Annotated in this window: 50 protein-coding genes and 1 pseudogene (1 of these 51 running past the window's edge); 27 read left to right on the top strand and 24 right to left on the bottom strand. The window is 44.8% G+C overall.

Annotated elements, in window-relative coordinates; all coding sequences use genetic code 11:
* Positions 1-75: 75 nt before the first annotated feature.
* From A1359_RS09655 to A1359_RS09665, 3 genes are all read left to right on the top strand, one after another.
* Complete coding sequence (locus A1359_RS09655) at positions 76-798, top strand: DUF445 domain-containing protein (protein ID WP_066981870.1); 723 nt, start codon at positions 76-78, stop codon at positions 796-798.
* Complete coding sequence (locus A1359_RS09660) at positions 735-1,577, top strand: alpha/beta fold hydrolase (RefSeq protein WP_332310078.1); 843 nt, start codon at positions 735-737, stop codon at positions 1,575-1,577. Before A1359_RS09655 ends, A1359_RS09660 begins: the two co-directional genes overlap by 64 nt.
* Before the next feature lie 328 nt (positions 1,578-1,905).
* A complete protein-coding gene (locus A1359_RS09665; RefSeq protein ID WP_066981631.1) occupies positions 1,906-3,135 on the top strand; it encodes a pyrophosphate--fructose-6-phosphate 1-phosphotransferase in 1,230 nt (409 codons plus the stop codon).
* 55 nt (positions 3,136-3,190) lie between these two features.
* On the opposite strand, the gene A1359_RS09670 is transcribed toward A1359_RS09665, so the two are convergent.
* Positions 3,191-3,658: a nuclear transport factor 2 family protein gene (locus A1359_RS09670; RefSeq protein WP_066981634.1), complete on the bottom strand. Its 468-nt coding sequence runs from the start codon at positions 3,656-3,658 to the stop codon at positions 3,191-3,193.
* A 100-nt stretch (positions 3,659-3,758) separates the two neighbouring features.
* On the opposite strand from A1359_RS09670, the gene A1359_RS09675 reads away from it, so the two are divergent.
* Entirely contained in the window at positions 3,759-4,373 is a 615-nt protein-coding gene (locus tag A1359_RS09675; protein ID WP_066981637.1) for a TetR/AcrR family transcriptional regulator, read from the top strand.
* On the opposite strand, the gene A1359_RS09680 is transcribed toward A1359_RS09675, so the two are convergent.
* Positions 4,353-7,037 carry a cation-transporting P-type ATPase gene (locus tag A1359_RS09680; RefSeq protein ID WP_066981640.1) on the bottom strand — a complete coding sequence of 895 codons (2,685 nt, stop codon included), beginning with the start codon at positions 7,035-7,037 and terminating at the stop codon, positions 4,353-4,355. The genes A1359_RS09675 and A1359_RS09680 overlap by 21 nt on opposite strands.
* Before the next feature lie 172 nt (positions 7,038-7,209).
* On the opposite strand from A1359_RS09680, the gene A1359_RS09685 reads away from it, so the two are divergent.
* Positions 7,210-7,419, top strand: a complete 210-nt coding sequence (locus A1359_RS09685) for a hypothetical protein (RefSeq protein WP_066981643.1) — start codon at positions 7,210-7,212, stop codon at positions 7,417-7,419.
* Between the two features lie 51 nt (positions 7,420-7,470).
* On the opposite strand, the gene A1359_RS09690 is transcribed toward A1359_RS09685, so the two are convergent.
* Entirely contained in the window at positions 7,471-8,223 is a 753-nt protein-coding gene (locus A1359_RS09690; RefSeq protein ID WP_066981646.1) for a HesA/MoeB/ThiF family protein, read from the bottom strand.
* A gap of 145 nt (positions 8,224-8,368) precedes the next feature.
* Between A1359_RS09690 and groES the strand changes: the two genes are divergently transcribed.
* The 15 genes from groES to A1359_RS09765 all read left to right on the top strand — a co-directional run bounded on the left by groES (position 8,369) and on the right by A1359_RS09765 (position 25,721).
* The gene (groES, locus tag A1359_RS09695) at positions 8,369-8,656 is read left to right on the top strand and encodes a co-chaperone GroES (protein WP_066981649.1); all 288 of its coding nucleotides are present in this window, start codon (positions 8,369-8,371) and stop codon (positions 8,654-8,656) included.
* A 51-nt stretch (positions 8,657-8,707) separates the two neighbouring features.
* Positions 8,708-10,357, top strand: a complete 1,650-nt coding sequence (gene groL, locus A1359_RS09700) for a chaperonin GroEL (protein WP_066981653.1) — start codon at positions 8,708-8,710, stop codon at positions 10,355-10,357.
* Positions 10,358-10,662: 305 nt separating this feature from the next.
* Entirely contained in the window at positions 10,663-11,610 is a 948-nt protein-coding gene (locus tag A1359_RS09705) for a GGDEF domain-containing protein (protein WP_066981656.1), read from the top strand.
* A 91-nt stretch (positions 11,611-11,701) separates the two neighbouring features.
* The gene (locus tag A1359_RS09710; RefSeq protein ID WP_066981659.1) at positions 11,702-12,442 is read left to right on the top strand and encodes an Hpt domain-containing response regulator; all 741 of its coding nucleotides are present in this window, start codon (positions 11,702-11,704) and stop codon (positions 12,440-12,442) included.
* A 97-nt stretch (positions 12,443-12,539) separates the two neighbouring features.
* On the top strand, positions 12,540-13,577 hold the full coding sequence (gene tssA, locus A1359_RS09715) for a type VI secretion system protein TssA (RefSeq protein WP_066981661.1): 1,038 nt from the start codon (positions 12,540-12,542) through the stop codon (positions 13,575-13,577).
* A 24-nt stretch (positions 13,578-13,601) separates the two neighbouring features.
* Positions 13,602-14,135 (top strand): type VI secretion system contractile sheath small subunit, encoded by a 534-nt coding sequence (gene tssB / locus A1359_RS09720; RefSeq protein ID WP_066981665.1) that lies wholly within the window; start codon positions 13,602-13,604, stop codon positions 14,133-14,135.
* Positions 14,136-14,138: 3 nt separating this feature from the next.
* The gene (tssC, locus tag A1359_RS09725; protein ID WP_066981667.1) at positions 14,139-15,629 is read left to right on the top strand and encodes a type VI secretion system contractile sheath large subunit; all 1,491 of its coding nucleotides are present in this window, start codon (positions 14,139-14,141) and stop codon (positions 15,627-15,629) included.
* A gap of 115 nt (positions 15,630-15,744) precedes the next feature.
* On the top strand, positions 15,745-16,227 hold the full coding sequence (locus A1359_RS09730) for an Hcp family type VI secretion system effector (RefSeq protein WP_066981670.1): 483 nt from the start codon (positions 15,745-15,747) through the stop codon (positions 16,225-16,227).
* Between the two features lie 70 nt (positions 16,228-16,297).
* A complete protein-coding gene (locus A1359_RS09735) occupies positions 16,298-17,116 on the top strand; it encodes a type VI secretion system accessory protein TagJ (RefSeq protein WP_066981672.1) in 819 nt (272 codons plus the stop codon).
* Positions 17,109-17,612 (top strand): type VI secretion system baseplate subunit TssE, encoded by a 504-nt coding sequence (gene tssE, locus A1359_RS09740; protein ID WP_066981676.1) that lies wholly within the window; start codon positions 17,109-17,111, stop codon positions 17,610-17,612. Before A1359_RS09735 ends, tssE begins: the two co-directional genes overlap by 8 nt.
* A gap of 2 nt (positions 17,613-17,614) precedes the next feature.
* Positions 17,615-19,501 carry a type VI secretion system baseplate subunit TssF gene (gene tssF, locus A1359_RS09745; RefSeq protein ID WP_066981679.1) on the top strand — a complete coding sequence of 629 codons (1,887 nt, stop codon included), beginning with the start codon at positions 17,615-17,617 and terminating at the stop codon, positions 19,499-19,501.
* Positions 19,465-20,529, top strand: coding sequence for a type VI secretion system baseplate subunit TssG (gene tssG / locus A1359_RS09750; protein WP_066981873.1), 1,065 nt, complete (start codon positions 19,465-19,467; stop codon positions 20,527-20,529). The genes tssF and tssG overlap by 37 nt, the downstream gene beginning before the upstream one ends.
* 38 nt (positions 20,530-20,567) lie before the next feature.
* A complete protein-coding gene (tssH, locus tag A1359_RS09755) occupies positions 20,568-23,273 on the top strand; it encodes a type VI secretion system ATPase TssH (RefSeq protein ID WP_066981681.1) in 2,706 nt (901 codons plus the stop codon).
* 97 nt (positions 23,274-23,370) lie between these two features.
* A complete protein-coding gene (locus A1359_RS09760) occupies positions 23,371-24,345 on the top strand; it encodes a type 2 periplasmic-binding domain-containing protein (RefSeq protein WP_066981684.1) in 975 nt (324 codons plus the stop codon).
* Between the two features lie 47 nt (positions 24,346-24,392).
* Positions 24,393-25,721, top strand: a complete 1,329-nt coding sequence (locus tag A1359_RS09765) for a tetratricopeptide repeat protein (protein ID WP_066981687.1) — start codon at positions 24,393-24,395, stop codon at positions 25,719-25,721.
* A 218-nt stretch (positions 25,722-25,939) separates the two neighbouring features.
* Here A1359_RS09765 and A1359_RS09770 read toward each other — a convergent pair whose 3' ends face one another.
* From A1359_RS09770 to A1359_RS09820, 11 genes are all read right to left on the bottom strand, one after another.
* A complete protein-coding gene (locus A1359_RS09770) occupies positions 25,940-27,298 on the bottom strand; it encodes a HEAT repeat domain-containing protein (RefSeq protein WP_066981689.1) in 1,359 nt (452 codons plus the stop codon).
* On the bottom strand, positions 27,298-28,272 hold the full coding sequence (locus A1359_RS09775) for a DUF2169 family type VI secretion system accessory protein (protein WP_198159317.1): 975 nt from the start codon (positions 28,270-28,272) through the stop codon (positions 27,298-27,300). The genes A1359_RS09770 and A1359_RS09775 overlap by 1 nt, the downstream gene beginning before the upstream one ends.
* Positions 28,273-28,358: 86 nt before the next feature.
* Positions 28,359-29,129, bottom strand: a complete 771-nt coding sequence (locus tag A1359_RS09780; protein WP_066981695.1) for an Imm49 family immunity protein — start codon at positions 29,127-29,129, stop codon at positions 28,359-28,361.
* Between the two features lie 26 nt (positions 29,130-29,155).
* Positions 29,156-29,740, bottom strand: coding sequence for an imm11 family protein (locus A1359_RS09785; RefSeq protein WP_066981697.1), 585 nt, complete (start codon positions 29,738-29,740; stop codon positions 29,156-29,158).
* 2 nt (positions 29,741-29,742) lie between these two features.
* Positions 29,743-30,537 carry a hypothetical protein gene (locus tag A1359_RS09790; protein WP_066981700.1) on the bottom strand — a complete coding sequence of 265 codons (795 nt, stop codon included), beginning with the start codon at positions 30,535-30,537 and terminating at the stop codon, positions 29,743-29,745.
* 24 nt (positions 30,538-30,561) lie between these two features.
* Positions 30,562-31,677, bottom strand: coding sequence for a hypothetical protein (locus A1359_RS09795; protein ID WP_157200517.1), 1,116 nt, complete (start codon positions 31,675-31,677; stop codon positions 30,562-30,564).
* 5 nt (positions 31,678-31,682) lie between these two features.
* Complete coding sequence (locus tag A1359_RS09800) at positions 31,683-32,141, bottom strand: DUF4150 domain-containing protein (protein ID WP_066981706.1); 459 nt, start codon at positions 32,139-32,141, stop codon at positions 31,683-31,685.
* Positions 32,142-32,189: 48 nt separating this feature from the next.
* The gene (locus tag A1359_RS09805) at positions 32,190-32,696 is read right to left on the bottom strand and encodes a DUF6484 domain-containing protein (RefSeq protein ID WP_066981709.1); all 507 of its coding nucleotides are present in this window, start codon (positions 32,694-32,696) and stop codon (positions 32,190-32,192) included.
* A 3-nt stretch (positions 32,697-32,699) separates the two neighbouring features.
* Positions 32,700-34,859, bottom strand: a complete 2,160-nt coding sequence (locus A1359_RS09810; protein WP_066981712.1) for a type VI secretion system Vgr family protein — start codon at positions 34,857-34,859, stop codon at positions 32,700-32,702.
* Between the two features lie 240 nt (positions 34,860-35,099).
* Positions 35,100-36,407, bottom strand: a complete 1,308-nt coding sequence (locus A1359_RS09815; protein ID WP_066981715.1) for an HD-GYP domain-containing protein — start codon at positions 36,405-36,407, stop codon at positions 35,100-35,102.
* A gap of 52 nt (positions 36,408-36,459) precedes the next feature.
* Complete coding sequence (locus A1359_RS09820; RefSeq protein WP_066981719.1) at positions 36,460-37,155, bottom strand: potassium channel family protein; 696 nt, start codon at positions 37,153-37,155, stop codon at positions 36,460-36,462.
* 388 nt (positions 37,156-37,543) lie between these two features.
* On the opposite strand from A1359_RS09820, the gene A1359_RS09825 reads away from it, so the two are divergent.
* The 5 genes from A1359_RS09825 (at position 37,544) to A1359_RS09845 (ending at position 44,885) form a co-directional block, all read left to right on the top strand.
* Complete coding sequence (locus A1359_RS09825) at positions 37,544-38,728, top strand: efflux RND transporter periplasmic adaptor subunit (RefSeq protein ID WP_066981722.1); 1,185 nt, start codon at positions 37,544-37,546, stop codon at positions 38,726-38,728.
* Between the two features lie 6 nt (positions 38,729-38,734).
* Entirely contained in the window at positions 38,735-41,887 is a 3,153-nt protein-coding gene (locus A1359_RS09830) for an efflux RND transporter permease subunit (protein WP_066981725.1), read from the top strand.
* Positions 41,880-43,316, top strand: a complete 1,437-nt coding sequence (locus A1359_RS09835; RefSeq protein ID WP_066981728.1) for an efflux transporter outer membrane subunit — start codon at positions 41,880-41,882, stop codon at positions 43,314-43,316. The genes A1359_RS09830 and A1359_RS09835 overlap by 8 nt, the downstream gene beginning before the upstream one ends.
* A gap of 339 nt (positions 43,317-43,655) precedes the next feature.
* Complete coding sequence (locus tag A1359_RS09840) at positions 43,656-43,946, top strand: hypothetical protein (RefSeq protein WP_066981731.1); 291 nt, start codon at positions 43,656-43,658, stop codon at positions 43,944-43,946.
* 522 nt (positions 43,947-44,468) lie between these two features.
* The gene (locus A1359_RS09845; protein WP_066981735.1) at positions 44,469-44,885 is read left to right on the top strand and encodes a host attachment protein; all 417 of its coding nucleotides are present in this window, start codon (positions 44,469-44,471) and stop codon (positions 44,883-44,885) included.
* Between the two features lie 450 nt (positions 44,886-45,335).
* Here A1359_RS09845 and A1359_RS23150 read toward each other — a convergent pair whose 3' ends face one another.
* Entirely contained in the window at positions 45,336-45,599 is a 264-nt protein-coding gene (locus A1359_RS23150) for an ATP-binding protein (protein ID WP_066981738.1), read from the bottom strand.
* On the bottom strand, positions 45,509-45,724 hold the full coding sequence (locus tag A1359_RS23640; RefSeq protein ID WP_408606538.1) for an ATP-binding protein: 216 nt from the start codon (positions 45,722-45,724) through the stop codon (positions 45,509-45,511). Before A1359_RS23640 ends, A1359_RS23150 begins: the two co-directional genes overlap by 91 nt.
* On the opposite strand from A1359_RS23640, the pseudogene A1359_RS09855 reads away from it, so the two are divergent.
* Positions 45,668-45,909, top strand: a pseudogene (locus A1359_RS09855) (transposase domain-containing protein); the annotation flags it as partial. The gene A1359_RS23640 and the pseudogene A1359_RS09855 overlap by 57 nt on opposite strands.
* A gap of 168 nt (positions 45,910-46,077) precedes the next feature.
* Here the strand turns inward: A1359_RS09855 and A1359_RS09860 are convergent.
* From A1359_RS09860 to A1359_RS09885, 7 genes are all read right to left on the bottom strand, one after another.
* Positions 46,078-47,832, bottom strand: coding sequence for a methyl-accepting chemotaxis protein (locus A1359_RS09860; RefSeq protein WP_066981746.1), 1,755 nt, complete (start codon positions 47,830-47,832; stop codon positions 46,078-46,080).
* Positions 47,833-47,966: 134 nt separating this feature from the next.
* Entirely contained in the window at positions 47,967-50,513 is a 2,547-nt protein-coding gene (locus A1359_RS09865) for a GGDEF and EAL domain-containing protein (protein WP_083960577.1), read from the bottom strand.
* A 249-nt stretch (positions 50,514-50,762) separates the two neighbouring features.
* On the bottom strand, positions 50,763-51,392 hold the full coding sequence (locus A1359_RS09870; RefSeq protein WP_066981751.1) for a response regulator: 630 nt from the start codon (positions 51,390-51,392) through the stop codon (positions 50,763-50,765).
* Positions 51,392-54,409, bottom strand: coding sequence for a PAS domain-containing protein (locus tag A1359_RS09875; protein ID WP_066981754.1), 3,018 nt, complete (start codon positions 54,407-54,409; stop codon positions 51,392-51,394). The genes A1359_RS09870 and A1359_RS09875 overlap by 1 nt, the downstream gene beginning before the upstream one ends.
* A 475-nt stretch (positions 54,410-54,884) precedes the next feature.
* Positions 54,885-55,082, bottom strand: coding sequence for an ATP-binding protein (locus A1359_RS21880; protein WP_332310079.1), 198 nt, complete (start codon positions 55,080-55,082; stop codon positions 54,885-54,887).
* Between the two features lie 235 nt (positions 55,083-55,317).
* On the bottom strand, positions 55,318-56,022 hold the full coding sequence (locus A1359_RS09880; protein ID WP_157200518.1) for a DUF2490 domain-containing protein: 705 nt from the start codon (positions 56,020-56,022) through the stop codon (positions 55,318-55,320).
* A gap of 87 nt (positions 56,023-56,109) precedes the next feature.
* Positions 56,110-56,298, bottom strand: a complete 189-nt coding sequence (locus A1359_RS09885; protein WP_066981756.1) for a hypothetical protein — start codon at positions 56,296-56,298, stop codon at positions 56,110-56,112.
* 27 nt (positions 56,299-56,325) lie between these two features.
* Between A1359_RS09885 and A1359_RS09890 the strand changes: the two genes are divergently transcribed.
* A complete protein-coding gene (locus A1359_RS09890; protein ID WP_066981758.1) occupies positions 56,326-57,297 on the top strand; it encodes an META domain-containing protein in 972 nt (323 codons plus the stop codon).
* Between the two features lie 44 nt (positions 57,298-57,341).
* Here the strand turns inward: A1359_RS09890 and A1359_RS09895 are convergent, their stop codons facing one another.
* On the bottom strand, positions 57,342-57,671 hold the 3' portion of the coding sequence (locus tag A1359_RS09895; protein ID WP_066981761.1) for a thiopurine S-methyltransferase. It continues 327 nt past the right edge of the window; the window shows 330 of its 657 coding nt (coding positions 328-657); its start codon lies off the right edge, out of view; it ends in the stop codon at positions 57,342-57,344.

Below are 57,671 nucleotides of genomic sequence, written 5' to 3' on the forward strand. Positions count from 1 at the left end.
CATCGTTGGGCTTTTTTTTTGTCATTACTTTATCAAATGTCCAGAATTAATAATAGATTTTCAGGTGACACAAAAATGGAAAGAATCGTTAATAAAAGTACTGTAACTAATTTAATAGCGGTGATAATAATTTTGACAGGTTATATCTGTCCGTTTTATCCGGAAATTACCAAAGCGATTGGTTTCTTTGCTTTTTCAGGTGCTGTAACCAATTGGCTTGCTATTCACATGTTGTTTGAAAAAGTACCTTTATTATATGGTTCTGGAATAATTCCTGCGCGTTTTGAGGAGTTTAAAGTTTCTATTAAAAAATTAATGATGGAGCAGTTTTTTACGCTTGATAATATTGAACACTTTATCGAAAGACAAGAGCAAGAAGGTAGTAAGGTTTTAAACATAAACCCACTTTTGAATGCCGTAGATTATGAAAAAATATATGAAGGCTTGGTATCGTCCATCATGAATTCCTCTTTTGGTAGTATGTTGATGATGATGGGAGGAGAAGAGGCGTTATTGCCACTTAAGCAGTCATTTATCGAAAAAATGCGGCATACTTTACAAGATATGGTTGAATCTGATCGGTTTAAACATGCGCTACAGCAAAGTTTGAATGCGCATAAAATTGGAGAAGAGTTGACCGGTAAAATTGAGGACGTCATTGACAAGCGCTTGAGCGAGTTAACACCACAAATGGTCAAAGAAATTGTGCAAGCCATCATTAAAGAACATTTAGGTTGGTTGGTCGTTTGGGGAGGCGTATTCGGGGGTTTGTTGGGTGCTTTGTTTGGTTTTGCTTGATATCAATGAAGTCTGTTGATCTGGTTTATGAAGTTTATGGTGGTGATAATGATTACCCGCTAATCATTTTGCACGGATTCTTAGCATCATCAAGAAATTGGCGCACAGTTGCCAAGCGTTTATCTGCAGATTATCTGGTTTATGTGTTGGATATGCGCAACCATGGTGCTTCTCCGCATTCAGAACAGATGGATTATCCGGAAATGGCCTATGACATAGTCTGTTTCATGGATCAACTGGGACTGCAAAATGCGCATGTGCTTGGGCACAGCATGGGTGGAAAAATTGCCATGTGGCTTGCCTTACATCATCCGCATCGGGTTAAAAATCTGATGGTGGCCGACATAGCGCCCGTCAATTACAAGCACAGTTTTGACGAGATGATCCAATCACTTAAACAGTTGCCTCTAGATCAAATTACTAATCGTAAAAACGCAGAATTATATTTGGCAGAAGCTATTCCTGATACTGCTTTTCGGCAGTTTTTGTTGCAGAATTTGTTGTTAAAGGATGGCTGTTATTGTTGGCGGATCAATCTCGATATTATTCAGAAGACTGCGCATTCCATTGTAGATTTTCCTGAGTATTCTACGCAGCATTATTCTGACAAAGTCTTGTTTATTGCTGGTGAGCGTTCTACATATATCGACCCAGAAGCTGTTTTCAAATCTTTTCCTCGGGCAAAAATTGTAACAATACCTGATACAGGTCATTGGCTTTATGTCGAAGCCCCAGATGAGTTTTGCCAAATTATTAATACTTGGCTTAAGGGTGAATGAAAATCTTACCGACTAGTATGTTATGCGTATCGGTGATGCCGACGTATGATTGTATGCGAAGTAAAATAATAACAACCAATACTATTGCAGTTTCCTATATGGCTAGTTTTTCCAACTTCAATATTTAAATTTGGCTTTATTGTTATTAGCAGCCTGAACAGATAGCTACACTGCATAAGCACGAAACGCTATGGCTGACAAAGCAAATGCATGTGTTAAAATTATCAGTTAGTAACATTATCATGCAATTGGCAGGCGCATTTATGCATTATATGAAGTTAGATCGATTGCCATCTGTTGTTTTTCTTAACCTTAATATTCTATGCTTATGAACAAACCCAAAAAAGTTGCAATTCTTACCGCAGGCGGCTTGGCGCCTTGTTTGAACTCAGCGGTCGGCAGTTTGATTGAACGCTATACTGAAATCGATCCCAGTATTGAAATTATTTGCTACCGTGGTGGCTATAAAGGATTATTGCTGGGCGATTCCTATCCGGTTACCACAGAAGTTCGCCAAAAAGCTGGTTTACTGCAATCTTTTGGTGGTTCGATCATTGGCAACAGCCGGGTCAAACTAACTAATGTTAAAGATTGTGTAAAGCGTGGTTTGGTTAAAGAGGGCGAAGATCCGCAAAAAGTGGCGGCTGATCAATTAATCAAAGACAATGTTGATATTTTGCACACCATAGGTGGGGATGATACCAATACTGCTGCGGCCGATTTGGCTGCTTTTTTGGCTAAAAACGACTATGGTCTTACTGTAATTGGTTTGCCAAAAACAGTTGATAACGACGTATTTCCTATCAAACAATCTTTAGGTGCTTGGACTGCTGCCGAGCAAGGTGCTCGTTATTTCTGGAACGTGGTTGCCGAGAACAACTCCAATCCGCGTATGTTGATAGTGCACGAAGTAATGGGGCGTAACTGCGGATGGTTGACTGCTGCTACTGCGCAAGAATATCGTAAATTGCTGGATCGTGCCGAGTGGTTACCAGAATTAGGCCTGTCTCGTGAATCGTATGAAGTGCACGCTGTTTTTGTGCCGGAGATGGACATTGATTTGGCTGCAGAAGCAGCTCGTTTGCGTGAAGTGATGAATAAAGTTGACTGCGTTAATATTTTTGTTTCCGAAGGTGCAGGTGTCGATGCCATCGTGGCAGAACTGCAAGCCAAAGGGCAAGAAGTGCCGCGTGATGCTTTTGGTCATATCAAACTGGATGCGGTCAATCCAGGTAAATGGTTTGGTGAACAGTTTGCCCAAATGATAGGTGCTGAAAAAACTTTAATCCAAAAATCTGGTTATTTTGCCCGTGCCGCCGCGGCTAATGTTGATGATATGCGTTTGATTAAATCCTGCGCAGACTTGGCTGTGGAATGTGCTTTTCGTCGGGAGTCCGGTGTCATGGGACATGACGAAGATAACGGTAATGTTTTGCGGGCGATTGAGTTTCCACGTATCAAAGGTGGCAAACCTTTTAATATCGATACTGATTGGTTTACCCAAACGCTGGCGGAAATTGGTCAGCAAAAAGGTGCTAAAGTCGACGTTAGTCACTAATCCGCTATAAGGAGCATGATCAGCCGGTATTTACTGGCTGATCTTCATGCTAATCTCAAAGCCCTAATTCACTCAGTCCGGGATGATTGTCAGGTCGCCGTCCCAGTGGCCAATGAAACAAACAATTTTCCGGTTTAATCGGTAAATCATTGATGCTAGCGAATCGCTTCTGCATTAGGCCGTATTCGTTAAATTCCCAGTTTTCATTGCCGTAGCTACGAAACCAGTTGTCGGCATCGTCATGCCATTCATAAGCAAACCGGACAGCAATTCGATTACCTACAGTTGCCCATAATTCCTTGATTAAACGGTAATCAAGTTCTTTGGCCCATTTGCGTTGTAAAAACTCTCTTACATGTGCGCGACTAATTGGAAATTCTGTTCGGTTGCGCCAAATTGTATCTTCAGTATAAACCTGCGCTACCCGGTCAGGATCGCGACTATTCCATGCATCTTCAGCCATGCGTACTTTTTGTGTGGCGGACTCTAGAGTAAAAGGAGGTAGAGGTGGTTTGGTTTCCATGATTTTTATCTCGCAGTGATAAATGAAAAGCAGAGGTAGACAGTTCTGTCTACATTGAAGATGGTAGCAACAGTAGACAGTTCTGTCTACAATAAACATTATGAATTTGAAACAGACAACTTTTATTTCTGATAAACCCGCGCGTGAGCGGATTTTATTAACTGCACATGACTTGTTTTACCGCGATGGCATTCGCGCTAGCGGTATCGACCGAGTCATTGCCGAGGCAGGCGTCAGTAAAGCTACGTTTTATCGGCATTTTCCCAGTAAGAATGAGTTGATAAGAGCATTTTTGAGTTATCGACACGAACGTTGGTTAAGTTGGTTTAAACAGGCTTTGCAACATCAGGGAGCAGATTTAGGCTTGATGTCGTTGGTCCCGGTGATGGAAGAGTGGTTTAATAATCCCTTATATCGAGGATGTGCATTTATAAACACGGCTGCGGAGTTTGGCGATAGCTTGCCAGAAGCTTTGGAATTATGCCTGAGTCATAAACAGGATATGGTCAACGTTATTGCTACGCTTTTGCCTGTTAACGAATCGCAGATGATCTTGGCGAACGCGGCGGCTGTTGCAATTGATGGTGCAATTGTTCGGGCCCAGCTCGAATCGCAAATAATTCAGTCGAAGACGGCGCTAACAGCACTGGCTTTGATTTTGGACATATTAAATCAATCCTCAATACTATCGTCATTATCCAAACTTTCTAAATAGCAATTTCTCCAAACCTACAGTGCAATAAACTATCAATCCGGCGGCGAAGATTAACAGCCATTCATCAATACCGATGGCTTCGCTGCCAAATAATGTTTGCATAGGCGGCCAGTATGTGAATAAGGCTTGTAGTAGGATCATGCTAAAAACACCAAAAATGACCCATAAATTGGAAAATAACCCCACTTTAAACATTGAGTATCTTAAAGATCGACAATTAAATAAATAAAACAGCTCGCAACAAACAAATACATTGACTGCAACAGTGCGAGCTTTGGCCAGCGATTCGCCATGGCTTAACTCCCATTCGAATAGGCCGAAGGCACTTGTCAATAATAGCAAGCCCACTAAGCAAACTCGAAAAACCAGGTGTTTTGTCAAAATGGGCTGATTTGGGTTACGCGGTTGTCTATCCATCAACCCCGGCTCCTTGGGTTCAAAAGCTAGCATTAAGCCCAACAATACCGCTGTAGTCATATTGATCCAGAGGATTTGTACCGGTGTGATAGGTAAGGCGACGTTTGCAAATACAGCGGCCATAATCAACAAACCCTCACCCAAATTAGTCGGTAAAGTCCAAGCGATAAATTTCACCAGATTGTCAAAAACGCCGCGGCCTTCCTCTACTGCCGCTTCGATACTGGCAAAGTTATCGTCAGTCAATATCATGGCTGCGGCTTCTTTGGCGACTTCTGTACCGCCCAAACCCATAGCGATACCTATGTCGGCTTGACGCAATGCCGGAGCATCATTGACACCGTCGCCTGTCATGGCAACTACGTGTCCATTGGCTTGCAGTGCTTCAACCAGTTGTAGCTTTTGCGCGGGTGCAATACGGGCGTATACAGCGCACTCATTCAATAGTTGCTTATACTGGTTTGCATTCAGGGTTTGTAGTTCTGCACCACTGATAACCCGATCAGCATCTTTCATGCCCAGCTGCCGGGCGATTGCCAGTGCGGTTATCGGGTGATCGCCAGTGATCATTTTTACCTGAATGCCAGCTCGATAACAGGCGGCAATTGAGATCGCTGCTTCCGGGCGAGGTGGATCAATCATAGCCTGCAAGCCAAGAAACGTCAGACCACTGCGTACTTCGTCATGTTGCACCACATTATCAAAATGGTCACAACGAGCAAACGCTAACACCCGTAAACCTTGATTAGCCATACCTGCGACTTGTTCCAGTAGCGCTTGTTTGTTAATTGGGATGGGTTGCATTTGTGCATCAAAGGCACTATCGCAACGGTCCAACAAGCTCTCCAGTGAGCCTTTTAGATAGATATATCTTTGTTTCTGTTTAAGGTTGTGGTTCAGTGTGACCATGAACTGATGCTGGGATTCAAAAGGAATAGCATCAAGTCGAGGGTGATCATCGCTGATACGTGCATGATGCAAGCCAGCCTTCTGTGCCACAACCAATAAAGCAGCTTCAGTCGGATCACCTTCTATGCACCATTTGGATGATTCGGAGTAGAGTCTGGCATCGTTGCAAAGCAGGCCAGACTTAAGGCTTTCCAATAAGGTGGGGTAAGTGTTTACATTGATTACTTTACTATTGAGATGGAATTCACCGTCAGGATTATAACCACTGCCGCTGACTGTAAAGTATTCGCCACCGGCATAGACGGCTTGAACCGTCATTTGGTTTTGCGTCAGGGTACCGGTTTTATCAGAGCAAATCACGGTGGTGCCACCCAGTGTTTCCACAGCCGGTAGTTTGCGGATAATGGCATTTCGTTTGGCCATCCGCGATACGCCAATCGCCAGTGTGATAGTCAGCGCAGCCGGTAATCCTTCCGGAATGGCACCAACGGCTAAAGCCACAGACGCCATAAACATGTTTAGCATCGATTCACCACGCCAGACGCCGACAGCAAAGGTAATTACCGCAAAATCGATAATCAGCCACAATAACAATTGGCTGAACTGGCTCATTTTTTGGGTCAGAGGCGTGTCCAGGTCGGTAGCGTTGGCGATCATACGATTGATCAAGCCAATTTCAGTGAGATCTCCGGTTTCAACCACGACCCCCAAACCGCTACCAAAGGTTACCAATGTAGATGAGTAAGCCATATTAATTCGGTCGGCTAAAGTAGCACTTGCGTCCAAAAGCTGAGGCTGCTTTTCTACCGGTACGGATTCTCCGGTGAGTGCGGATTCATCAATTTGCAATTCGCGGCACTGTAGTAAACGTAAGTCGGCTGGAATTTTATCGCCCGATTGCAAAATGACCATGTCGCCCGGCACCAACTCGTTTGCCGGAATGATGCGTCGCTGTTCATCACGTAATACAGTACAGCTGACATTTAAAACACGGGATAAGGCGTCGATGGCTCTTAAGGCATTGATTTCTTGAAAAAAACCGATGAAAGCATTGACCAAAACCACGCCGAATATGACGCTGCTATCCACCCATTCCTGTAAAAAAGCCGTAATGCTACCGGACAGCAGCAGAATATATACCAGTGGTTGGTTAAATTGAGATAAAAGTAGCTTAAATGCACTTTTTCCACGAGGAGGCGTTAAACGATTTTGGCCGTATTGGGCCAAACGTTGTTCAGCCTCGTTTTCACTCAAGCCTTGTTTTAAGTCTGTATCCAAAACACTCAACAGGGCGTCCGATGACAGGCTATGCCAAGATGATTTCTTTGAAGTATCCATAGTCGTTAGATTATACGTTAGTGGCCCTTATCAACATTGTGTTGTTAAAGTGTTGGGTGCCTGCTGTTGGTCTTATAAGTTTTCATTTTTGCTTGTACACTATTTAGGATAAGGTTATATTCTACAAGCAGATTTAGGGTTTATTTATAAAACAATATATTGGAGGGATTTAATGACAGGTGATGTGATTGAGGTTTGGGTTTATATGCTGCTTTTGGCATGCTTTTCATTTGCACCGCTGGCCTACTTTGTTTACATGTATACCATGAAACATGGTGAGCCATTTGGCAACATTGAACCACATGGTGATAGTGAGTCTATGGTTTTGGATATAGCAGGCAATCTAATAGATAAGGTAAAAGGCTTTGTGGTGAAAAAATAAAATTACCAGTAAGCTAAAAAAGCCGGGTTTGACCCGGCTTTTTTGTAGTTGTCAAATTTTATTGTCGCCGCAGGTGGGGCAGGTTGGGTTTTTTTTCAGTCGTAGGCTTTGCCATTCCATACTTAGGCCATCCAGTAATAGCAGACGACCAGTCAAGTTTTCGCCGATTTTCATGATAAGTTTCATGGCTTCCAAAGCCTGAACACTACCGATAATGCCGGTAATGGGTGCTAAAACACCATTGTGGGAGCAGTTTTGTAATTCCTCGCCATCGCTTTGGTACAGGCAGTTATAACACGGGCTGTTATTGCTGCCAGGCGTGAATACGCTGACTTGGCCTTCAAATCGAATGGCCGCACCCGATACCAATGGGGTGCGTTGGTCTACACAGGCCCGGTTGATAGCAAACCGAGTGCTGAAATTATCGCTGCAATCCAACACCACATCTACCGCAGCTACTTCTTTAAAGAGTGTTTCATCTTGTAAGCGGGCTTTATGGGCCAAAACATTGATTTCAGGATTAATGATTTTCAGTGTGTTTAGGGTTGAAATTACTTTGTCCAACCCAATATCGTTAGTGCCGTGGGCAATCTGGCGTTGCAAATTGGTTAAATCCACTTGGTCGTCATCGTAAATTGTGATTTGTCCAACACCAGCCGCAGCGAGATACATTGCTGCGGGTGAACCGAGACCGCCAGCGCCGATGATTAATACCTTCGCGTTAAGCAGTTTTTGCTGTCCAGCAATATCGACTTGCGGCAGCATGATTTGGCGGCTATATCGGAGCAACTGTTGGTCATTCATAATTTTTTAGTGTGATGAGTAGGGCGATGATAATGCCAAATAGCTTGACAGAGTGCAAAAGCTCGATATTATTAGCACTCGTTGCTAGAGAGTGCTAATAGTTTAGTTTAATCTTTAACTTTTAAAACCCAATAAGGAGACATTGATGAAAATTCGTCCGTTACATGACCGCGTTGTCGTAAAACGTGTTGAGGAAGAAACCAAAACCGCTGGCGGTATCGTATTGCCAGGTTCTGCCGCAGAAAAACCTAGTGAAGGTGAAGTATTGGCAGTGGGTTCCGGTAAAGCCTTGGACAACGGCCAGGTACGTGCACTGGAAGTTAAAGTCGGCGACAAAGTGTTGTTTGGCAAATACTCCGGAACTGAAGTCAAAGTCGATGGCGAGCAACTGATCGTCATGCGCGAAGAAGACATCATGGGCATCCTGGGTTAAGACCTAGGTACGGTTGTTTATCAATTCACTAAAATTTCAGGAAATTAAGAAATGGCAGCAAAAGACGTAAAATTTGGCGGCGACGCTCGTACTTTAATGGCGCAAGGCGTTAATATTTTAGCAAACGCAGTAAAAGTTACTTTAGGTCCAAAAGGCCGTAACGCTGTATTGGATAAAAGCTTCGGCGCTCCAACCATCACTAAAGACGGTGTATCTGTCGCTAAAGAAATCGAATTGCAAGACAAATTCGAAAACATGGGCGCGCAAATGGTCAAAGAAGTGGCTTCAAAAACTTCTGACGTTGCTGGCGACGGCACCACCACTGCAACTGTTCTGGCGCAATCCATCGTTAATGAAGGCTTAAAATCAGTCGCAGCGGGCATGAACCCAATGGACTTGAAACGCGGTATCGATTTGGCTGTAACTGCTGCGGTTGCTTCAATTGAAAAAGCGGCAACACCTTGCGCAGACAACAAAGCCATTGCCCAAGTAGGCACCATCTCTGCAAACTCTGATGAGTCTGTGGGTCAAATCATTGCCGAGGCTATGGAAAAAGTCGGTAAAGAAGGCGTTATCACTGTTGAAGAAGGCACCGGTCTGGAAAATGATCTGGATGTAGTTGAAGGTATGCAATTCGATCGCGGTTACCTGTCTCCTTACTTCATCAACAAACAAGACAGCATGAGCGTTGAGCTAGACGATCCGTTCGTTTTGCTTTACGACAAAAAAATCTCCAATATTCGTGATTTATTGCCGATTCTGGAAGGCGTGGCCAAATCCGGTCGTTCATTATTGATCATTTCTGAAGATGTTGAAGGCGAAGCCTTGGCAACCCTGGTTGTTAATAACATGCGCGGCATCGTTAAAGTTGCTGCAGTTAAAGCACCTGGTTTTGGTGATCGTCGCAAAGCCATGTTGGAAGACATCGCTGTTTTGACAGGCGGTACAGTGATTTCTGAAGAAGTCGGTTTGTCTTTGGAAAAAGCTGATCTGGATCAATTAGGTACTGCCAAACGGGTTCAAATCAACAAAGAAAACACCACCATCATCGATGGTGCTGGCGACGAAGAACAAATCAAAGGCCGCGTAGCGCAAATCCGTGCCCAAGCTGATGATGCCACTTCCGACTATGACCGTGAAAAACTGCAAGAACGTCTGGCTAAATTAGCAGGCGGTGTAGCAGTTATTAAAGTCGGTGCCGCCACTGAAGTTGAAATGAAAGAGAAAAAAGCTCGCGTTGAAGATGCGCTGCACTCAACTCGCGCTGCGGTTGAGGAAGGTGTGGTTGCCGGTGGTGGTGTTGCGTTGATTCGTGCACTGTCTGCTCTGGAAGGTTTGGAAGGCAAAAACCACGACCAAACCGTTGGTATCAATATTCTACGTCGTGCGATGGAAGAGCCTTTGCGCCAAATCGTCACTAACGCTGGCGACGAAGCTTCTGTTGTATTAAACGAAGTGAAAAAAGGCAGTGGTAACTTTGGTTACAATGCGGCCACTGGCGAATACGGCGACATGATCCAAATGGGTATTCTGGACCCTGCAAAAGTTACTCGCTCAGCACTGCAAAATGCAGCATCTGTTGCCAGCTTGATGATCACAACCGAAGTGATGGTTGCAGATCTGCCGGCTGACAGCAAGGCCTCTGCAATGCCTGATATGGGCGGCATGGGTGGTATGGGTGGTATGGGCGGTATGATGTAATTACCGCTTTAAGCCTAGCTTGAAGAGAAAAAGCCTCGACACTTTTGGGCGTCGGGGCTTTTTTATGCGTGTTATTATTCAATTCATGCAGTTTCATAAACACATTTGTTGCTGATAGATAATGCGATATATTGGGTTCGCGCTCATTCATGCTAGAGCTGAAAAACTTAAAGCTTGAGCCTCTAAGAATCGTTGTATTAACAAGGTGGATGGAGATAGAGAAATATTCTCAGTGGGCTGCTGGATAGGGATGTCTTTAGCTGATCGACCATCCTGGTTAAAATTATTGGTTCGTATATTCATTAATGAGCGATTCAAGTCAAAAAGCTACTCTGTTGCCGTCTACTACCTTGGTTAACGAGGTGGTCAACAATGTTCGCGCCCAACTCGTGCTTGACCCCTATCTGGTTATTTTGTCCGGCTGTGATCGGGGTAGGCAATTTAAACTGCATCAGCTCTCTTACGTGATCGGTCGCTGCCATGAAGCGGATATTGTGATAGGCGATCCGAAAATCTCCAGAAGACACGGCGTATTTTCCATTTTCAAGGATAGGATTTTATTTGAGGATTTACAGTCGACTAATGGCAGCTATCTTGCTGGTGAGCGAATTGAAAAGTGTTGGCTGAATGTACATGACCGAATTCTGGTCGGCGATACGCTTATGCGTATTGACTATAAATGTTATAACGAAGCCGAATCTGAGCAAGCGCTGTATAGAGCTGCTTACACCGATGCATTAACGGGTATCTTCAATCGAGGCGCGTTTATGCAGCGTGCTCAGGAAGAGTTTTCATTTTGTAAGCGAAATAATGTCTTGATGAGCATCGTTATGAGCGATGTTGATCACTTTAAAGACATCAATGATAGCTATGGGCATCCGGCCGGTGATCAGGTTTTAATGGAATTGTCCGCTATTCTTGCCGAACAAATGAGAAAGGAAGACTTACTTGCACGCTATGGCGGCGAAGAATTTATCATGTTATTGAGGGAGACGTCTGCAGATGCTGCCGCTGGTTGGGCGGAAAGAATCAGGCAAATAGTGATGCAGTATCCCTTCGCCTATAAAGGCCAATCGATACCTGCAACGATCTCAATCGGTATTTGTACCCGGCGGATATCAACGCTCGATTCATTACACGCGATAATTCGGATTGCAGACGATGCCTTATATCTTGCCAAGCGAAATGGTCGGAATCGGTTGGAAATAGCGCATTTCACTGATTCCTCGATCAGCGGTAATGATGTCAAATAACTCATCTATGCTGTTATTCTCCGTGAGAATTTTGTGATATTTAACAGCTTAGAATAGCTATCCTCTACACCCTCCAGCAAAATTATTCAATATGATTTTAACTGAGTTATCCATCCTGATTGCTGACGACAACGAGATGAATCGTTGGCTTTTAGCAGAACAATTAAGCGTTTGGAGCAATGATGTCGCGTTGGCTTGCGATGGTCTGGAAGCTTGGAATTTATTACAGGATCGGCAGTATTCAATGGTGTTTCTGGATGTGAATATGCCAGGGCTGAATGGTTTTGAATTAGTGAAAAAGGCTAGGACAGAATCGCTTAATCGTTTGACGCCCATCATCGCAGTGACAGCTCATATACAAACTCATCAGCGGTATTTGTTGATTGAAGACGGATTTAATGAATGCCTGGTTAAACCCATCGTGCTGGCGGACTTACAACATGTGTTATCAAATTGGTGTGCGCCAACTGCCACAGTAAGCAGCCAATACTATGCACAAGCTTTATTAAAAAAAACTGAGCATAATCCAGCGTTGGGGCAGGTTTTTTTTCAAAAAATGCTGCAAGAAGTGCCTACTCAATTAGTTGATTTAGGGCAGGCCTTGCAAGATCAGCAATGCCAAATAGCCTTGGATATTGCGCATAAATTACATGGCAGTTTTTGTTTTTCAGGTTTTGATGATTTACGCGCGATTGCCGGACAATTGGAGCAGGATTTACTCAATATCGATCTGCCAAAAGCTAACCAACAATTTCAACGATTAACTAATGGGTTTGCAAATTTATTAAACTTGCAAAACGACGTTATAGCTAATTTGTTTGGAGACTTTTAAATATTAGAAAATGCTAAAAATCTAAAAGCCTTTTACTTTTGCGCAAACTGGACTAGGCTAGGACAGTTGAATTTTTATAAAACCTCAAAAGGCATCCATGGCTGACTTGTTGGCATTACTTGACGAAATTTCATCGGATAAACCTTGCGGGGATTATCTGGAATATGATCCGGCCTACCTTGAGTTGGGAAAAGATATTCTTGGTAAGCCCGAGGACCCCATTACAGGGGAAAGTGCCCAGCCACCTAATTGGCGCGATATTCAAAAAAAAGCCTTATCCATATTGCAACATAGCAAAGATTTGCAGGTTGTAATCTATCTTATTCGGGCCTTGATTGATCAAGAAGGCTTGACGGGTTTTCATTCTGGTTTAACGCTGTTACGAGGACTTTTGGAAAAATATTGGGATGAAATTCATCCAATACTGGATCCAGAGGATGATTTGGATCCAACTGCCCGGGTTAACATTCTGGAAGAATTGAATAATTTTGAATCCGTGCTGAGGCCTTTAAGTCTTATGCCGTTGATTAATTCAAAATCGGCCGGTCGCTTTAGTTTACGTGACATTCATTTAGCCACTGACAAACTGGATGTGCCAGAAGACACAGTCAAACCCGATATCGGCTTAATCAAAGCCGCGTTTATAGATGTCGCAGCGGAAGTTGTAGCGGCAAGCTATCAAGCCATTAATGAAACTATAGACATCGTTCAGAAAATTGATGCGCTGGTGGGTGAAAAAGTTGGCATAGAAAACCGGCCGGATTTGTCTGGCTTGGCGGCTTTGCTTAAAGAGATGCAACATGTATTTGAAAACTATGCGGTTGCAGAATTATCTGGTTCGAGCGCACAACCAGAAGAAGAGGATCTGAGTGAGGGGGCAATTCAGCAAGTCTCTTCACGGAAACCAGTAGCTATAGGTGGTGTTAATTCCAGGCAAGATGTACTAAAAACCCTGGATCTGATCTGTAAGTATTACGCGGAACATGAACCCTCCAGCCCTGTGCCCATTCTACTGAACCGGGCAAAAAAATTAGTCACTGCAGATTTTATGCAAATTGTGGAAAATCTGTTGCCGGATAGCATGTCTCAGTTACAACAGATCAAAGGTCCTGATCCGGAAGCGGATCAATATTAATCATTATCAAAAATGGAGTAGGAAATGGCAGAAAGTAGTCAGAAGTTTATACAGCGAAACCGGGCACCACGTGTTCAAATTGAATACGATGTAGAAGTTTATGGCTCTGAAAAAAAAGTGCAACTGCCTTTTGTGATGGGGGTATTGTCCGATCTTTCCGGTAAGCCTTCTGAGCCGTTACCTGCTGTGGCGGATCGCAAGTTACTGGAAATTGATGTGGATAATTTCAATGATAGGCTGAAATCCATGAAGCCGAGAACGGCTTTCCAAGTGGCTAACACCCTGACGGGTGAAGGTAATTTAAATGTCGATATCACCTTTGAAAGCATGGATGATTTTTCTCCGGCAGCGGTGGCAAAAAAAGTAGCCGGTCTGGATAAAATTGTTGAAGCCCGAACACAATTAGCCAATTTGATTACGTATATGGATGGCAAGACCGGTGCAGAAGATTTGATTGCTAAATTGATCAATGACCCGGCTTTATTGCAAACCTTGGCAGCAAAAGCAAAACCGGCTGAAACCGATGCCGCCGAAACTGCTGAAGGAAGTGAGGAGTAACTTATGGCTGAATTAGACACACAAGCTCAGCAAGGAGCTACAGAAACACTTGAGCTGGATGATTTTTCGGCATTACTGTCAAAAGAATTTAAACCGGGTACAGAGGCGGCTAATCAGGTTAATAACGCGGTGTCTACCTTGGCGCAATATGCCTTGAAAGATGTTGCCAATATATCTGATGACGCGATCAAGAGCATACAATCTATTATTGCCAGTCTGGATCAAAAGATCTCCGAACAATTGAATTTAGTATTACATCATCCGGATTTTCAGCAATTGGAAGGTGCTTGGCGCGGTTTGCATTATCTGGTGAATAACACCGAAACCGATGAAATGCTAAAAATCAAAGTTTTGAATATTTCCAAAAAGGAATTAGGCAAAACCCTAAAAAAATTCAAAGGTACAGCCTGGGATCAAAGTCCTTTATTCAAAAAACTGTATGAAGAAGAATTTGGTACTTTCGGTGGTGAACCGTTTGGTTGTTTAGTCGGTGATTATCATTTTGATCACACCCCGCCCGATGTTGAACTATTGGGCGAAATATCAAAAATTTCCGCAGCATCACATACGCCTTTCATCGCTGGCGTAGCACCATCAGTCATGCAAATGGAGAGTTGGTCCGAACTGGCTAATCCAAGAGATTTGACCAAAATATTTCAAACACCTGAATACGCCGCTTGGCGCTCCTTACGTGACTCTGACGATGCGCGTTATCTCGGTTTGGCCATGCCGCGTTTTCTTAGTCGTTTGCCTTACGGTAGTAAAACCGACCCGGTGGATGAGTTTGATTTTGAGGAAGACACTTCCGGGGCCAACAGTAATAAATATACTTGGTCTAACGCCGCTTATGCGATGGCTGTTAACATCAATCGTTCATTCAAACTATATGGATGGTGCTCGCGTATTCGAGGCATAGAGTCCGGTGGTGCTGTAGAAGGTTTGCCAGTGCATACTTTCCCGACTGATGACGGTGGGGTGGATATGAAATGTCCTACCGAAATTGCTATTACCGACAGACGCGAAGCTGAGTTGGCGAAAAGTGGCTTCATGCCGTTGATACACAAGAAAAACTCAGACTTTGCTGCATTTATTGGTGCGCAATCGCTACAAAAACCGGCCGAGTATGATGACCCTGATGCGACTGCCAATGCTAATTTAGCCGCGCGTTTGCCTTATTTGTTTGCCACCTGCCGTTTTGCGCATTATTTAAAATGTATTGTGCGCGACAAAGTCGGGTCATTTAAAGAACGCGAAGACATGCAAAAATGGTTGACCAGTTGGGTGAATAATTATGTCGATCCGAATCCTGAGATGTCCGATGAACTCACTAAATCACGTAAACCATTGGCTGCAGCTGAAGTAGTGGTAGAAGAGGTGGAGGGTAATCCAGGTTATTACACCTCAAAATTTTATCTCAGACCACATTATCAATTGGAAGGGTTAACCGTATCTTTGCGATTGGTGTCTAAATTACCTTCTGTAAAAGGTGGTTAAATTAAGGGATAGATTCAATATTTCAGGAGGCTCGTGTATGGCATGATGAGGGTGGAAGCAGTCGTTTTTCTAAGAATATTTTTTATTTAGTTTTTTATAAAAGAAGGAGATGGTCATGGCAGTTGATATGTTTATCAAAATTGACAAGATAAAAGGTGAGTCACAGGATAAGTCTCATAAAGGCGAAACCGATGTATTGGCTTGGAGTTGGGGGATGTCCCAATCAGGTACTTTCCACGCAGGTGCTGGCGGTGGTGCAGGTAAGGTGAATGTCCAAGATCTTAGTTTGACTAAATGGGTCGATATGGGCAGTACTGACTTAATGTTGGCTGCTTGTAAGGGCACACATATACCAAAAGCCGTCTTAGTAGTACGTAAAGCCGGCGATACACCACTTGAGTATCTGACCATTACCATGGAAAAAGTCATGGTAACCTCTATTTCAACTGGAGGGTCGGGTGGTGAAGATCGTTTGACTGAGAATGTCACACTAAATTTCTCAAAAGTATCAGTGAAATATGTAGAACAAAAACCAGAAGGTGGTGAAGGTGCAAAACCTGAAATAAAATGGAATATTGCTGAAAACGCACCATTTTAAATTTTCGTGGTTTTTCATACGCGCCTGCCATAAACGGCAGGCGCTTCATGACTATAAGGTTTGAGCGTAAATGATTTCAAGTACAGCTGAAATATGCTTAAAAGAAGGCCGGCTCGATGAAGCGCTAAAGCTCCTGCAAGATCAGGTGCGTAAAAATCCTGATGTGGCTAAGCATCGGGTATTTTTGTTTCAGTTGCTGGCACTTAATGGGCAATGGGATAGGGCGCTGAACCAGCTTAATGTCTGCGGCAATCTGGCTGATGCAAATTTGGCTATGGTGCAAACTTATCGAGAAGCCATTCGCTGCGAATTACTGCGCGAAAAAATATTTAATGGTGAAACTTCGCCTTTGGTGTTTGGAGAGCCGGAAAGATGGATTGCGTTGCTAATTGAGGCTAATAAATTATCTGCTCAGGCAAACTATTCCCAAGCTAGCGAATTGCGCGATCAGGCTTTTGAGTTAGCTCCCACGACTTCCGGATCTATCAATGGCGTTGTTTTCGAATGGATTGCGGACTCTGATACACGTTTAGGCCCGGTCGTCGAAGCGGTTGTCAATGGTCGTTACTACTGGATTCCTTTTAATCGGATTGCCAGAGTCGAAATTGAAGCGCCCGAGGATCTGCGAGATTTGATTTGGCTGCCGGCTCAATTTACCTGGGCTAACGGTGGTAGCGCGGTTGGCCTGATTCCTTCTCGATATCCTGATTCGCAAAATAACCAAGATGCCATCGTGCGACTAGCGCGTAAGACGGAATGGCATGAGCCTGCTGCCGGCCATTTTCATGGTTTAGGCCAGCGTGTTTTTATCACGGATACAGGTGAGAATTCGCTATTTGATATTCGGGAACTTGTTTTAAATACAGCAATGCCGGACGAGCATGGCTGAGTTAGTCGCCAAAGAGCGTCTGCAACCCTCGTTGCTGGACCGTCTTACCGACCATTCGCCTGGAGAAAAAACCGAAGCACGCGAGCAACGGGTGATGTCTTACCGGCAATTACGCCAGAGCGTACTAAGAGATTTAAGTTGGTTGTTAAATACTACCGCTTTTGAGGCCTTGGAAGACTTGTCTACAGCGCCTCAGGTGGCGCGTTCTGTGATTAACTATGGTATTCCGGCTTTATCGGGCACTAACTTCAGCAGTCTCGATTCTGGCAAACTAGAACAAAAAATCAAACAAGCCATCGTTAATTTTGAGCCCAGGATACTGGCAGCTTCACTCAATGTTGATATTGTGATGGCCGAAGAACAGATGAGTCATAAATCGGTATCTTTTAAAATAGAGGGTGATTTATGGGCGCAACCTTTGCCTGTTCACCTTTATATTCGTAGCGACCTGGATTTGGAAACCGGCGAATTCAAAGTAAGCGATTTGGGCGGCTAAATATGGATCCTCGTCTACTCAAATATTACAATCGTGAACTGCAGCATGTGCGTGAAGTGGGTGCGGAGTTTGCCAACGAATACCCTAAAATTGCAGCTAGATTAGGTCTGGATGCTTTCGAATGTTCTGATCCATATGTCGAGCGGTTGTTTGAAGGCTTTGCCTTTATGGCTGCCCGGGTTCAACTTAAAGTCGATGCGGAATTCCCTAATTTCACCCAGTCTTTACTGGAAATTATCTACCCGCACTATTTAGCCTCGACACCCTCCATGACAGTGGTTGAGTTTAAGCCGGATCTGACAGAGGAGGGTTTGGCTGATGGTTTTTTGATACCTAAGGGCAGTTCTCTGCGCAGTCAAATTGCCAAAGGCGAACAAACCGCTTGCGAATATCAAACCGCACATCCCTTGCAGCTTTGGCCATTGGAGATTGCTCAGGTTGAATATTTATCGACTCTAGCAGCAGTATCCAGTCGTGGTCTGGCAGACCCCAAACACTTATCCCAGGTTAAAGCGGCGATTCGTATCGTTTTACGTTGTACTGCTGGCGTCAATTTTAGCCGTTTGTCTTTGGAAACCTTGCCACTGTTTTTACGCGGTACCGGCGCCATACCTTACCGTTTGTACGAACAGTTATTGGCCAATACCAAGGCCATTGCCTGTAAATTTACCAATGACTCCAAGGTGCAATTTAAATACGCAGCTGGAAACGTCACGCGTGGGTTGGGATTCGAAAAAGACGAGGCCTTATTGCGGCAAACACCGCGATCTTTCGATGGTTATAGGATATTGCAGGAATATTTTGCTTTCCCGGAACGGTTTCTTTTTGCTGAGCTGTCTGGCTTATCCGCTTTAACCAATCAATGTGACGCAGACGAACTGGAACTGTTTCTGCTATTGGATCGCTGTGATGCGCAACTGATTAATGCATTGGATAAATCCAATCTGGCACTGTTTTGTGTACCAGCTATCAACTTATTTTCTAAACGTACCGACAGGATACATGTAGATCACCGACAGTCAGAATATCATGTGGTCGTTGATCGGACGCGGCCTATGGACTATGAAGTTTTTAGTGTCAATCAACTGAACGGTTTTGGTAGCGACCTGCATACGGAGCAGGCCTTTTTGCCTTTTTATGGCTCTAAAAGTGCTTACCAGAATCAAGCCGAAAATGCATTTTATATGTTGAGACGGCAAAAGCGCATATTGTCTTCCAAACAACGAAGAAAAGGCGTGCGATCCAGTTATATTGGTAGCGAATGCTATGTCTCGCTAGTCGATGCTGAACAGGCACCGTATTCGTCGCAAACCACTCAATTGGGTCTGGAAGTATTATGTACTAATCGGGATTTACCTATGGTCATGCCGGTTGGTTTGGGCGATACCGACTTTAGTTTGCAAATCAGCGCACCAGTTAAATCCATCCGCTGTATTTCCGGCCCAACTAAACCGTTACCGGCAGCCTATGAAGGCAACAGTGTCTGGCGCTTAATTAATCATCTTTCATTGAATTACTTATCCTTAATTGATAGCGACCCCAAACAAGGGGCTGCTGCATTTCGTGAATTATTAGGGCTGTATGCCGACCATCGAGAGCCGGCAGTAAAAAAACAAATAGAAGGCGTCATTTCAATCACTGCCAAAAATGTAGTCAGGCGCATAGACTCCAAAGGACCCATGGTTTTTGGGCGAGGGTTGGAGATATCGGTATTGCTGGATGAATCTGCTTTTGAAGGAGGCGGCTATTTTCTTTTGGGAGCCGTGTTGGAGCAGTTCTTTACCCGTTATGTATCGATCAATTCTTTTGTCGAAACAGTCATCCGTACAACTGATCGTGATGAGGTGGCCCGATGGCCAGTGAAAATCGGCCGACGTCACACGTTCTGATCGAAGAGCTTGAAAAAGCCGCCTATCGTTTCGATTTTTTCGAAACCTTGCGGTTGATTGAAGCCCTGCATGCAGACAAACCCCGATTAGGCACCAGCGTCAAAATTAGTGATGATGCAGTTCGCTTATCGCAAGAGCCAGAGTTGCAGTTTCCTGCTTCGGCTTTGGCTGCTTATGGCGTAGGGCGCTCGGGTGTGCCGCGCTTATCAGTTAATTTTTTCGGTTTATTTGGCCCCAATGGCCCATTACCGTTACATCTGACGGAATTTGCCCGAGATCGGATGAGAAATCATCATGATCCTACCATTGCCCGTTTTGCCGATGTGTTTCATCATCGCATGATCAGCCTGTTTTATCGTGCCTGGGCCAATGCGCGGCCGACTGTTAGTTACGACAGGCCGCAAGCAGACCGCTTTGCCTTTTATGTCGGGGCCTTAATGGGCAATGCCGGCGAGTCTTTTCGTCATCGCGATGCGTTGAATGATAGAGCCAAGCTATTTTATGCCGGTCATTTCTCGGCACAGAACAAATGTCCGGATGGGCTGCAGGCAATTATTGCCGATCTGTTATCGATAAAGGTCAAGATCAAAGAGTTTGTTGGCGAATGGATGGAAATTCAGCCGCAAGATCACAGTCGATTGGGTTATTCGCCGGAACTAGCCACATTAGGCCAATCGGCTTTGCTGGGTGCGTTCGTCTGGGGATGCCAACACAAATTCAGAATCATTCTGGGACCGCTAAATTTACCCAGCTATCTATCTTTACTACCGGGTGCCGAAGCATTGGCGCAATTAAAAGCTATCGTGCGTAACTACATCGGTGATGAACTGGTTTGGGATGTGCAATTAGTATTGAAACAGCAGCAAGTGCCGGTCGAGTTGACTCTGGGTGTGCCCAAGCCAGCAAATTCTTTAAGCATGAACGGTGAAGCAAAGCTCGGTTGGACCACTTGGCTGGGCCCCAGGCATAGCTCCATCGATGCAGACAATTTAACCCTGAACCCGTTTTTTGCGGTCAATTCGGACTAACTTTTCTTTTTAAAAATCAATAAAAATAGGCAAACGCTATGGCAGAAATCAGTCGAGTCAAACTGTTCGGTAAATTAAATCGGGTTTGCTATAAAGCTATCGAAGGTGCGACGGTGTTTTGCAAGCTTAGAGGCAATCCTTACGTCGAGCTGGTGCATTGGCTGAATCAATTGCTGCAATTACAGGATTCTGATTTACAGCGCATCATCAAACAATACAACCTGGACACCTCGCGTTTGGCCAAGGATGTGACCGATGCACTGGAGCGTCTGCCGCGCGGTTCGACCGCTATTTCAGATTTCTCCCCGCATATCGAAGAATCGGTTGAGCGGGGTTGGGTTTATGGCACCTTGATGTTCGGCGAAAGCCAGGTAAGGACTGGTCATTTAGTCGTAGGCTTAATTAAAACCAAATCCTTACGCAATGAGTTGCTGGGCATATCCAAAGAATTCGAAAAAATCAAACCCGACTCATTATCAGATGAGTTTGCCAAAGTTGTCTCAGGCTCGCCCGAAGATGGTCTGGCAGCAACAGACGGTTTTCAATCCGGTGCCACACCCGGCGAAGCCAGTGGTGCAATCGCCCCGGCTGCCATGGGTAAGCAAGAAGCCCTCAAGCAATTTACGGTCGATCTGACTGAACAAGCTCGTGCCGGCAAAATAGATCCCATCGTTGGACGGGACGAAGAAATTCGCCAGATTATCGATATTCTGATGCGTCGCCGGCAAAACAACCCCATTCTGACCGGAGAAGCCGGCGTCGGAAAAACTGCGGTGGTGGAAGGTTTTGCTTTAAAAATTGTTGCTGGCGATGTGCCGCCTTCATTGCGTGATGTCAGTTTGCGTACATTGGATGTCGGATTGTTACAGGCTGGCGCCAGTATGAAAGGCGAGTTTGAAAATCGCTTACGTCAAGTGATTGAAGAAGTGCAATCCTCACCCAAGCCCATCATTTTATTTATAGACGAAGCCCATACCTTGGTCGGCGCTGGCGGAGCAGCCGGTACCGGCGATGCGGCAAACTTGCTAAAACCTGCTTTGGCGCGCGGCACCTTACGAACCGTTGCCGCAACCACTTGGGCGGAATACAAGAAACACATCGAAAAAGACCCGGCTTTAACCCGCCGCTTTCAAGTGGTGCAAGTGCTGGAGCCTAGCGAAGAAAAGGCCATTGGCATGATGCGCGGCGTGGTCTCGGTGCAGGAAAAACACCATCAGGTATTGATTCTGGATGAAGCCCTGGAAGCTGCTGTCAAATTGTCACATCGTTATATTCCAGCCCGGCAATTGCCCGATAAGTCAGTCAGTTTGTTGGATACTGCTTGTGCTCGGGTGAGTATCAGTCAACATGCGGTGCCGGCTGAAGTGGATGATTGCCGCAAAAGAATCGTTGCCTTGGAAACCGAATTGGCGATCATCGGCCGGGAAAAAGCCGTCGGTATCGAGGTGCCAGGTAGAGAAGCTTTGGCTGAAGAAAAACTGGCCGAAGAAAAATTGCGGCTGGCCGAGCTGGATGCGCGCTGGAATGCCGAGAAAGAGTTGGTGACTAAAATCCTGGATTTACGTGCCAAACTCAGGGCCGCAGGCCACGCAGTCGACAATACCGGCGAAACGACTACTGAAACCAGTTCAACACCGGAAGCCGAACCCGTAGATAGGGAAGTCTTGCTGGAGGAGCTGAAAACCCTGCAAGCTCAATTACACGAACAGCAAGGCGAGTCGCCGTTGATTTTACCGACAGTCGATAATCAAGCCGTAGCGGCTGTGGTGCAGGACTGGACCGGCATTCCGGTGGGCCGTATGGTCAAGAACGAAATCGAAACCGTATTGAAACTGGCCGACAATCTGGAGCAGCGCATCATCGGTCAGCGCCACGCGTTGGAAATGATTGCCCGTCGCATCCAGACTTCTCGGGCCGGACTGGACAATCCCAACAAACCGATTGGGGTGTTTATGCTGGCTGGAACTTCGGGCGTGGGTAAAACCGAAACCGCATTGGCGCTGGCTGAATCCTTGTATGGCGGCGAACAAAACGTCATCACCATCAACATGAGCGAATATCAAGAAGCACATACCGTATCCACCTTAAAAGGCGCGCCTCCAGGTTACGTCGGTTATGGCGAAGGCGGTGTGTTAACCGAGGCCGTGCGTAGAAGACCGTATAGCGTGGTGTTGCTGGATGAAGTAGAAAAAGCCCATCCGGACGTGCATGAAATTTTCTTCCAGGTGTTCGATAAAGGCTGGATGGAAGATGGTGAAGGTAGGGTGATCGATTTTAAAAACACTCTGATTCTGTTGACCACCAATGCTGGTACCGATTTGATTTCCGGTCTTTGCAGTGATCCTGAATTGATGCCGGACCCGGAAGGCATTTCCAAAGCCTTGCGCGAACCTTTGTTAAAAGTTTTTCCGCCGGCTTTGTTGGGCCGCTTGGTGGTGATTCCGTATTATCCGCTCAATGACGAAATGATAGGTGCCATCGCTCGCTTACAACTGGGCCGCATCAAAAAACGCATCGCTGAAAGCCACAAAGTGCCATTCACCTACGACGATGAAGTCATCAAACTCATCGCCAGCCGTTGTACCGAACTGGAAAGTGGTGGTCGGATGATAGATGCGATTTTAACTAACACTGTGTTACCGAAAATCAGCGAAGAGTTTTTGATTCGAATGGTGGAAGGCAAACCGGTTGAGCGGGTGCATGTGACTGTGCAGGATGGCGAGTTTGGGTATGAATTTGAGTGAGGCTGATTTTAAAAAAAATGGGATGGGCTGATGATATTGCTCTGCAAGATTCAAGACCTGTCCTCATTGGCTTTGTAAAACAACTTAGGATTATCAAATGAACCTTAAAACCCCTGCTTTCATGTCCCAGTATGTCAGCGAATGCTTGACGATTGTGTCAAACATCAATAGCCTTAGTTCGGGAGCAATGCAAACAACCTTGGTCGACGCTGTAAACCACCGGTTACTCGCAGCTGGTGTTCCGGTAGTCACAAAGCATGAAAATGCGACCAGCCAAGCCAACGCTGAGTTTGACTTCCAAAATTGGCGTATCACTTTTGGAGCACCATTGATGGTGCCAGGTTCGCTCGATGCGCTTCGGCTTGGGGTCAACACCGTGTATCACGAGGCGCGACATTGCGAACAGTGGTTCCGTATGGCTCAAGGGTTGGCAGCTGGCAAGTTCAATAAAAACGTGCAAAATCGCATTGATGTTTCTAGTGCCGCCAATATTGCCGCCGGGATGTGGATTCCGCAGGAGATTGCGCAAAAAGCAAAGGCCAACACTGACTACAGCGGCAACAGTGATCGAGAAGTGAATGCTTGGTGGGATTCTATTTATGCAGCCTCAGGTGGTATTCGCGGCAAGAAACTTGGCCATATTAATGAACGCTACAATGCGTATAGAAACCTACCCGAAGAGGTCGACGCTTGGTATTTAGGCGATGCAGTAGAAGCAGAGTTTGATTCGAAGTGTCCCAAGACTGGCTGCCCGTCGTACGCGTACTGGAAAAAGAAGACCTCCCTTTCGTTTAGCTGGCGTTCATCTGCATTGAAGGAGGTCGATAAGGCACTAGATGCCTATAACAAGTCGAAGTCGGCCCCCAACCGTTCAATTCTCAAGGCTAAATTTGACAAATGGTATGACCTCAAAGAACAGCAGGGAGGGTCGGCTCGAGCTAAGGGTTTAGATAACCCTGTTTTGCAGTTGAAAGCCTTTTTGGATCAGTACAATGACGAAGGAGCACAAGGTAAGAAGCTGTTTCATGGCGATCAATCCGAACTTCTAGCAGCACTGGCCAAGCGAAAATAAATCAATACATTCTATATTTTTACTTTTTATGATTTTAGGGTTAAAAAATGACAATTGAAGAGGCTGATACGGCTACAGCCGTGGATATAGATTATGCGTTGGCGGTGGCTATTCGGTTACATCAAACCGAGCAATTGGTTGAGGCCGAAACAATGTATAAGACCATACTTGATCAATTTCCTACATACCCTGAAGCCTTGCATTTTTACGGTTTACTCAAACATCAAAAAGGTGATAACGATCAAGCCATTAGCTTGATTGAACAAGCACTTGCCGAAGCTCCGGAGTATTCGGATGCGTATAATAATTTGGGTAATATATTCAATAATCTTGAACAATTTGAAAAGGCGGCGGAATGTTACAGTAAGGCCCTGGATTTAACCCCAGATAATGCAGCAGCACATAATAATTATGGGGTTGTGTTAAATCGCTTGTCGCGAGTAGAAGAAGCTATTGAAGCGTTTTCTAAAGCGATTGCTTTAATGCCCGATAATGCCGAATTTTATAAGAATTTGGGTAATGGTTTTAAAAAACAGGGCGATTTTACAAAATCGATTAAAGCTTATCGAAAAGTCATCAGTCTAAAACCCTATAAATCGGAAAACTACGAATACTTGTGTGTCGTACTTTATTTACAAGGTAATGTTGAGGAAGCTATTTCTTTGGTGAAAGAGTGGTTGGAATTCGACCCGGAAAATCCACTAGCCTTACATCGATTATATTCATACACAGGTGAGTTAGATTTGCCTAGAGCGGCTGACGAATACATCGCCCAAACATTCGATAGCTTCGCCGACAGTTTTGATATGGTGCTTAAACGACTGGAATACAAAGCACCTTTTTTGGTGGCGGATGCCCTGAAACAGATACATATTAAAACCGGGAAAGCTTTAAATATTCTCGATGCTGGCTGTGGTACCGGTTTGTGTGGTCCCTTGATGAAGCCGTATGCAGCTAAGATTACAGGGGTCGATTTGTCTGCCAAAATGATGGAAAGGGCAAAAGAAAGAGATTGTTATGACGCGTTACATCAAGCTGAATTAACAGCCTTTATTGATGGCTATTCCGCTGAGTGTGATGTGATTGTATCGTCAGATACCCTGGTGTATTTTGGGGATTTACAGCCAGTCTGTCTGGCTGCAGCCAAAGTGCTGCAAACGGGTGGGCATTTTATCTTTACGGTGGAACGTACCGATGAAGAGGTCGCGGCAGGCTACAAAATACATCCGCACGGGCGTTTTAGTCATACTGCAGCCTATCTTAATGCAGTCATTGAATCTGCAGGTATGCAGATGCTTAAGCTTGAAGAAAATCGCTTGCGTTTTGAGGCGGGTGAGCCTGTTAATGGTTTTTTAGTGGTTGCGCAAACCGTTTAGCAAAACTTGATTTGCCTAATATTAGTTTTACTCCGCTTTTATCCGGCTAAATAATCACCATAGACTTACCGCTATCACAGCAAAGATAATTGCGATGCGCAGCCAGACTTTGGCGGAAGCCGATAATTTTCGGCCCCCATTTAAATAATCGCGGACTGAGAATAGCGCAAAAAGGCAAGATAAAGTTCCAAGAATTAGCGCTGCCTGATTTGTCATGATTATTGCACCAATCGGCAGGCGAAATACCAGCACCCCGCCTGAAATCGTATATTGTTCTCATTAACCCAGGCCGATAGCTTGTTAATAGCCGCTAATTGACTATGTACAGGCATATCTACTTCAAACGAGAAATCAGCATTGTAACGAATCACAAGCTCTTCATAAGCGAGTTCTCTGAGTCTATAGGGTGTTTTTTCGGAAGCAAGGTTCTCCAGCAGACAAACGGGCGAATAAAGTTTGCCATTACGATACCTTTTCTCAGGCTGAAATCTGGAGGCATTTTCAGAAAACCAGCTTTTCCATCTCTCCGGGTCTTCAGATAAACGCACTACAGTCGTTCCGAATGGTTTACCATCAGCGCGGGTAGGAACTTTATTTTCTTCCCGATATGCTTTGAGTTCATGCTCAAATAACTCATCTTCATCGATTGGTTCGGGAATAAACGCCTCTTCGTATAAGTCGGCGCCTGTAATCAAGTTTAAGGCCAACGCAGCCGATTCAGCCAGGTTTGGCTGGTCCAAACATGTGTGTATCGATTTAAGCGCGGCTAGATCGCCAAGTAAGCCCAAAGCCAACAAACAATCTGGATCAGCTCGACCATAGGATATGGCGTCGCGGAGTATATTACTGGCCGAACGGCTGCCGCCTAAGCCAAAGGCAATATACGGCCAACTTTTAGTTTGAACTAGAAGGTAACAGGATTCTAATGCCCGATAATCACCCAGATGCAATAAGCTAATTAATGCAGCAGAGCACAAGGCTTCATCTTCATGGCGTAAAAATGGTTGCAGAGTCTGGTGTGAACTTTCGAATTTCAAACGGCCTATAGCCCAAATCAAATTCACATCGGTTTTTGATGACGAGGTGGCCAACATCAAACGATGCAAGTGCTCTCCAAGTGGTAATCGTTTATATCCACAGAGAGTGGCAAGTATGGGTAATAGGGAAGGTGATGAACCGGATAAAGCCTTGGCACAATAATCGTTCCATGGTGCTGGGAATTCGTATTTCACGGCATCTACGACTGCACGTAGTTTTTCTTTGTCTTGATAATCAAGTGTTCGAAAAACCTCTGCTAGTAGATTGGCCTGCATTTGTCTGCAAAACACACAAACAGCCGCAAATAATTCGCCGAAATCACCGTCCAGAGCTTGTTTTTTACAAATCTCCAACGCCAATTCTTCGCCCACGACCAAGGCGTCGATATGGGCTTCCAGCCGTTCTTCGAATTCGCCTACGTCACGCCAAGAAATGGCAGGATTATGCAATAGGCTTAGACGTTGTTGATAAAGAAAAGAGGCTTCCTCCAGATGTTCTTGGTAGAGCTCAATCTTAAAAGCTTTGATGGATGTAGCCATTAGATGACTGCCTGTACAGAAGGTCCGCCTTCGGACCAAATATCAATGGATACCACGTCATGCGGGCCATTACGGACTGGAGTGTAGCTGCGCCAAATCAAAAACAACAGACGCTCATCCATATTGATAATCACAGTATCCAATTGGGTTTGTAGTGTTACCGTCGCGCCGCCTCGTAACTGTACTTTACATTGTGGGGCTGGGACGCCAGGGAGATTGAACGTGACCCTTCCTTCAGGAGATGCGTTGATGATGACTACTGGTTCGTCACCCTTGAGGTATCCCGGTGCAATCAAGCTAGATGAGGCGGCGTTGAAAAATCGTCGATCAAAATCTTTTGGCAACAATGGTTTGCGTTCCTTATCCCAGGCTTCATCATAAGTGCCTGCGTACGAGGCGCGCGGTTGCCAATTAGGAGAAATAAATCCAAAACCGGCAGGAGGTGGCGTGTCGCCATAGCTACGATAAGGGTGATCTGGATCTTCCAAATTAGGAAGTTTTACCTGAGCATCACTATTTGCCATAGGGTCAAGGTAGCCTGTGCCAACCGGATTACGTGTTTCGAAACGGAATTTATCCGGTTTAGGATCGCGTAAATCCCAACCGCCAAAGGCTTGCTCGTAAGTTAACGGAATTTTTTCAAATGGTTGGGGTGCAGTTATTGACACCTCTCCGGATTTTCGGAACAGATAACGATCACCGATGACTCTAACAATTTTTTGAACCGGGCCAACACGTAAACCTACGCTGACTTCAGTATCCCCTTTGTTTTGGGGGTAGGCGTGTCCGATAAGAATGATATCTGTGGCTTGTTTTTGGAAAGCTATTTGCGGTTCATATTTAAAACTCGACTTGGCAGCGTCTTCGGACCAGCACTCACCGCCAATATTGATGATGGGTTGTTCCTCCAATAGCAGCATTTGCTTATTGGGTGTGATGGCAAAACAAGCTTGAACTAACGGGACTAGCATCATCACGGAATTTTCATCAGAAAGGAAAAGACTTTCGAAAGAAAATGCCGTGCTATTGTTCGTCTGGGGATGGGGCATGGGATATAGTGTTATTCGCCAGGAAATGGTTTTCTCATGTCAACTCGGGCGATCGAGGGACAAAAACGATATTCAAACTGTGTGGCAAATCCTAATTTGTCTGCGATGCGCAAGATAGCTAGTCCCTCAATATATACTTGCCGTTCAGCTATCACAACTGGGTCTTCCATTTGATGTCGAGTTTTGTCGGACTCGATTTGAGCGGCACGTTGTGCCAATAAGTCTTCGAAAGCCTGGTTGAAGTCTTGTTTATTTCCTTCAGCAATAACCTTGCAAATAGCTAGTCTTGCATCAGATTGTCCGGATAAGGCTTTTTCAAAACGTTCGAACAAAACTTGAAGTCTGGATTCGTTGCGAGGAAGCGTGATTAGGCTATGTAAAATTTGCGCATAGCAATAATCGTCTTCGTATTCATGGCCTTGCTGCCACTCTGTCAGGGATAGGCCTACTATCTGCCTGGCTGTTGCAAAATCAGCCGCCGCAACCGCATCAAGAAACGGGTCCACCCTCCCAGATGCCTGGTGATGGTCATTAAGAATGCCGGCCTGCGAAAGTCTTTGTAAATATACGACTCTACATTTGGCACTACGGATCAAATTATGAAAAAAAGCGTCAATATCTGCTTTGGTCAGGAGGACAATAATGGCTGCGGCCCGCAATTTTGGAGATACTTCTATTGCCAGTTCTCCAATTTTTTCAATTGGATAATCACTGTTGGCGATACCGGCCAACCAGAAGGCGACGTCATAAGATAATATTTCCAAGTATTCGGTAAGTTTCATAAATCTTAAGTTGTATCTGTCGATGCCTATTTTTTCGGGTAATCAGGAATTTCAAGCCAATCTAAACCGCTAAAGCCTTTATCGGTTAGGGTTTCGGCAAGTTTACGCCGTACCAAGGTGATATCCCAAAATCCTTTCAGGCGAAATATCTGCCTATCAGAAGGGACTTGAGTTTCATCTATCACCAAACGCTTAAATGAATCTATGCTTTCAGGGTCGATTAAATCTTCTTCAAAGATTGATTGAGATCGGTCTATGCAATCTACAGGGTCAATAGGGTGGATGATGTGGTAACTGTCACTTGCAATTCTATTTTTATGATCAAGAATGCCGATTTTTAAATATTCAACTTTTGGCATATGAAAACTTTCTATCTCATTCTTCAGCTTTTCTGATGCCACTATAATCATCTTTGAGTTCAGTAAGTTATCTACCAGCAACAAATCATTTGGGAAGTCTGGATGCATGCGATAAAGCACATTGGTTGGAAACTCAGATTGTAGTGAGGTTCCGTTTCTCAGGCGAAATTGATCTTCTATCCCTTCGAGTTGCTTTAGTACACATGCTCCTGCTACTGATTTGTATTGCCAAATCACAAAACTGTTACTCATATTCAAACTCCTGATGAAATCGCTTTCGCAATTCTATTGACCCACTTTGCTACTTGACCGTTAAAAACCCTAACTGGAAAGCCCTTTGAAGATACTTTGCTATCCGATGCCATAGAAAATGGCTGGCACCAATCGGGGTCAGGTGGCTCTTTTTGTGCTAATTTCCAAGCTGCATGAGTTCCGCCTTTTCTTGTGCCACGGTCGTCAAGCAGGCGGGATCTGAAATCAGAAGACAACTTGTTAAGTTTGCCTTCCAGTGCCTTACCTTTTAATTTGTGTCCCTGTTCTTTTACCTTGTCTGCCAGCTTTTCAACTTCCACTTCCACTTCCCATGTGTAGCCTTCCTTGCAATTGTGGTCATAGTCATGTTGAGGAATATTTTTAAATTTTGGAGCTTTCATTGCGTCATTGATTACATCAGCGACCTCGTCAACACTGATACTTTCTTCTACTTCACAGTACCATTTAACTGTGTGTCCCCAAAGGGGCATGGCAATCATATTATCTTTGTTGTTTATACACCACTTAGTCTGCTCAATTACCGAATTGATGCCATCATTACTTAGCAAGATCTGTGTAACCGGGGCTACGCAGACCAAGTGGTGCGCTTCAAATTTTTTTTCAAAAGTAAAAGGGTCTTTCGCGTTAACGAATCGCTTGAATGTATGATCAAACCAACCCGTGGGTTTACATACTTCGATATAGTCTTTAGGGTGGGGGCAATCACCACATTTGGGTTTGGCGGGGATAGAACAAAATTGCCCCTTTTTATCGCCTCGTTCATGCTCGCTGCTCATCCTTACTCCAAGGCTATAAGCTGATTAATTGAGTGTTAGTAAAAAGGCGCCGCGCTCTTTTCCATTTGAAGTTGTGGCAATAATTGCAGTATCCATTACAGCGTAGCGACGTTCAAACGCTCTACTAACAGAGCAAGCAGCAAGTAGTAAGCTTGCAACGTTAGTGTCGCCAAACCATGCGGCCGGGTACCAAAAAATTGGTTCAGCATAAGCTTGATTTAATGCTCGCATGCGAAGAAGTGCATGCCCCCATTCAGTTGCCCGGTCATATTCACCATTGTGGTCTGAGACGATCCAAATACGATTTTGCTGATGTTTGTGCTTTTGCCCCACTTGGCTTAAGGCATCAGCGAGACCTTCACCGTTTAATGGCTGATCAGAATCAAATTCAGTGCCGTTGTTATTGATGACTGGAGTACGTAATTTAATGCTACTTAGATTGTTTTTATCCGCATCGGATTCAAGCCGTAAGAGTAACGCCGCCCCTGCCTCACCAGGTTGAAGTCCCGAAGGGGCCCCATCGCATTTCAATCTGCCGGATTGATGTAGCCAGGTTAGTGTTTCTTCGTCCAGCAAGGAATCCACTGCCAGTATGATAGCGAGTTCTACAGTTCCTGCAGTCAAATCAGCGGCAGCCACCTGAATGGTCTCTAAAGCAGCAATTCTGCCATTTGTACTAATGTGTCCGACAGAGCGGTCTCCATTCCAATTAGAAAATTCGATTGCTTGATTGACTGTTTTTGCGAGTGATTCCAAATAACCCTGATTTTTAGGGGGAAGGTTAGTGGGATTTTTTAATGAATCTTGGTGGCTGTGAATGCTTAGATGATTGGGTAAAGCTAAATAAAAACGATGAGTTCGCCCCAGCCATGGCGATTTGCTGTTTTGTGCCATTAAATCCATGAGGCTTCCTTGAATTAAGCGACATAGGCGGGCATTACCTTCATAGCCAGAGGTCAATAAACTGACCGGATGACCTATGACTGGCTCTTCGCGTCCATCTTCATTAGAGCGCATGCGATAGTTTTCCAGTACCTTTGGACGAACCAAGCCTGCTCTTGCCGCAGCACAGCTTGTCAATGCGTCACATCCGAGTGAACTTACCATGCCATATCCAGCGACTATTACTTCAGAATTCATGGTACTCAATCAAGGGGTTTACCACAGTAATAACACACTCCCTTGTCCTCGCCCATAGCAATAATTGGGCCCTGAATGACAGGAAAAGGCGGTGTGTTTTTGTCGTTGTGTAACATCAAATCGAAAGCCCTGGGCACATTCTTGCCTTCAATTTTGACATCAAATGAAAAGTTCACAAATTCCGCTTTGCCTTTCACCTTGTTCGAAACGACTCCGAGTAGACTGCCTGCTTCATCACCAGTACTTATCATGAAATTAGAATCTTTAACGCAGACTGGATTACCGTCGCATTTAACGGTGGATGCCCCCTTGGAGGTATCAGATGACTTTGCAATATTGGGATAGGGAATTGGTACCGGGCCGGCGGGTGTAGGAGTCTTGCAAACGTCAGGGAAAGCCATGGTTATCCCATTGCTACCCGCGTGAATAACTGATAGATAATTTACTCCGACTGTTACAGGCATTTTCTGTTATTCCTCTTAAGTAGCGAGAGACCAGATTATGGTCATATCTTAATTAATAAAGACTGACGCACCACGTACCTTATTGCTTTCCGAAGCCCTGCTCAATAGCTTGGTACCTTTTAAAGTAATCTGACCATTCGCACGTAAGGTGATTGAGCCCAGCCCACATCGAAGAACGATTTCATTTTCGCCTTCAAGTAAAAGTGATTTTCCGTTAATGGTTAATGACTGAGTCGTATTCTCGTGCGATATGGTGTTTAAAAGGGATGGATCATCAAATATTTTATCCCTGATAACGCCGGTAATAATTGCTTTTTGAGGGTCGTTGTCTTGGAGTAAAATCAAAACTGGGAGGTTGGTTATTTGATCAATGGGCCCAAATTCATGAGTGGGGACGCCAACTCTTGCCATTACTCCAGTATTTGGTGAGCCTTCAAACTGGACAAACGGTATTCCATCTTCAGTAATTTTGATTATTTTCCCAACTAATATTATGGGTTTTTCAGGCGTAAAAACGCAATTTTGTTTTATAAGGAGGGTAGGCTTGTTGGTCATTAGTTAATTCTCAGAAATTTTGCTACCTTTCAATATCAGATCACTACTGCCCTTGACAGTGATTTTGCCACCTTTGATAGTGATATCCCCATTTTTTTTCATAATAATTTCAGCGCTTCCAGTTTTAAAGCTAATTTCATCTGCAGCGGTGATTTGTATTTTTTTAGCTTGAAGGGTCGATTCTTTGGTGACCTCGATTCGGCGTTTTCCGGTAATGGTTTCAGTTAGGTCTTTATCTACCGTAACTGATTGGTTTCCCTTGACCGATTCGGTGAGATTTTCACCCACTGTGATGGTTTTATTACGACCAATGCTTTCGGTTTTACTGCCGCCGATAGCTTCGGATTTTGACCCTGCTACTGCTTCAGACATTGCTGCACCCACTGTGATAGCAAGGGCGGCTCCAACGGTGAGTTCCATAGCGCCACCCACAGTCTCTGCATAATTGATCAATACAGTCTCTGTCAAAGTTTGACCTACAACTATGCTCATTGCGCCATCGATATTTTCGGAGTGGTTGCCTGCGACGTGTACTACTTTATTTCGCTCTACAGTTTCGCTCTTATCACGCTTTACCAGCAAAGTACGATCACGATCAATTTCTTCGTTTCTATCATTTTCAACCAAAATATTTTGATCTTTTTCAGCGTGGAAATACATCTCCTCGCTTCCCTTCTTATCTTCGAGACGGATTTCGTTGAAATTGTCCCCACCGCCTCCTTTACTGGAGCGACTTTTAATGCCTGTTTGAGTAGCGTTGGCGGGGAGGGCGTAGGGCGGCATCATGTCGGCGTTGTAGACGCTGCCTATGATGAGCGGTTGATCCGGGTCACCTTCCAGAAATTCAATCACCACCTCATGACCAATTCGCGGGATGGCGACCATGCCCCAGTTCTTTCCAGCCCAGGGGTGAGCAACTCTGACCCAGCAGGAGCTGTCTTGATCTTTTTTACCGTAGCGATCCCAATGGAATTGGACTTTTACCCGGCCATACTGATCGGTATAGATTTCGTCTCCGGATGGGCCGACCACTACGGCTGTTTGCGCGCCGTGTACCAGCGGTTTGAGGCTGCTTCTGCTGGGGCGGAATGGACGGGCATTATCCAGCGCGGTAAAGCTACAGGTATAGGGTTGTTCGGGATCGCCGCCAGTCGAGTTGGAAAAATATTCATCCAGTTTCAGATGATATTCTGCAGATACAACCAAGTATTTTTTGTTTTGATCGTCTCGAGGATGGTCCTGGAGTTTAAAAGCATAACCGACAGATAATCCGCGAGCATTGGCTTGGCCTTCGCAGCGTTCAAAGCGCGCATGCTGTTCTTCGATACGTTGACGTACATAATTATCGCCGGCACCGGTCTCGGTATAGCGGCCGGGATAATCGAAAAATTCGCGTTCCGAATGGGTGTGGGATTCTTTTAGCTGAGATTTAACCTTAAGATTGGCTTTAGGTTTTTTGAAATCATAATCGGTGAGTTCGTATGCGCCGGGCTGAACTTCTCTGGCGAAGCCCCATTCGTGGACGTGATCAAGCCGGGCTAGATCAGCTCTTAATTCTGCATAATAGGGGATATTCTGGTAACCGGGGTATTCGACATGGGCATTGTTATCATCGATCAGCACCAATGTATGTTTGCCGTTGTCGTGGCTGAAGTAATAATAAATCCCTTCTTCTTCCATCAGCCGACTGACAAAGTTGAAGTCGGTTTCCCGATATTGGACACAATATTCGCGGCTGCTATAACTAGCGTTTAATTTGCTTTCAAAATCTGTAAAGCCTTGATCACGGAACACCTGTTTGATGATGTCCGGGGCGGTTTGGTTTTGGAAAATGCGGCAATTGGATGCGCGGGTTAAAAACCATAGCCAGGGTCTAACTTCTGCACGGTAATGGTGATAACCACCTTGATTACCATATTGACCAAATCGACTGACGAAGCCATTGAAATAGCGCCATTTATTATTGTCGAGTTCCAAGCCTATGGTGACGCTTTCGCCTAGTAAGGCTTCCGGGTTGATAGTCGAGCTTTCACTCAATAACTCGAGATTATAGAGATAAGGTTCGCTGAGTTGTTCACTGCCATGCATTTGGTAAAACAGCAATGTGTTTTCCTTTAGCGGCGTAAACACTTGAATTTTACGATTTTTTTGTATAGCCGCCATAGGTTTTGATTCCAAATAGTCGTTGTTTCTTCGTGTTAAAGCAGAGACTACAATGCCCGATAAATGTAGTCACTTATACCACTTTTAAACTATTGAACAAGGTGTTTTTAATTGTTATTCACATGCCTACGCATCTATTTAACGGGCTAGGTTAGGTTTGAACGTAACTGGATATTCATATTGTGCGCTAAAAATTTTAATCTAAAAATTAGCCATTTAAATCCATTCAAAACATACATCTTAAGCCAAATGTTCGCCGATATCGCCTTTAAAATACCGCTGTATAATTTTATCTAATTCAAGGTGGGCTGCTTCATCGTTTTTACTAAATTGTTGGTACAGCTTGGGAGCGATAGCAACAAACTCCAGAGTCAACCGGGGGTCGAAATGTGTGTTTACACCTTGCTGCAGAATTTCAATCGATTCATCAACAGTCATGGCTGTTTTATAAGGCCGCACTGAAGTCAGTGCATCAAAAACATCTACGATAGCAAAGATGCGGGCTAATATCGGAATATCTTCGCCTTTTAGCCCTTGATAATAACCACTGCCATCAAACTTTTCGTGGTGATTGCCAACCACTTCGGCGGCATCCTGTAGCCAGGGACATTTGTTTACGATATCCAAACCATGCAGGACATGGGTTTTCATGATAGTGAACTCATCGACATCCAGGCGACCCTGCTTTAACAGAATGTGGTCGCGAACGCCGATTTTGCCGACATCATGCAAAAATGCGCCTTTGATCAAAGAGCGAATTTTGTCGGGGTCTAAAGCAATGCGTTCTGCAAGTCGGACGGCATAAATGGTTACCCGAAAATTGTGTGCATCCGTGTCACTGTCGCGTTTGGCAATAGCGCTACCCAAGCCTTGTACTGTTTCCAGGTTGGCATCCAGCAGGTGTATGGATAAGCGGCTAAGGTCTGAAAATAAGCTGCGGAATAAGGGGTAGTTCAAACCTGTAGTCAAAATGACTATCAAAACTGAAAAGCCCACTACAACAAATATGTGTTGCCAGAGTGCATTCTGCATGGCTTGCGAAATCTGATAGATACCTTGGATTCTAGCTAGGGTGTGACCATTTGCATCATTTACGGTTTGACTGATCAAAAAGCTGTATTTCAACGCGTGATTTTCGAATGACTCTATGGTGGTGGGCTTTTGCAGCAATTGCTGGGTAGCTAAGCTGATCAATCTATCAATGTCGGGAATAGTTTCGTCCGCAGCGCTGGCCAGTTCTTGATTTTCGCTGTCGCGGATAGATACCCAGATAAATTGGCCTAATCTGCTGCTGGGGGCAGTATTCTTTAAATCATCTAAAATGTTTTGTACATTGATCTGCCATGGCGTTTGTGTCATCACTGCCTGATCACGTACGCGGTTTTTTAGTAATTCGGCGCTTAATTGCGTCCGCTCGAAAATCTCATCTTCCAGCTCGGAAACTTGTTGAACGAACACAAGGCAGCCTACCAATAAGGACAACACAACAGCCAAAGCCAATGAACGGAAAATTAGTTTTTTTTGTATGGATAATGCGCGCGGTTCCATTTATCAATCCAAAGTGCATGTAGGCTAGTGTTTAATGATAGCTCTGTTCGGGTTAGTGCTGAATGCGATGTGATGTGAAGGCGCCCACTAAGCTGGCAACCATCACAGCCAGATAAAACTGGCCGGTTATGGCTTCCAGGTAAGCCAAGGTGCGAATCAGATTGCTGGCAGGAGCAATGTCACCATAACCCAGACTGGCTAAAGTCACGAAGCTAAAATAGAGCATTTCGGGAAATATGTCGTGCGGCTGGTTGGTAATGTTGCCGAAAAAATCTGCCCAACCGTTAAACTGCAAAAGGGAATATAGGATGGCCCAAATCAGTCCAAATAATAAGTAGACGCAAAAAGCGCCTACTAGCGAGTTAAAGTTGACTTGGTGCAATACAAATACATTTTGGGCGGCAATCCAGCAGCTCAGGCCGCAAAAAATCAGCAGCAGCAAATAGCCTAACTGCATTACAGGGGCTCTAAAGCCAATGAAATAATCAATAGCGGATAGGCTGGATATAGATAGGGCCAGAAGTACGCCTAAGCGATAAGTTAGGCGAGAAGATGACAAACTCCATACCGCAATCAGCATAAACAGGGTAAACAATAACGCAATGGAATACTGTCCTACTCCAGGCAGCAGATGATTGAAGGGGGCGGCCAGGAAAAACAGTAATAAACCGAAAAATAAGTAACTGAAATTTCCACTTCTAGCAACTTTGCTGGCGGTGGCAGGAATATTTTTTACTGTTGTATTCACAGGATTTCCTTGAAAAAAACTAAGGCATTGGGGCTATGCTAACGCGAAATTGCCTGACAAGCCTCTTGGCGTTTGCGTCATAGTTCAATTTTAGCTACCCAACTTGGATGGCATGAGGATTCAGGAGAAATATGTTTTTTTTGATTTCGTGGGTTAAACTTTCCAGTAAATGACGATTCATCTGGCTAAATTGACTTAAATCAAGATGCACCGGTTTAAAAATTTTGCTGTTCAAGTCATAAACCAATTTAGATTTAACTCGCTAAATACAATTTAACCGCTGATATACTTGAATTCAAATGCACATCAGCATCACTCAACCTCCCATATAGACTGGAAACTGGTTTTTAGACCAGTTATAACCCTAAACTTACACACTGAACAGCCTATGAAATTTATCACATCAAGTGGATATGGCTTGAATAAAAACCATCCACATAGCTTGAGCTTACTAGGTGTATCTGTTCTTGGGCTTATGCTGATGGCTGGTTGCAACAAAGCCGAAAAAGCGCCGCCACCGCCACCGCCCACAGTAATTGTCACGCAAGTCCAGCAACGCGATGTGCCGGTTCATCAGGAATGGATAGGCTCGCTTGATGGCATGGTGAATGCTCAAATTTTGGCCCAGGTGCCAGGTTATTTGTTGAAACAGAAATACCTGGAAGGTGGCCCGGTTAAAAAAGGTCAACTGCTGTATGAAATCGATCCACGGGTATTTCAAGCAACTTTGGATGGTGCGGTTAGCAATTTGGCCCGGCAAGAAGCGGTATTGAAAACCGCCCGTCTCGATCTGGCGCGGGTAGAACGCTTATTACCAGAGAAGGCTGTTAGTGTCCGCGACCGCGATAATGCGGTCGGTCGTGAAGCTACCGCTCAAGCAGAAGTTTTGGTCGCCAAATCTGCTGTCGAAAATGCCCGACTTCAGTTGGGCTTCACTAAAATCCTTTCGCCCATCGATGGCATCGCTGGAATTTCGACTGCGCAAATTGGTGATTTGGTAGGGCCGGGCAGTGCTAACTTAGAGCTGACGAGCATTTCCCAGCTTGACCCGATCAAAGCATTTATTCCGATGAGTGAGCAGCAATACCTGCATTTTGCCCGGGAACGTTCGAACCAAGAGCAAGGACGCGAGAAGGCATCGATACAACTCATATTAGCGGATGGCAGTACTTATCCAGCAGCAGGTCAGTTTTTCTTTGCCGGCCTTCAGGTCGATATTAAGACAGGCACTATTCAGGTGGCTATTTTATTCCCTAACCCCACTAATTTACTGCGCCCTGGGCAATATGCCAGAGTACGAGCAGTCGTTGAACACAAACCAAACGCATTATTGGTTCCGCAACGTGCGGTTACAGAAATGCAAGGCCGTTTCTTAGTAGCTGTGGTGCATGCAGACAACACGGTAGAGATGCGTCAGGTGAAACCCTCTGTAACCATCGATGATATGCAAGTGATCGATGAAGGCTTGAAGCTGGGGGAAAGCGTAATCGTAGAGGGTATACAAAAAGTACGCCCCGGCAGTAAAGTCGAGCCTAAACCCTTGTTAGCAGAATCTGCTAACGCAGTTAAGTAGAGCAACATGGCTAAGTTTTTTATTAATCGACCAATTGTGGCCATTGTGATTGCCATTTTGATGGTGATCATTGGTTTGGTGTCCATGTCGCAACTGCCAATCGCGCAGTTTCCCGAGATTGCTCCGCCCGAGATTCAAGTCTCTACAACTTATACCGGTGCTGATGCTTTAACCGTCGAGCAAGCGGTTGCCACCCCCATCGAACAGCAGATGTCCGGTGTGGATAACATGAATTACATGTATTCAATTAATGCCAGCAACGGTCAGATGACGTTACGGGTTAATTTTGATGTGGCGACCGACCCGAATATCGACCAGGTTTTGACGCAAATGCGCAAATCCCAGGCCGAATCGCAATTGCCGCAGGACGTACGCAATTATGGTGTGAATGTCGTGAAATCGACCTCGTCGCCGTTGATTATGTTTGCGCTCTATTCGCCCAAGGGTAGTTACGACAATATTTTTCTGGCCAATTACGCCTATATCAACATCAACGATCAGATGACGCGGGTTAAGGGGATTGCCAGCGTGTCGGTATTTGGTGCTGGGCAATATGCGATGCGTATTTGGGTGAAGCCTGATCAACTAGCTAAATTGGACATCACTATTCCGGAGATTATCAGCGCTGTGCAGGCGCAAAATAACGTCAATCCGGCCGGCAAAGTCGGTGGTGAGCCGGTACCACCAGGACAGGATTTTACTTATACGGTAAGAGCGCAAGGGCGTCTGCAAACTGAAGAGGAATTTGGCAATATCGTGCTGCGCGCAGAGCCTAACGGCTCCATCGTGCGTATTAAGGATGTCGGCCGTATAGAACTTGGTGCGCAAACTTACGACATGATCGGTCGTCTTAATGGTAAACCTGCGGCATTGATTGCGCTATATCAGTTGCCGGGTACTAATGCCATTGACGCGGCTGATGGTGCTAAAAAAGCCATGGAGGAATTGAAAACCCGTTTTCCTGACGACATGGATTATGTGGTTGCACTGGATACCACGCTGTCGGTCACCGAGGGTATTACCGAGATTGTGCATACATTGGTTGAGGCATTGGTGCTGGTTATCGTGGTGGTGTTCCTGTTTCTGCAAGGCTGGCGCCCCACCTTGATTCCGCTGCTGGCAGTACCGGTTTCCCTGATCGGTACCTTTATGTTATTCCCGGTGCTTGGGTTTTCCATCAATACCTTATCTTTGTTTGGTTTGGTATTGGCGATTGGCTTGGTGGTTGATGATCCCATCGTGGTGGTCGAATCGGTTGAACATCATATTTCTAAGGGACTAAGTCCCAAAGAAGCTACGTTGAAAACCATGCAGGAGGTAACCGGACCCATTATTGGTACCTCGCTGGCATTGATCGCGGTGTTTATGCCGACGGTGTTCATACCGGGTATTACCGGAAAACTTTATCAGCAATTTGCGGTTACTGTTGGGGTATCAGTGATCATTTCCACCTTCAATTCACTGTCGTTGAGCCCGGCTTTGGCAGCGTTGATTTTAAAGCCCAAAGTGCGAGGCACAGGGCCAATGCAAACATTTTATGACGGCTTTAATCGCTGGTTTGGTCGCGCTAACGATGGGTATGTCAGTTTTACTTCGGTTCTGATTAGAAAAATGCTGTTGAGCATGATTTTTCTGGCCGTTCTGGCGCTGACGGCAGGTGGGCTGGGTAAAAGCGTACCGATGGGCTTTTTACCGGATGAAGATCAGGGCTATCTGTATGCCGGCATTCAATTACCCAATGTTTCTTCGTTACAACGCACCGATCAGGCGACGAAAGATGTCGAGGAAATTCTGAAAAACACCCCCGGTGTTGCCAACTACTCTTCGGTTATTGGCTATAACATGCTAAGCCAGGCTAATACGACCTATAACGCTTTCTTCTTTATTTCGTTAAAAAACTGGGCGGAACGTACCAAGCCTGAGGAACAATACGAAGCCATCAAAGCGCATTTGAATAAAGCTATGGCTAATATACCGGAAGCGATAGGTTTTGCCTTTCCGCCACCGGCGATTCCTGGCGTGGGTACTTCGGGCGGCGTGAGTATGGTGTTAGAAGATCGGGCCGGTAAGGATGTGGCATTTCTGGCCGAAAATACCGAAAAATTTATCGCAGCCGCTAAAAGTCGTCCGGAAATTGCGCGGGTGATGACGACTGCATTACCATCGGTCCCACAGATTTTTGTCGATGTAGATAGAGATAAGGTGCTTAAGCAGGGCGTGTCATTATCTGATGTTTATAAGACCTTACAAGCCTATATGGGGAGTGGTTTTATTAACTATTTCAACCGCTTCGGCCGACAATGGCAGACCTATGTGCAGGCGGAGGGTGAGTATCGTAAGGATACCAAATCCTTAGGTCAGTTTTATGTGCGTAACAATGCCGGTGATACTGTGCCATTGGCGGCGTTGACCAGTATCAGCAAGACAGAAGGGCCGGAATTTACCATGCGGTTTAACCAATTCCGTAGTCAGCAGCTAAGTGTGTCTGCCAATCCGGGCTTTAGTTCGGCGCAGGTGATGCAAGCTTTGGAGGCTGTGTTTGCTGAAACCATGCCCAGCGACATGGGTTACGATTATATCGGCATGAGTTTTCAGGAAAAACAGGCACAAGAAGGCGTTTCTCCCGCTATGGTTTTCGCCTTTGCCATATTCTGCGTGTTCCTGATTCTAGCTGCGCTGTATGAAAGCTGGAGTCTGCCTTTTAGTGTATTGCTGGGGACACCAATCGCAATTTTTGGTGCTTTTGCCGGATTGATGATTGGTCACTATGAAAACAATATCTACGCCCAAATTGGTTTGGTGATGTTGATTGGTCTTGCCGCCAAGAACGCTATTTTGATTGTTGAATTCGCCAAAATGGGGGTGGAAGAAGGTAAAACCATCTACGAAGCGGCCATCGAAGCGGCACGTTTACGCTTGCGCCCCATCATGATGACGGCCTTATCGTTTATTTTTGGTTGTATACCACTAGCAATTGCCAGTGGTGCCGGTGGCTTGTCGCGTCAAGTTATGGGTTATACGGTGATTGGCGGTATGTTGGCCGCCACAACCATTGCTATTTTTATCGTGCCGGTGCTTTTTTATGCAGTGGAAACCCTAACTAAGCGCAAAACTACCGAAGAAGCTAAATCAGCAACGGAGGACGACGCGAATGAATAAGTTGACTGCTTTTGCATTAGCGCTGAGTTTGACTGGTTGCTTTACCGTTGGCCCCGATTACGAAAAGCCACAAATCGAAGCCCCCAAACAATGGCGTTTTGCTGCTAAAGATGTGCGCGACACTGCCAACTTACCTTGGTGGGAGCAATTACAGGATCCAGTTTTAAATCGGTTGGTGGAGCAAGCGTTACAGAATAATCTGGATCTTAAAATTGCCATTGCCAACGTCGAACAATTTATGGGGGTATACGGATCCACTCGCGCTAGTTTGTTTCCGCAAATATTTGGCCAGGCCAGCTATGACCGTATCCAAACGAGTAGTCAATCACTCGGGTTAGGCGATAGTTTATCCGACAATGGCTCGGCTCGGCTCGGTGCCTCAATGTTTTGGGAGTTGGATGTTTGGGGGCAGTTACGTCGTGCCAAGGAAGCAGCGCGCGCCGACTTGTTAGCTCAGGAGTCTGTGCGTAATACTGTTGTACTGACCTTGGTCAGCTCGGTTGCGCAAACTTATATCACTTTACGCAGCCTGGACAGTAATCTGGAAATTACCCGGAATACAGTTGAAGCCCTGACTGAGGAAAATCGCATTGCGAAAGCCCGTTTTGCTGCCGGTTTTTCGTCGGAAATTGAGGTTAGCCAATCTGATTCTGAATTGGAGCGACGTCGAGCCCTGATCCCCCTCTATGAACACCAGGTTGCCCAGGCTGAGAATGCACTTAGTGTATTGTTGGGCAGGCCTCCCGGTGCTATTGAACGTGGTTTGAGTTTAGATGAATTAGTCCCGCCGGCAGTACCGGCCGGTTTACCTTCCGAGCTTTTGTTACGCCGACCGGATATCCAACAGTCTGAACAGAATCTGATTGCAGCTAATGCTCGTATTGGCGTGGCGCGTGGTGAATATTTTCCTAAAGTGACTATCAGTGGTGATGTCGGTCAGGCCAGTATGGAAATTGCACAATTATTTGTTCCTGGCGCTAATTTTTGGACGATTGGCAGCCGTTTGCTAGGGCCAATATTTACCGCCGGCAGAGTCGCTGGTCAGGTTCAAACAGCCGAAGCGGCGCAACAGGCGGCATTAGCCAGTTATCAAAAAGCTATTCTTACGAGTTTTCGCGAGTTTGAAGATGGTTTGATTGTTAGTGAAAAATCCAATGAAAGCCAAGTTTCTCAGGCAAAGCGGGTTGAGGCTTTACAAAACTATTTACGCCTGTCTCATTTACGCTACGATGAAGGCTATTCCTCATATCTTGAAGTTCTAGATGCCTTACGGCAGTATTACGAAGGGCAAATCGATCTGGTAACGGCGCGCAATGACACTTTTGTGGCACTGATTCAACTGTATCGTGCCATGGGTGGCGGTTGGATTGTGCCGGCTGAACAAAAGGCGCTAGTACCAGAGCCCAAGGAAGCCAGCTTTTTTCCATAGTCTATTACAGTCACTTTCTCATCATTAAATCTGCGGTTGAGTAGCAATCGGCCGCAACGCTATAGGATTAATCCAGAAATTAATATGCATCAAATCAATCAATCCCTAGTCAGCCCAAGGATTCGGTGATTCCCGATGATTTACCGGCAATAGGCATCCTGGCTACTGCTGGTTTGATGATGTGTTATGTCAGGCCGAGCGACTGGAAATAGCGGAAAGTGATCAAGCTTTGATAATCAGCATTTTAAGCAATCTGACTATTCATGACATTCTTCACGGATTATTGCTCGATAAATCGTTAATCTTTTAGCCCATGCAAACGTATTGGAGGTAATTGTCATGTACACAGCTGCAATTGATGGAAATGTGCTAAACGGCTTATTCGATAACCAAAAAAAGCTAGACGATCTATTTGATTCGATCTTCGACGACGATAATTATTTTATCAGTAGCGTCTCGTCTGCATCGTCCGCGGAAAGTCGCTACTCTACTGAGTACCAATGTTCGCCCAGCCCTGGCCGGGTGACAGAAGCGCTTTTGGAGATGAAGAATCGGTCCCCCTACTTTTTCATGTTGCCGATTGCATTGGAAGTTGCGGTCATTTATTTTGTGGTTGCCAATCTATTCTGATGCGTTTGCGCTGGATTATCAGTCGATCGGCAAAAAATCGCATATAGACAGTATTGCCGTAGCAGCGATTCAGATCCTGCTACTTTCGTGGCCAAGCTCAAAATTGGGTTTGATGGGAGGCGTGATATGTCCGCATTACTGATTATTTGCAGCCTTTCGATACTGGCTGTAATTGATCGCCTGTCGATATTCAACCGCGAACTGTGAAGCATTTTACAAATGCCAAAATCCTCTAAATATCGATTAGTATTTTGGAAGCTTGATAACAGAATTTTGATTCAATTTTGCTTTAATTGACGTCGCGAAAAAAAATATATGGAGTCGATCATGAATGCAAAAAAATCACAAAATACCCGGAAAGATTTACACCGCGATACCTGCGGCCACCCCTCATTTACGCGTCAGTTCGTCATGGGTGAACCCACTCAAGAATACATCTGTGCTCATTGTGGCAAGTCAATGGCTTCAATATTGGGCTCACAACAGATGAGACATTGATGCAATCCTCATGGAGGAAGCTTTATGTTATGTACCTGGATTGTAGTAGCAGATAGCAGTAGGGCACGGTTTTTCTCTATGAAAAGCCGCTTGGACCCATTAACAGAGATTCAATGTATGTCACACCTTGAAAGCAGAGGGCATGCTTATGATGATTTTGATGAATACCATGGCAATCTTGGTCAAGGTGTCCATACTTTTGAAACACATAGTGACCTGAAACAAAGTGAGGCAGATGTTTTTGCCAAACAAATTGCCGATAGGCTAGAACAAGGCCGAGTGAAACATGAGTTTAATAATTTGATTTTAGTAGCGCCACCGGCATTTCTAGGTGCATTGCGTCACGGTATTAACGATCATGTGTTTGATTACATTAGTGAGTCGTTGGATAAAAATTTAGTCGTGGAACGCGAGGAAGTCATTCGTCATCATCTTTTCTGATTTCTTTGTATCGAGATTGGCGCATTTACAGTTTCGGTCAATTTGTGGCATTCAGCTTGTTGAAAACCGTTAAAAATGGGTGACGGAACTATGAGTATAAACAGGCCATTCGACAAAATGACAGTTGTTCGATTTGGCCTGATTATGTCTCTTAGAATTTAGCCCACTCATCAATATGGGTGGGTTTGCCAAAATAATAGCCTTGAAAACCTTGGGAGCCATGTCTGATTAAAATATCACATTGTTCTTGTGTCTCTCCCGACTGCGTTGGTTTTAACGCCTTTTTTGATTGAAAGTCAGTTCTAAAATTGAGAACAATCCATTTTATTCATGCTCGTCTGTTTCTACCCTTTCAATAATGGGTTGTGGCTGTTTAGTCGATTCTCTGGACTGGATGCGCTGTTTGGCAATGGCACTGCTTTGCTTAAAGCGGAAAGAATCATTGCCGGTTTAGATGATATGGCAATGATGTGTCAGACGACCCAGTAACGCTGTGGTCAAGTTGGTGATAATGATGCTGGTGCGTTCATACAGCTTTGAAAGTAAATGGAATAGTAATGCACCACCGGCCTGTGAAAAGGGTAAATAACCCAATTCATCCAGAATCACCAAATCAACCGACATCAGACTGAGCGCCAAGCGACCTTGTTTGCCAGCGGCTTTCTCCAGCCCCAAGGCATTGACCAATTCAAAGGTGGAATACCCACAGGGCATAAATAGAAGCGGACACGTTTGCCATGATGCTGAATGCCGGAAACACTCAGGGCTGTGGCGATATGGGTTTTGCCGGTACCGGTGACTTGCCCATCGACAACAACCCGGTGGAAAACGCCATTCACCTCATTGCACTGGGCAAAAAAACTGGCTATTCGCCGGCTCCGAGCGCGCCGGCCAACGTGCAGCGGTTATTCAAACCTTGTTGGGCACCGCCAAACTTAATGGCCTTGACCCTTATGCGTGGCTAAAAGATACCCTGGAAAAACTCCCCACTTGGCCAAACAGCCGCATCGACGAACTCCTGCCTTTCCCCTATAATCACAGCAGAATACGTGGATTACCTGGTCAATTTTCGATCGGCGCCAACACTTCTAATCTTGCGCTAATTAAAGTGCATTATTGTCGTCGATTTGCTTTATCAATTTCGGGAAGTTGTTTTTGACAATATCCATAACTGCCAGTTGTGCTACTGCAATCAGGTTTTGAAACTACCCACTGTTGCACGCAATTGATTGGCGAGTGCAAGTAACTCATGACAGGCGTTGGCGGTATTTTTTGCACCTGCGGCGGTTTCTTCGGAAACGTGGCTAATATTGCTGATATTACGATTAATTTCTTCGGCAACAATTGACTGTTGTTCGGCGGCAGTAACAATCTGGTTGTTCATGTCATTAATCATATCTATTCTTTCGCTAATAGCTGAAATTGAAACGCCCGCAGAGGCTGCTTGATCAACACTGGATGCAGCTCTTATTCTGCCATTTTCCATAACCGAAACAGCCTGTTTGGCACGGCCTTGCAATTTTTCTATGGTCTGCTGAATTTCCAGTGTCGAATTTTGCGTGCAACTCGCTAAGGTTCTTACCTCATCGGCTACCACGGCAAAGCCTCGGCCTTGCTCACCTGCACGCGCAGCTTCAATGGCGGCATTCAGTGCCAACAAATTGGTTTGCTCAGCGATGCCTTGAATCACGCTAAGCACTTGGCCGATGCTGTTATTATCGTTTTCAAGGGCGTGAATGACGATGGCGGCATTTTCCACTTCCGATGCCAAACCATTAATGCCGTCAACAGCCTGATTGACTATGCTCTTGCCTGTCGATGCTTCTATGTTGGCGGTTTCTGCCGCTTCTGATGCCTTGACAGCGTTTCTCGCCACCTCTTGTACCGTCGATGTCATTTGCTTCATTGCATTGGCGACAAGAGTAGTTTCCTGAAGCTGTCGTTCTACACCTTGTTGAGTGGCCTCAGTGATCGTCGCCAGGTTATTGGAGGCATTGGCTAATTTGTCACTGGTTTCGCTTATTTCTTCAACTGTTGTAGCGATTTTTTTTACGAATGCATTAAAACTAGCGGCAACCCAGGCAAATTCTGACTTACCCGATGCGGTTAGTCGGGCGCGTAAATTGCCATCGCCGCTGCTAATTGACTGCAAGTTAAGCGCTAAATCGGTCAATGGGCTGGTAATTATTTTGCTAATGGCAAGATAACCGCTAGTGCCGATGATAAACAAGGTTATGCAGAGAAAAGTAATGGCGTAATAGAGTGTTTGTTTTAATTCGGTAAAAGCGACGCTAAATGGTGTAATAATTTCGAAAGCGCCACGCAAATCACCGCTGTGCAAGTTTTCCATCGGGTAACCGAGTATGTCTTGACCATTAGCGTTACCCCAGATAGTTTGCGAAGTATTAGGGGCTCCATGGCAAAGTTCACATTGTTTAACGATTTTTACCGGTCTGAAGTAACGGATTTCTTGATTTGTTTCGTCGACTATGCTGTATTCAGACAAAGTTGGATTGCTTTTAAATTTATCGAGTACCTGACGTTCATATTCATCGGGCGAATTTCTCGCAGGGTTACGTGGGTTGAATGCCGGGGCTTTAAAACGAAAACCGCCTTCTTGCGCTTTTGCCTCGATCACATTCCAAGCGCTGGAGACTGGAATCATGGATATAATAAGCTCCTTACTCACCGCAGGACTATTAGTCTGTGCTATTTGAATGATTTTTTCTGGTGAGTAGATGTTGTTTTCCCATTTTTTAAGTGAATCATCGCGTATTGACTCTGAAATCAGTAATAACTGGCGGGAGTATTCAATCTTGCGCTCGATGAGTTTTTGTTTTTCAAGTTGGGCAAAATAAATCAAAAACGTCACGCTAAGTAGTGTGACAATCGTCATATTGATGGCAACTACTTTGAAGCCCACCGAATGCCAGTTCATTAAAAACATACGGATATCCTGAAATAGTTGTTGATGGTTCTAAGAGCAAACAAATTGGCGGATGGATAATTACGCATAGCCGAATCACTTATGTCAGTTAGGTAATGAGGCAAGAAAATAACCTGTCTACTTAAGTTATTAGCTTAAGCATAAGAAGCATTTATTGCGTATTTGATATTTTCGTTGGTCTGGATAGCAAGTTGCTCAAATTCTAGTAAGGGTAACGGTCTGCTAAAGAGATAGCCCTGAAAGGCATCGCAGCCAATGGACTCCAGACACTGCCGTTGTTCTTGGGTTTCCACGCCTTCAGCGATGACATTTAGCCCCAGATTGTGCCCCATGCCAATAATTGTCTGCGCTATGATGGCGTCATTCCGGTCGACGATAATGTCGCGCACAAAGCTCTGATCTATCTTGAGTTGACTAAGTGGCAGTTTTTTTAGGTAGCTTAAACATGAATAGCCGGTACCAAAATCGTCCATTGAGAATTGGATGCCTAACCGTTTTAGTTTGTGCATTTTTTCAATGGTGTCCGCAACATTATCTAATACTAGGCTTTCAGTCAGCTCTAATTTTAGTTTTGTCGGATTGGCACCCGAATTTAGGATTATTGCACTCACCCGTTCAACGAAATCGGCTTGACGGAATTGTCGCGCGCTGACATTGACCGCAAGATATAGATTCTGACTGATTGGATGTTCAGACCATATTTTTAGTTGTTCGCACACTGTTTGTAATATCCAATAACCGATGGGCAGTATCAAACCGGTCTCTTCAGCTATGGGAATGAATTCGGCGGGTGATATGCTTCCTCTATGAGAATGAGTCCAGCGTAGCAATACTTCCGCGCCAAAAATTTGGTTGTTTTTATCCTGCTGTGCTTGATAATGCAGGCTTAGTTGATCTAGTTCTTGAGCATGCCGCAGATCGGACTCCAGCGTCAATCGTGACTCCATTAATGCCTGCATTTCAGGATCAAAAAAACGCAAAGTATTACGCCCCGCGTCTTTGGCCTGATATAAAGCTGCATCGGCACGTTTAAGTGTTTCATCAAACGAATTCTTTTGCTCATTGAACATGCTAATGCCGATGCTTATCGAATTATGGTGTTCTCTATTGTTCAATTGCACGCTTGTATTGACGGCATTGAGGATTTTTTGAGCAATTTCTTCTACATGGACTAGCGCCATTCTTTCTATGTGGCCCAGATTTTCAAGTAAGATAATGAATTCGTCACCGCCGAGGCGAGCAACTGTATCGCCAATGCGAACGGATTGCTCAAGTTGTTTGGCAATATAAATCAGTAATTGATCGCCAACATGGTGACCCATGGTGTCGTTAACAGTTTTAAAATGATCCACATCTATAATCAAAACGGCACCGTAATGATGATGACGGCTACAATTTTTTAAACACTGTTGCAGCCTGTCTTGCAATAAGCGCCGATTGGGAAGATCGGTCAGAGGGTCATAAAAAGCCAAACGGTGGATTGCCGCTTGGGCTTCCTTATGCTGGCTGATATCGGTAAAAGCAGCAACATAATTACAAGCGCGTCCATCCGCTCCCGTTACAGCGTTAATTGTTAACCATTTGGGGTAGATATCGCCGTTTTTGCGTCTATCCCACACTTCACCTTGCCAAAACTTTTCACGTTTTAGCGTTGCCCACATATTCTGGTAAAACTCCTTGCTATGACGGCCAGATTTTAATATCGAGGGTTTTTTACCGATAACGTCTTTCGGTTGATAGCCGGTAAGTCGGGTAAAGGCTTTGTTGACTCTCAGGATAAAATTGTCCTCATCGGTAATCATAATTCCTTCCTGAGTTTCGATGGCGGCCTCAGCTATACGTAACTGGTACTCTGCCTGACGGATGTTGCTGATATCTCTGCAAATGACAACCATGGCTTTAGGTTGACCATTTTTATGAAAAATGGGCGTTTTGCGTATTTCAATATCGATCAAACGTCCTTCATCATTGACGATTTGATCCTCCAGCATGATCAAATGCCCAGCCTGCCAAATATAATCTTCATTCTGGAAAAATTTTGTATGCATTTCCAGTATATCTGACTGTTGGCTAGCCAGTTCATGATGGGTCTTGCCTTGCCATTCAGCGTTATTCAATCTGAAAAGATGTATGGCATGTTCGTTGGCGATCAACAATCGACCCTTGTCGTCCTTGAATAATATGGCATCGGGAATTGCCTCGATGAGGCTCATCAGTTTTTGACTCAGGGCTATTAATCTATTTTCGCTATCCTGTAATTTCGACTGAATCTTATTCCTAGCTGAAATTTCGTCTTGCAGTTGCTGATGACTGGGTAACTTTAGAGCAATTGGCATCAGTTTAATCAAGAACCCAGCAGCCGTTACCGAGATTGTAGCCGTTAAGACTTTGATAACCGCATCTATCCAATAAAATGGTAGCCATATAAGGATGATGGACATCAAATGACTGGTTCCGCAGGCCAGGATAAATGCACTGAACATCAGATAGATGCTGCGGAATTTTAAATCGTTGCGGTGCTTTACAAAATAAGCCAAAGTAGCTGCGATGGTAAAATAGGCCAGGGTGATAAGTGCGTCAGAAATGACATAAGACCAAAGTAGTCCCGGGGTCCATTTGATACAAAACCCGTGTGGAATCATTCCGCTAACGCTGAAGGCATTTAAGAAAGATACGTTCATTCTTTAAGTCTCTGTTAGTATATTAACCTATGTTTATATGGAGCCGATAATCAGGAGCTTAGTGCCGTTTATTCTTACAGCGTTGATTAGGACTTGCTAATTTTTTCATAAGTGAGTACCCGGTACGGCAAGGCTGTGGGTCTTCATCATAGGTGAATATCGTGGCGCTGAGAATCAGACGATTCGACAGTGAAAGTAAGATATTACAGACAAGCGTGTAGGAATATCCCTACACTGAAAGAATGATACTTACTGTTTCAAGTCTTGTGCATCGTAGTAGCGGATCAATTCGGCATTATTGTTGAGTTCCAGCTTTTCAAACAGGCGCGCTTTATGGGTGCTGACGGTCTTGTTGCTGATGGCTAGTTCATGGCCGATTTCATTGACGCTTTTGCCACTGGCAAGTAATTGCAATATTTGCATTTCGCGCACGGAAAGCTTCTCGTACAGACTCTTTTGCTGAGAATTATCACTCTCGAAAACTAATTTTTCCGCCGTTTTCGGGTCTATGTAACGCCCTCCATTAGCGACTTTGCGAATGGCAAGCAGCAATGTTTCAGGATCGTTATCTTTGGTGAGATAGCCGGATGCCCCCGCTTTTAAAGAGCGAGAGATCGTCTGCAATTCGTTATGCATGCTTAGAACAAGAACGGGCAAATCAACATAGAGCGTCCGCAATTGGCTGATTAAATCTATTCCGCCGCCGGGCATGGTCAAATCCAGCAGAACCAGCTTAATATCGATTTCCTGCAGCAGATCAAGCAATTCTTGACCTGTCTGGGCTTCGGCTGCAACCACAATATCTTCTGTAAGGGTAAATAGTTGTTTCAGTCCTCCGCGCATAATGGCGTGATCGTCTGCAAGAATAATGCTGATCATTATGGCTCTATTATTGGATTGGTTGGGATACGCACTTGAATCAAGGTGCCGTTACCCGATGCACTGTCTATAGTGGCATCTCCGCCTAACATGAGGGCGCGTTCCTGTATGCCTATCAGGCCAAAGGATTTGGTTTTTGTACGCACAGATGGATCAAAGCCTTTGCCGTTGTCATGAATTTTCAGCACATAATAATCAGGATTAGCTGCGATAGAAATTATCACCCGGCTTGCGGCCGAGTGCCGTAATACATTGGTTAAAGACTCCTGAGTAATACGAAAAACCACGATAGAGCTATCTTCATTCAAATTAACAGGCGTTTTTGGCAGGTGCAGTTCACATTCTATGCCGGATTGTTTGGAAAAATCCGAAACTAACCATTCCAATGCCGATGCGATGCCCATTTCGAGTACCGGTGGACGTAATGCGGTAGCCACGTCCCGGGTAACTTGTATCGTCTTGTCCAATAATTCCATGATGCTATGTATCTGTTCCAGGAGTTGCTTATTGTTGTCGGCAAACTTAATCCGCAGTAACGAAATCTGCATGCGCAAAGCGCTGAGCATCTGGCCCAGTTCATCATGTACTTCCAGAGCGATGCGTTTACGTTCATCTTCTTTAGCTTTTTCGCAGCTGGCAGCAAGTTGGCGTATTTGCAAGCGAGAGTATTCTAGGTTCTGTTCTACCACCTTGAGTTCGGTAATGTCCTGAACGGTACCTAAGCCACGCAATAACTGGCCATCATCGGATAATATAAGTTCAGCACATTCCCTTAACCATTTAATTTTGCCATTTACTAAAATACGATGTTGGATATCATATCGTTCTCCTTGTTTAGCAGCCTGCCATGCCTTATCTACCGCGGCTTGGTCTTCCGGATAAATGAGGGCTAAAAAGTCTTGATAGGCTAGCGGTTTATCGATAGGAATTTCAAAAATCCGATAGCACTCGTCCGACCATTCAATAATATTGTTGACGATATCGATCGACCAGCTTCCCAGGAGTGCCTGGGTTTGGGCTTGGGCTAGATGAGCCTTTTTTTCGCGCAGGGCTGTTTCAATTTGTTTGAATGGGGTGATGTCTATATTAATCCCGACGATTTTATCTAATTCGCCATTGTCGTTGTAACCCGCAATCGCAGCCGCCTGAATGTAACGTAACACCCCATCGTTCTGACGATGGATACGGAATTCCCAGTGTATCTCATGTGTTGCACCCATTAATTGGCGAAGTTTAGAGGTTGTTTTGGGTATATCCTCTCGGAAAACCAATTTTGCCCAGGTTTGATAATCGATGGAGGACTGTTTGGGGAGGCCGAAAATTTCGTAGTTTTGGTCATCCCATTTAGCTAAGCCCGTGTTTATATCCCATTCGCAGATACCGATAGCGGCTGCTTTGCAGGCAAGTCGCAGGCGCTCGCTATAATGACTCAATTGTATTTCTGCTAATTTGCGTTGCGTTATATCGTGAGCAGTCCCTTTGGATACTAATGCGTTACCCTGGTCATCGTAGATGGTTTCGCAGCATTCATTTATCCATTTGATACGTCCATCTGGCATTAACAATCGATGCGTAATTTCGTAAGGCCCACGATTTTCCAAAGATTTTGTGTATGCCTGATGGACCGAATCCTGATCATCCGGATGAACGTATTCGAGAAAGGCTTCATAAGAAGCATCGAATTCTGATTTGTCGATCTCAAAGATACGAAATATTTCATCTGACCAAAAAAGCCTCTTGCTTTTTAGATCAAGTTCCCAGCTGCCCAACTGTGCTATCCGTTGTGCTTCGTTAAGCCTTCTGACGCTGGTATGCACTAACTCCTGTGCATGATGTGTTTCCGTAATATCCTCACCGATGCTGACAACAAACTCAACTTTGCCGCTTTCATCAAATAACAATGTATTCGACCAATCGATTAAACGTTGGACACCATTTTTGGCTGTCCAAAAGTTTCTGTAGGTGGCGCGGGATGATATCGGATTATTAATTAATGCCTTAAAAGCATTCAGATAAACCGTTTCCCGTTCTTCAGGTACCAGAAACAAATCCCATACAAAGCGGCCTTCTACTTCTTTGAAGGAATATTGCGTTGCTTCTTCACACGCATGGTTAAATCGACAAATACGGCCATCTTTATCAAGTACGACTATAAGAGCGCCAGCATTCTCCAAGACGGCATTTAGAAAGTCTCGCTGTCGTTGTAGCTGCTGGTCAACACGTTTTCTTTCAGTGATATCTATCGCTACGCCATAGATGCCAGTGATTTTTCCGGTGAGATCCCGTTTGACCTGCCCGCGTGCTATGATTTTTTTGATAGTGCCATTTGAGTGAATGGCATCCAGATCCAGCTCGTAAGCTTGCCCGGTGTTGAGCGCAGTTTGGACGGCTGCGTTCAACTGTGAATAACTCTCAGGGGTATAAATTTTGCTGTGATTTGCATAATTGGGTGGCGGCGTATTTTGATTCAGGCCGAAAATACGGTAGAGCTGGTTTGACCAATGCACGTTGTCATTAATCGCATCCCACGACCAACTGCCAATATTGGCAAGACTCTGATAGTCTTCAAGTTGACTCGTTAACAAACGCAATTCGTTCGGTAAATGTTTTTGCTGGGAAATATCGATAAATTCTACTAACCATCCCAGTAAGTTCGCATTCTGGTCAAGCAAAGGTCGGACGCTAGCACTGACAGGTGTGCCTGTTCCATCCGGACGTTTGATATGCAACTCGATAGAGCTGGGGATCTCTTCGCTAACTGTGCTGAACAATGGCAGATTAGTAATCCGGCAGGTGCTAATGCCATCAGTGGAAATTATACCGTACTGTATGCCATATTCTTGGGGAAATGGTTTGGTAAGATCAATTCCATGCAGCAATGTCGCCGCTTTATTTTGAAAGATTACCTCAAGGGAAAAATCAACCACCACAACGGCATTTGCAATGTTATTGATTACTCCGTACACCAGATTGAGCTCATCTTCGAGTGTTTTTAATTTGAATCTTTTTATTGGCATCTTGAGATTTCCAAAGTGGTTTTATTCAAGGAGTAATTAAGGTAACTGAGGTTTCCCAATTATTGTTAAGCGTAACCTGCACAGTTGGTGCTGGTCAGCGATTTATTGCAGGGTTTTCGATATGTATAGCAAGCCCTACTTTAATTCGTTTCCCTTTATACGGCACTGACAAAAAAACTGGGAAACTTCAGTTAAGATAATACCATCCCAATTCTTGGATCAAATAAAGTTTACCTAAATCTGTGACTTCATATGTTACCAGCCCTTTTATTCGCCAAAGTATTCCAAAATTGGCTAATTTAAAAGCTCGTCTCAGGCAATCGAGTTTAATGGCTAGAAATTCAGCAAATTAGGCGCTTAACAATAAAGCCATAAGGCGCATATGTTGTGCGATGGTTGGACAGCAACTTAAGTTGGAGAAAGTCCATCCACAGCCTTGAAAAGTTTCCAGTAAAGAGCGTCGAATAGTTTCCAGTTAAAGTGTATGGTTATTGGTTTTCCACCGCCTTTTTTCGTGGTTTAAATCGATAGGAATCTTTGCCTGTTTCCAGGAGTTACAGTGATGAGTGATGCGGTCGAGAAGCCCCATGGTCATTCTGGTATCGCAGAACATGTGTATCCGCACTGCAACGTTGAGATTGCTGGTGACAATCAAGGATGTTTTTTCATGCAAAAGGCTGATGGGAGGAAATAGAAATGCCCGCCCGGATATTGGAAATGGTCATTAGTCATGGCTGGATTGCGGTTGTCGTTTAAGACTTGTCCGTTATGGTCTTGAAACGTGTGCTGATTTTGCGCGTAAACAATGGCGATAGATGAATTGGTTTGACCATCCGCCATTGATAAGCGTTAGTTTTTCTCTAGCTTTTCAATGCTTGGGGGTATTTCAGCTTTATCAAAATATAGGCTTAAAAGTTAACATTGATATTCGTCATCCAAATATGGTTATATAAATCAGCTGCGCCGTAATTATTTACATACTGGAATTGATAGCCAGTATCAACATTTAACTGCGGCATCAGTTTGTAGCCAACTCCAATATAACTGCGATTTTGATTAATGCCGGTTTGTACCGAATGGGATCTTGGGCCTTGATCAATTGAATTGAAATAAACAAACAATTCGTCGATGGCTATCAGATAAGCTTTGGTTTCCGGTATCGAGTACATAAATCGGACCCGATGCCGCATACGATGACCAACATCCCCCTCATCTGCGAAGAATCGCTGCTCGAGACGAAAACGATATTGAAAATTCAATTGCGAGGTCCAGTCATCGATCCATTGCAACTGTTCCATGATGTCATTGGTTGCCTGTTCAAAATCGGTTTTGTCGTTATATTCTCCTTGCCATGTATAGCCTGCCCACAGTTGCAGTTGCTTGGTTAACTTATACCCGAGTAATGGTCTAACGATGATCTGGCTAAAATCAGAATTGTCATTTTTGGTACGGGGCGCCAATTCCAAAAAGGCCAAATAGCGACTACCACCAAAGTCTGTTTGGTAGGTATTGCTGATCCAAATACTTGAATCATTTTTAGCCGGCTCAGCGTAAGTCGGCAGGGTTGATAGCACTCCGGCAAGCAAAAAAAAAGATTTTAATTTATTTAGCAAGGTTTTTCGCCATAATCAAGTTTTAGTTTGGCAAATCATGCCAAGGCAGCGGACAATTCTACAAGCAAATTTTAGAGTCTCAAAAAATTATCTATTTATTCCGCGTGATTTTAAAAATAATGCTTGATAAGGTTTTTCTCGAAAAATAGCAAAGTCATGACAAAATTTAGCTGGATTTTTTGAAGCTTTCAGATAAGCCTGATCGCCAGTTCGTTTGTCACACTTTGCTGTGAAATCAATTGCTTTGGTATACTCAGCATCGCTGTTTAATGGCAAACGAATGACAATTCAAGGCTGGAAGTTATGGCAGTTTTCAAACTGAAAATAATCGTGCACCCATCTAGGGTTGATTTCCGGCATTGGATCAGGATATTGCTGATTAGCCTAATATTGTTTAGTCAAACTGGGCATACAGATGAGTGTCCGATACCCGATCTATCCGAGACTGATGCTGTCGCCGGTTGGCAGTTCTTATCATCAATTAACGTATCGGGTGTATTTGATCAGGCGGTGTATTTAAATCATGGACAATATCAGGGGCAAGCCTGGCCTGATAGTCACTCTCGCCCCGAATTAAAATTGTGGCCAGAACTATTTGCCACTGGTGATCTTGATGGACAGGCCGGCGATGAGTTTGTTGGTTTATTGAGTGAAACAAGTGGCGGTAGTGGTGAGCGGGTTTATCTTGTGGCCGCTCAAATGGCTGGCAATTCAAAACAAGCCTGGCCTGCAGCTTTATTAGGCGACAGAGTCAAGCTCAGAGCATTATGGATACGCGATAGGCAGATTATGCTGGATGTGATGGAGGCGAGCCCCGATCAACCCTTATGTTGTGGTACTGAACTGAACCGGCAAATTTGGCGGCTCGATAATGACAAGTTGTCGTTAATGGAAAAACAGCACCAAGGTCAGTTATCCATCCAGTCATGGGCTGGCGCACGCTGGTATTTGCTGGACCGGCCGGGTGATCGTTTGCAAGCAGTGCATCCCAGCTGTACTTATCTGAGCGTAGAGGGCAATCAGATAGTGTTTGAGGTGAGTGGGCGGCGCTATCTGGGTAAACTGACTGAGCATACGCCAGGCCGGATTAATATTTCCGATATTGTTTCAGACGAAGCTGGTAGTAATAATGCAATGGCATTGCCTCAAGCTAGTCTGCTTAAACAATTGGCTTCGGTAAGCCAATATTCGTTTCGCGCGGGCCGTTTATTGTTAGTTGGCTTTGAAAATCAGCAGGTGCTTAGTTTTGAATTTGCCATTATGCCGGTCGAATAATGTTGGTTTAAAAGGCGAGTTCTGAAAGGCGTTGTAGCGCCGGATTATCGTACTTGCAGTCGATAGATTTGTTCCGCCATTCTACTTAGCCCACGCGCTTTAAAATGTGCTTCGCTGTCTAATATATTATCGCTCGTCAGCAACTCAATATCGCACCAATTGCCATACAAACCTTCTACTTCTTCACTCTGCACACTAAATGGTGGCCCTTGCATTTCATGCTGTGGATAATCGAAGGCTATTAACAAAATATGAACATTTGTTGTCAGCATGCTAATCAGCTTTTGCGCGTAATCGATGCGCATGTCAGTTGGCAGAGCCACCAAAGATGCACGATCGTAAACCGCTTGGATCTCGCCCAAGTCATCCGGTTG

Source organism: Methylomonas lenta (assembly GCF_001644015.1).
In the GTDB taxonomy this organism is placed as follows: Bacteria; Pseudomonadota; Gammaproteobacteria; order Methylococcales; family Methylomonadaceae; genus Methylomonas; species Methylomonas lenta.

What these genes read in the sequence shown, in the direction of transcription:
- A1359_RS09730 (WP_066981670.1), top strand. Translation starts at nt 15,745, where the DNA reads ATGGCAGTTGATATGTTTATCAAAATTGACAAGATAAAAGGTGAGTCA.
- A1359_RS09870 (WP_066981751.1), bottom strand. Translation starts at nt 51,392, where the DNA reads ATGATCAGCATTATTCTTGCAGACGATCACGCCATTATGCGCGGAGGA.
- A1359_RS09810 (WP_066981712.1), bottom strand. Translation starts at nt 34,859, where the DNA reads ATGGCGGCTATACAAAAAAATCGTAAAATTCAAGTGTTTACGCCGCTA.
- tssB (WP_066981665.1), top strand. Translation starts at nt 13,602, where the DNA reads ATGGCAGAAAGTAGTCAGAAGTTTATACAGCGAAACCGGGCACCACGT.
- tssC (WP_066981667.1), top strand. Translation starts at nt 14,139, where the DNA reads ATGGCTGAATTAGACACACAAGCTCAGCAAGGAGCTACAGAAACACTT.
- A1359_RS09710 (WP_066981659.1), top strand. Translation starts at nt 11,702, where the DNA reads ATGATTTTAACTGAGTTATCCATCCTGATTGCTGACGACAACGAGATG.
- A1359_RS09875 (WP_066981754.1), bottom strand. Translation starts at nt 54,409, where the DNA reads ATGCCAATAAAAAGATTCAAATTAAAAACACTCGAAGATGAGCTCAAT.
- A1359_RS09775 (WP_198159317.1), bottom strand. Translation starts at nt 28,272, where the DNA reads ATGATGCTAGTCCCGTTAGTTCAAGCTTGTTTTGCCATCACACCCAAT.
- A1359_RS09805 (WP_066981709.1), bottom strand. Translation starts at nt 32,696, where the DNA reads ATGACCAACAAGCCTACCCTCCTTATAAAACAAAATTGCGTTTTTACG.
- A1359_RS09825 (WP_066981722.1), top strand. Translation starts at nt 37,544, where the DNA reads ATGAAATTTATCACATCAAGTGGATATGGCTTGAATAAAAACCATCCA.
- A1359_RS09705 (WP_066981656.1), top strand. Translation starts at nt 10,663, where the DNA reads ATGAGCGATTCAAGTCAAAAAGCTACTCTGTTGCCGTCTACTACCTTG.
- A1359_RS09765 (WP_066981687.1), top strand. Translation starts at nt 24,393, where the DNA reads ATGACAATTGAAGAGGCTGATACGGCTACAGCCGTGGATATAGATTAT.
- tssE (WP_066981676.1), top strand. Translation starts at nt 17,109, where the DNA reads ATGGCTGAGTTAGTCGCCAAAGAGCGTCTGCAACCCTCGTTGCTGGAC.
- tssG (WP_066981873.1), top strand. Translation starts at nt 19,465, where the DNA reads ATGGCCAGTGAAAATCGGCCGACGTCACACGTTCTGATCGAAGAGCTT.
- groES (WP_066981649.1), top strand. Translation starts at nt 8,369, where the DNA reads ATGAAAATTCGTCCGTTACATGACCGCGTTGTCGTAAAACGTGTTGAG.
- A1359_RS09760 (WP_066981684.1), top strand. Translation starts at nt 23,371, where the DNA reads ATGAACCTTAAAACCCCTGCTTTCATGTCCCAGTATGTCAGCGAATGC.
- A1359_RS09815 (WP_066981715.1), bottom strand. Translation starts at nt 36,407, where the DNA reads ATGGAACCGCGCGCATTATCCATACAAAAAAAACTAATTTTCCGTTCA.
- A1359_RS09655 (WP_066981870.1), top strand. Translation starts at nt 76, where the DNA reads ATGGAAAGAATCGTTAATAAAAGTACTGTAACTAATTTAATAGCGGTG.
- A1359_RS09865 (WP_083960577.1), bottom strand. Translation starts at nt 50,513, where the DNA reads ATGAACGTATCTTTCTTAAATGCCTTCAGCGTTAGCGGAATGATTCCA.
- tssA (WP_066981661.1), top strand. Translation starts at nt 12,540, where the DNA reads ATGGCTGACTTGTTGGCATTACTTGACGAAATTTCATCGGATAAACCT.
- A1359_RS09800 (WP_066981706.1), bottom strand. Translation starts at nt 32,141, where the DNA reads ATGCCTGTAACAGTCGGAGTAAATTATCTATCAGTTATTCACGCGGGT.
- A1359_RS09735 (WP_066981672.1), top strand. Translation starts at nt 16,298, where the DNA reads ATGATTTCAAGTACAGCTGAAATATGCTTAAAAGAAGGCCGGCTCGAT.
- A1359_RS09670 (WP_066981634.1), bottom strand. Translation starts at nt 3,658, where the DNA reads ATGGAAACCAAACCACCTCTACCTCCTTTTACTCTAGAGTCCGCCACA.
- A1359_RS09845 (WP_066981735.1), top strand. Translation starts at nt 44,469, where the DNA reads ATGTTATGTACCTGGATTGTAGTAGCAGATAGCAGTAGGGCACGGTTT.
- A1359_RS09860 (WP_066981746.1), bottom strand. Translation starts at nt 47,832, where the DNA reads ATGTTTTTAATGAACTGGCATTCGGTGGGCTTCAAAGTAGTTGCCATC.
- A1359_RS23150 (WP_066981738.1), bottom strand. Translation starts at nt 45,599, where the DNA reads ATGCCCTGTGGGTATTCCACCTTTGAATTGGTCAATGCCTTGGGGCTG.
- A1359_RS09665 (WP_066981631.1), top strand. Translation starts at nt 1,906, where the DNA reads ATGAACAAACCCAAAAAAGTTGCAATTCTTACCGCAGGCGGCTTGGCG.
- A1359_RS09680 (WP_066981640.1), bottom strand. Translation starts at nt 7,037, where the DNA reads ATGGATACTTCAAAGAAATCATCTTGGCATAGCCTGTCATCGGACGCC.
- A1359_RS09785 (WP_066981697.1), bottom strand. Translation starts at nt 29,740, where the DNA reads ATGAGTAACAGTTTTGTGATTTGGCAATACAAATCAGTAGCAGGAGCA.
- A1359_RS09795 (WP_157200517.1), bottom strand. Translation starts at nt 31,677, where the DNA reads ATGAATTCTGAAGTAATAGTCGCTGGATATGGCATGGTAAGTTCACTC.
- A1359_RS09770 (WP_066981689.1), bottom strand. Translation starts at nt 27,298, where the DNA reads ATGGCTACATCCATCAAAGCTTTTAAGATTGAGCTCTACCAAGAACAT.
- A1359_RS09830 (WP_066981725.1), top strand. Translation starts at nt 38,735, where the DNA reads ATGGCTAAGTTTTTTATTAATCGACCAATTGTGGCCATTGTGATTGCC.
- groL (WP_066981653.1), top strand. Translation starts at nt 8,708, where the DNA reads ATGGCAGCAAAAGACGTAAAATTTGGCGGCGACGCTCGTACTTTAATG.
- A1359_RS09675 (WP_066981637.1), top strand. Translation starts at nt 3,759, where the DNA reads ATGAATTTGAAACAGACAACTTTTATTTCTGATAAACCCGCGCGTGAG.
- A1359_RS09685 (WP_066981643.1), top strand. Translation starts at nt 7,210, where the DNA reads ATGACAGGTGATGTGATTGAGGTTTGGGTTTATATGCTGCTTTTGGCA.
- A1359_RS09780 (WP_066981695.1), bottom strand. Translation starts at nt 29,129, where the DNA reads ATGAAACTTACCGAATACTTGGAAATATTATCTTATGACGTCGCCTTC.
- A1359_RS09835 (WP_066981728.1), top strand. Translation starts at nt 41,880, where the DNA reads ATGAATAAGTTGACTGCTTTTGCATTAGCGCTGAGTTTGACTGGTTGC.
- A1359_RS09840 (WP_066981731.1), top strand. Translation starts at nt 43,656, where the DNA reads ATGTACACAGCTGCAATTGATGGAAATGTGCTAAACGGCTTATTCGAT.
- tssH (WP_066981681.1), top strand. Translation starts at nt 20,568, where the DNA reads ATGGCAGAAATCAGTCGAGTCAAACTGTTCGGTAAATTAAATCGGGTT.
- A1359_RS09690 (WP_066981646.1), bottom strand. Translation starts at nt 8,223, where the DNA reads ATGAATGACCAACAGTTGCTCCGATATAGCCGCCAAATCATGCTGCCG.
- tssF (WP_066981679.1), top strand. Translation starts at nt 17,615, where the DNA reads ATGGATCCTCGTCTACTCAAATATTACAATCGTGAACTGCAGCATGTG.
- A1359_RS09890 (WP_066981758.1), top strand. Translation starts at nt 56,326, where the DNA reads ATGGCAGTTTTCAAACTGAAAATAATCGTGCACCCATCTAGGGTTGAT.
- A1359_RS09790 (WP_066981700.1), bottom strand. Translation starts at nt 30,537, where the DNA reads ATGAGCAGCGAGCATGAACGAGGCGATAAAAAGGGGCAATTTTGTTCT.